The 57,671-nt window shown below is 32.0% G+C and carries 64 protein-coding genes (1 of these 64 running past the window's edge); 28 read left to right on the forward strand and 36 right to left on the reverse strand.

Translation table 11 applies throughout. The features are described from left to right. Window positions 1–53 precede the first annotated feature (53 nt). The gene (bchL, locus tag BS621_RS01965; protein ID WP_002805445.1) at window positions 54–941 is read left to right on the forward strand and encodes a ferredoxin:protochlorophyllide reductase (ATP-dependent) iron-sulfur ATP-binding protein; all 888 of its coding nucleotides are present in this window, start codon (window positions 54–56) and stop codon (window positions 939–941) included. Between the two features lie 6 nt (window positions 942–947). Here the strand turns inward: bchL and BS621_RS01970 are convergent, their stop codons facing one another. The 3 genes from BS621_RS01970 to psaM all read right to left on the reverse strand — a co-directional run bounded on the left by BS621_RS01970 (window position 948) and on the right by psaM (window position 2,544). Further along, window positions 948–1,952 carry a protochlorophyllide reductase gene (locus tag BS621_RS01970; protein ID WP_077141636.1) on the reverse strand — a complete coding sequence of 335 codons (1,005 nt, stop codon included), beginning with the start codon at window positions 1,950–1,952 and terminating at the stop codon, window positions 948–950. Between the two features lie 54 nt (window positions 1,953–2,006). Beyond that, window positions 2,007–2,354, reverse strand: a complete 348-nt coding sequence (locus BS621_RS01975; RefSeq protein ID WP_077141637.1) for a hypothetical protein — start codon at window positions 2,352–2,354, stop codon at window positions 2,007–2,009. An 85-nt stretch (window positions 2,355–2,439) separates the two neighbouring features. Next, window positions 2,440–2,544, reverse strand: coding sequence for a photosystem I reaction center subunit XII (gene psaM / locus BS621_RS01980; RefSeq protein ID WP_025887817.1), 105 nt, complete (start codon window positions 2,542–2,544; stop codon window positions 2,440–2,442). A 101-nt stretch (window positions 2,545–2,645) separates the two neighbouring features. Between psaM and BS621_RS01985 the strand changes: the two genes are divergently transcribed. Continuing rightward, on the forward strand, window positions 2,646–3,401 hold the full coding sequence (locus tag BS621_RS01985; RefSeq protein WP_077141638.1) for a lipoyl protein ligase domain-containing protein: 756 nt from the start codon (window positions 2,646–2,648) through the stop codon (window positions 3,399–3,401). On the opposite strand, the gene BS621_RS01990 is transcribed toward BS621_RS01985, so the two are convergent. Continuing rightward, the gene (locus BS621_RS01990) at window positions 3,398–4,621 is read right to left on the reverse strand and encodes a site-2 protease family protein (protein WP_077141639.1); all 1,224 of its coding nucleotides are present in this window, start codon (window positions 4,619–4,621) and stop codon (window positions 3,398–3,400) included. The two genes, BS621_RS01985 and BS621_RS01990, sit on opposite strands and share 4 nt — an antisense overlap. Window positions 4,622–4,676: 55 nt before the next feature. Here BS621_RS01990 and BS621_RS01995 point away from each other — a divergent pair, with 55 nt between their 5' ends. Continuing rightward, complete coding sequence (locus BS621_RS01995) at window positions 4,677–5,342, forward strand: phosphoribosylanthranilate isomerase (RefSeq protein WP_077142638.1); 666 nt, start codon at window positions 4,677–4,679, stop codon at window positions 5,340–5,342. Here BS621_RS01995 and folE read toward each other — a convergent pair. The 6 genes from folE to BS621_RS02025 all read right to left on the reverse strand — a co-directional run bounded on the left by folE (window position 5,329) and on the right by BS621_RS02025 (window position 10,726). Beyond that, entirely contained in the window at window positions 5,329–6,069 is a 741-nt protein-coding gene (gene folE / locus BS621_RS02000; protein ID WP_077141640.1) for a GTP cyclohydrolase I, read from the reverse strand. The genes BS621_RS01995 and folE overlap by 14 nt on opposite strands. A gap of 153 nt (window positions 6,070–6,222) precedes the next feature. Continuing rightward, on the reverse strand, window positions 6,223–6,957 hold the full coding sequence (locus BS621_RS02005) for an SDR family oxidoreductase (RefSeq protein WP_077142639.1): 735 nt from the start codon (window positions 6,955–6,957) through the stop codon (window positions 6,223–6,225). Then, the gene (locus BS621_RS02010) at window positions 6,932–7,939 is read right to left on the reverse strand and encodes an acetyl-CoA carboxylase carboxyltransferase subunit alpha (protein ID WP_077141641.1); all 1,008 of its coding nucleotides are present in this window, start codon (window positions 7,937–7,939) and stop codon (window positions 6,932–6,934) included. The genes BS621_RS02005 and BS621_RS02010 overlap by 26 nt, the downstream gene beginning before the upstream one ends. 3 nt (window positions 7,940–7,942) lie before the next feature. Then, window positions 7,943–8,983 carry a long-chain acyl-[acyl-carrier-protein] reductase gene (locus BS621_RS02015; RefSeq protein WP_077141642.1) on the reverse strand — a complete coding sequence of 347 codons (1,041 nt, stop codon included), beginning with the start codon at window positions 8,981–8,983 and terminating at the stop codon, window positions 7,943–7,945. A 108-nt stretch (window positions 8,984–9,091) separates the two neighbouring features. Then, window positions 9,092–9,820, reverse strand: a complete 729-nt coding sequence (locus BS621_RS02020; protein WP_025953569.1) for an aldehyde oxygenase (deformylating) — start codon at window positions 9,818–9,820, stop codon at window positions 9,092–9,094. Window positions 9,821–9,931: 111 nt separating this feature from the next. Next, window positions 9,932–10,726, reverse strand: coding sequence for a creatininase family protein (locus BS621_RS02025; RefSeq protein WP_077141643.1), 795 nt, complete (start codon window positions 10,724–10,726; stop codon window positions 9,932–9,934). 66 nt (window positions 10,727–10,792) lie between these two features. Between BS621_RS02025 and BS621_RS02030 the strand changes: the two genes are divergently transcribed. The 3 genes from BS621_RS02030 to pgeF all read left to right on the forward strand — a co-directional run bounded on the left by BS621_RS02030 (window position 10,793) and on the right by pgeF (window position 13,705). Then, window positions 10,793–11,998: a S1 RNA-binding domain-containing protein gene (locus tag BS621_RS02030; RefSeq protein ID WP_077141644.1), complete on the forward strand. Its 1,206-nt coding sequence runs from the start codon at window positions 10,793–10,795 to the stop codon at window positions 11,996–11,998. Then, entirely contained in the window at window positions 11,995–12,900 is a 906-nt protein-coding gene (locus BS621_RS02035) for a Tab2 family RNA-binding protein (protein ID WP_077141645.1), read from the forward strand. The genes BS621_RS02030 and BS621_RS02035 overlap by 4 nt, the downstream gene beginning before the upstream one ends. Before the next feature lie 100 nt (window positions 12,901–13,000). After that, complete coding sequence (gene pgeF / locus BS621_RS02040; RefSeq protein WP_083703279.1) at window positions 13,001–13,705, forward strand: peptidoglycan editing factor PgeF; 705 nt, start codon at window positions 13,001–13,003, stop codon at window positions 13,703–13,705. Between the two features lie 6 nt (window positions 13,706–13,711). Here pgeF and BS621_RS02045 read toward each other — a convergent pair whose 3' ends face one another. The 3 genes from BS621_RS02045 to hemH form a co-directional block, all read right to left on the reverse strand. Next, entirely contained in the window at window positions 13,712–14,062 is a 351-nt protein-coding gene (locus BS621_RS02045; RefSeq protein ID WP_077141647.1) for a hypothetical protein, read from the reverse strand. A gap of 68 nt (window positions 14,063–14,130) precedes the next feature. Continuing rightward, complete coding sequence (gene ilvB / locus BS621_RS02050; RefSeq protein WP_077141648.1) at window positions 14,131–15,894, reverse strand: biosynthetic-type acetolactate synthase large subunit; 1,764 nt, start codon at window positions 15,892–15,894, stop codon at window positions 14,131–14,133. Between the two features lie 136 nt (window positions 15,895–16,030). Beyond that, complete coding sequence (hemH, locus tag BS621_RS02055) at window positions 16,031–17,206, reverse strand: ferrochelatase (protein WP_077141649.1); 1,176 nt, start codon at window positions 17,204–17,206, stop codon at window positions 16,031–16,033. 65 nt (window positions 17,207–17,271) lie between these two features. On the opposite strand from hemH, the gene BS621_RS02060 reads away from it, so the two are divergent. The 5 genes from BS621_RS02060 to BS621_RS02080 all read left to right on the forward strand — a co-directional run bounded on the left by BS621_RS02060 (window position 17,272) and on the right by BS621_RS02080 (window position 21,702). Further along, window positions 17,272–18,441: a site-specific integrase gene (locus BS621_RS02060; RefSeq protein ID WP_077141650.1), complete on the forward strand. Its 1,170-nt coding sequence runs from the start codon at window positions 17,272–17,274 to the stop codon at window positions 18,439–18,441. A gap of 34 nt (window positions 18,442–18,475) precedes the next feature. Beyond that, entirely contained in the window at window positions 18,476–19,168 is a 693-nt protein-coding gene (gene cobO / locus BS621_RS02065) for a cob(I)yrinic acid a,c-diamide adenosyltransferase (protein WP_077141651.1), read from the forward strand. A gap of 128 nt (window positions 19,169–19,296) precedes the next feature. After that, the gene (gene pyrH / locus BS621_RS02070) at window positions 19,297–20,001 is read left to right on the forward strand and encodes a UMP kinase (protein WP_077141652.1); all 705 of its coding nucleotides are present in this window, start codon (window positions 19,297–19,299) and stop codon (window positions 19,999–20,001) included. A gap of 22 nt (window positions 20,002–20,023) precedes the next feature. Further along, the gene (gene frr / locus BS621_RS02075; RefSeq protein WP_011818029.1) at window positions 20,024–20,572 is read left to right on the forward strand and encodes a ribosome recycling factor; all 549 of its coding nucleotides are present in this window, start codon (window positions 20,024–20,026) and stop codon (window positions 20,570–20,572) included. After that, window positions 20,569–21,702, forward strand: a complete 1,134-nt coding sequence (locus tag BS621_RS02080) for an NAD(P)/FAD-dependent oxidoreductase (RefSeq protein WP_077141653.1) — start codon at window positions 20,569–20,571, stop codon at window positions 21,700–21,702. Before frr ends, BS621_RS02080 begins: the two co-directional genes overlap by 4 nt. A 23-nt stretch (window positions 21,703–21,725) precedes the next feature. Here the strand turns inward: BS621_RS02080 and tal are convergent, their stop codons facing one another. The 4 genes from tal to BS621_RS02100 form a co-directional block, all read right to left on the reverse strand. Next, entirely contained in the window at window positions 21,726–22,727 is a 1,002-nt protein-coding gene (gene tal / locus BS621_RS02085) for a transaldolase (RefSeq protein WP_077141654.1), read from the reverse strand. A 92-nt stretch (window positions 22,728–22,819) separates the two neighbouring features. Beyond that, window positions 22,820–24,571, reverse strand: coding sequence for a peptidoglycan D,D-transpeptidase FtsI family protein (locus BS621_RS02090; protein ID WP_077141655.1), 1,752 nt, complete (start codon window positions 24,569–24,571; stop codon window positions 22,820–22,822). Further along, window positions 24,571–24,999: a hypothetical protein gene (locus BS621_RS02095; protein WP_077141656.1), complete on the reverse strand. Its 429-nt coding sequence runs from the start codon at window positions 24,997–24,999 to the stop codon at window positions 24,571–24,573. Before BS621_RS02095 ends, BS621_RS02090 begins: the two co-directional genes overlap by 1 nt. An 84-nt stretch (window positions 25,000–25,083) precedes the next feature. Further along, window positions 25,084–26,445, reverse strand: coding sequence for a CPBP family intramembrane glutamic endopeptidase (locus BS621_RS02100; RefSeq protein ID WP_077141657.1), 1,362 nt, complete (start codon window positions 26,443–26,445; stop codon window positions 25,084–25,086). A 116-nt stretch (window positions 26,446–26,561) separates the two neighbouring features. Between BS621_RS02100 and BS621_RS02105 the strand changes: the two genes are divergently transcribed. Continuing rightward, window positions 26,562–27,890, forward strand: coding sequence for a histidine phosphatase family protein (locus BS621_RS02105; protein WP_077141658.1), 1,329 nt, complete (start codon window positions 26,562–26,564; stop codon window positions 27,888–27,890). A gap of 52 nt (window positions 27,891–27,942) precedes the next feature. Here the strand turns inward: BS621_RS02105 and lepB are convergent, their stop codons facing one another. The 5 genes from lepB to BS621_RS02130 all read right to left on the reverse strand — a co-directional run bounded on the left by lepB (window position 27,943) and on the right by BS621_RS02130 (window position 30,230). Next, window positions 27,943–28,602 (reverse strand): signal peptidase I, encoded by a 660-nt coding sequence (gene lepB / locus BS621_RS02110; RefSeq protein ID WP_025894163.1) that lies wholly within the window; start codon window positions 28,600–28,602, stop codon window positions 27,943–27,945. A 29-nt stretch (window positions 28,603–28,631) separates the two neighbouring features. Then, a complete protein-coding gene (locus BS621_RS02115; protein WP_077141659.1) occupies window positions 28,632–28,988 on the reverse strand; it encodes a Spx/MgsR family RNA polymerase-binding regulatory protein in 357 nt (118 codons plus the stop codon). Continuing rightward, entirely contained in the window at window positions 28,985–29,539 is a 555-nt protein-coding gene (locus BS621_RS02120; RefSeq protein ID WP_077141660.1) for an inorganic diphosphatase, read from the reverse strand. Before BS621_RS02120 ends, BS621_RS02115 begins: the two co-directional genes overlap by 4 nt. A gap of 4 nt (window positions 29,540–29,543) precedes the next feature. Further along, on the reverse strand, window positions 29,544–29,783 hold the full coding sequence (locus BS621_RS02125; RefSeq protein WP_077141661.1) for a hypothetical protein: 240 nt from the start codon (window positions 29,781–29,783) through the stop codon (window positions 29,544–29,546). Window positions 29,784–29,879: 96 nt separating this feature from the next. Next, complete coding sequence (locus BS621_RS02130) at window positions 29,880–30,230, reverse strand: hypothetical protein (protein WP_025971848.1); 351 nt, start codon at window positions 30,228–30,230, stop codon at window positions 29,880–29,882. A 175-nt stretch (window positions 30,231–30,405) separates the two neighbouring features. Between BS621_RS02130 and BS621_RS02135 the strand changes: the two genes are divergently transcribed. The 4 genes from BS621_RS02135 to BS621_RS02150 all read left to right on the forward strand — a co-directional run bounded on the left by BS621_RS02135 (window position 30,406) and on the right by BS621_RS02150 (window position 35,083). Next, window positions 30,406–32,202 carry a proline--tRNA ligase gene (locus tag BS621_RS02135; RefSeq protein ID WP_077141662.1) on the forward strand — a complete coding sequence of 599 codons (1,797 nt, stop codon included), beginning with the start codon at window positions 30,406–30,408 and terminating at the stop codon, window positions 32,200–32,202. Window positions 32,203–32,233: 31 nt separating this feature from the next. After that, window positions 32,234–32,671 (forward strand): photosystem II protein Psb27, encoded by a 438-nt coding sequence (psb27, locus tag BS621_RS02140; RefSeq protein WP_025894157.1) that lies wholly within the window; start codon window positions 32,234–32,236, stop codon window positions 32,669–32,671. Window positions 32,672–32,752: 81 nt separating this feature from the next. Beyond that, on the forward strand, window positions 32,753–34,063 hold the full coding sequence (locus tag BS621_RS02145; protein WP_077141663.1) for an adenylosuccinate synthase: 1,311 nt from the start codon (window positions 32,753–32,755) through the stop codon (window positions 34,061–34,063). Window positions 34,064–34,078: 15 nt separating this feature from the next. Beyond that, the gene (locus tag BS621_RS02150) at window positions 34,079–35,083 is read left to right on the forward strand and encodes an adenosine kinase (protein ID WP_077141664.1); all 1,005 of its coding nucleotides are present in this window, start codon (window positions 34,079–34,081) and stop codon (window positions 35,081–35,083) included. Window positions 35,084–35,088: 5 nt separating this feature from the next. On the opposite strand, the gene cutA is transcribed toward BS621_RS02150, so the two are convergent. Further along, entirely contained in the window at window positions 35,089–35,394 is a 306-nt protein-coding gene (cutA, locus tag BS621_RS02155; RefSeq protein ID WP_077141665.1) for a divalent cation tolerance protein CutA, read from the reverse strand. A gap of 13 nt (window positions 35,395–35,407) precedes the next feature. Continuing rightward, entirely contained in the window at window positions 35,408–36,205 is a 798-nt protein-coding gene (gene cobK, locus BS621_RS02160; RefSeq protein WP_077141666.1) for a precorrin-6A reductase, read from the reverse strand. A gap of 28 nt (window positions 36,206–36,233) precedes the next feature. Between cobK and BS621_RS02165 the strand changes: the two genes are divergently transcribed. Next, entirely contained in the window at window positions 36,234–36,659 is a 426-nt protein-coding gene (locus BS621_RS02165) for a single-stranded DNA-binding protein (protein ID WP_077141667.1), read from the forward strand. Window position 36,660: 1 nt separating this feature from the next. On the opposite strand, the gene BS621_RS02170 is transcribed toward BS621_RS02165, so the two are convergent. Then, a complete protein-coding gene (locus tag BS621_RS02170) occupies window positions 36,661–36,843 on the reverse strand; it encodes a hypothetical protein (RefSeq protein ID WP_025894151.1) in 183 nt (60 codons plus the stop codon). 42 nt (window positions 36,844–36,885) lie between these two features. Between BS621_RS02170 and BS621_RS02175 the strand changes: the two genes are divergently transcribed. From BS621_RS02175 to BS621_RS02185, 3 genes are all read left to right on the forward strand, one after another. After that, window positions 36,886–37,416 carry a DUF2854 domain-containing protein gene (locus BS621_RS02175; RefSeq protein ID WP_025894150.1) on the forward strand — a complete coding sequence of 177 codons (531 nt, stop codon included), beginning with the start codon at window positions 36,886–36,888 and terminating at the stop codon, window positions 37,414–37,416. A 64-nt stretch (window positions 37,417–37,480) separates the two neighbouring features. Then, window positions 37,481–38,332 (forward strand): acetylglutamate kinase, encoded by an 852-nt coding sequence (gene argB, locus BS621_RS02180; RefSeq protein WP_012007323.1) that lies wholly within the window; start codon window positions 37,481–37,483, stop codon window positions 38,330–38,332. 3 nt (window positions 38,333–38,335) lie between these two features. Continuing rightward, the gene (locus BS621_RS02185; RefSeq protein ID WP_077141668.1) at window positions 38,336–39,445 is read left to right on the forward strand and encodes a DUF3153 domain-containing protein; all 1,110 of its coding nucleotides are present in this window, start codon (window positions 38,336–38,338) and stop codon (window positions 39,443–39,445) included. Here BS621_RS02185 and priA read toward each other — a convergent pair whose 3' ends face one another. Then, window positions 39,446–41,722 carry a replication restart helicase PriA gene (gene priA / locus BS621_RS02190; RefSeq protein WP_077141669.1) on the reverse strand — a complete coding sequence of 759 codons (2,277 nt, stop codon included), beginning with the start codon at window positions 41,720–41,722 and terminating at the stop codon, window positions 39,446–39,448. It abuts the gene before it with no gap. A gap of 321 nt (window positions 41,723–42,043) precedes the next feature. Here priA and rpoD point away from each other — a divergent pair, with 321 nt between their 5' ends. Both rpoD and hemC read left to right on the forward strand, forming a co-directional pair. Continuing rightward, window positions 42,044–43,225 carry an RNA polymerase sigma factor RpoD gene (gene rpoD / locus BS621_RS02195; protein WP_077141670.1) on the forward strand — a complete coding sequence of 394 codons (1,182 nt, stop codon included), beginning with the start codon at window positions 42,044–42,046 and terminating at the stop codon, window positions 43,223–43,225. Window positions 43,226–43,322: 97 nt separating this feature from the next. Then, complete coding sequence (gene hemC, locus BS621_RS02200; RefSeq protein ID WP_077141671.1) at window positions 43,323–44,273, forward strand: hydroxymethylbilane synthase; 951 nt, start codon at window positions 43,323–43,325, stop codon at window positions 44,271–44,273. Window positions 44,274–44,279: 6 nt separating this feature from the next. Here the strand turns inward: hemC and BS621_RS02205 are convergent, their stop codons facing one another. Both BS621_RS02205 and BS621_RS02210 read right to left on the reverse strand, forming a co-directional pair. Further along, the gene (locus BS621_RS02205) at window positions 44,280–44,867 is read right to left on the reverse strand and encodes an inorganic diphosphatase (protein ID WP_077141672.1); all 588 of its coding nucleotides are present in this window, start codon (window positions 44,865–44,867) and stop codon (window positions 44,280–44,282) included. A 63-nt stretch (window positions 44,868–44,930) separates the two neighbouring features. Then, complete coding sequence (locus BS621_RS02210) at window positions 44,931–46,436, reverse strand: carboxypeptidase M32 (RefSeq protein ID WP_077141673.1); 1,506 nt, start codon at window positions 46,434–46,436, stop codon at window positions 44,931–44,933. A 108-nt stretch (window positions 46,437–46,544) separates the two neighbouring features. Here BS621_RS02210 and BS621_RS02215 point away from each other — a divergent pair, with 108 nt between their 5' ends. From BS621_RS02215 to BS621_RS02230, 4 genes are read left to right on the forward strand one after another with little or no spacing between them, the layout of a single operon-like run. Next, window positions 46,545–47,000, forward strand: coding sequence for a secondary thiamine-phosphate synthase enzyme YjbQ (locus BS621_RS02215; RefSeq protein WP_077141674.1), 456 nt, complete (start codon window positions 46,545–46,547; stop codon window positions 46,998–47,000). A 36-nt stretch (window positions 47,001–47,036) separates the two neighbouring features. Beyond that, a complete protein-coding gene (locus tag BS621_RS02220) occupies window positions 47,037–47,327 on the forward strand; it encodes a 4a-hydroxytetrahydrobiopterin dehydratase (protein ID WP_077141675.1) in 291 nt (96 codons plus the stop codon). 29 nt (window positions 47,328–47,356) lie between these two features. After that, window positions 47,357–48,445: a CobW family GTP-binding protein gene (locus tag BS621_RS02225; protein WP_077141676.1), complete on the forward strand. Its 1,089-nt coding sequence runs from the start codon at window positions 47,357–47,359 to the stop codon at window positions 48,443–48,445. A gap of 26 nt (window positions 48,446–48,471) precedes the next feature. Beyond that, a complete protein-coding gene (locus tag BS621_RS02230; protein ID WP_077141677.1) occupies window positions 48,472–50,010 on the forward strand; it encodes an ABC transporter permease in 1,539 nt (512 codons plus the stop codon). Here the strand turns inward: BS621_RS02230 and BS621_RS02235 are convergent. The 4 genes from BS621_RS02235 to BS621_RS02250 are packed head-to-tail and all read right to left on the reverse strand — an operon-like array spanning window position 50,007 to window position 53,167. Next, the gene (locus BS621_RS02235; protein WP_077141678.1) at window positions 50,007–50,963 is read right to left on the reverse strand and encodes a hypothetical protein; all 957 of its coding nucleotides are present in this window, start codon (window positions 50,961–50,963) and stop codon (window positions 50,007–50,009) included. The genes BS621_RS02230 and BS621_RS02235 overlap by 4 nt on opposite strands. After that, on the reverse strand, window positions 50,960–52,192 hold the full coding sequence (gene larC / locus BS621_RS02240) for a nickel pincer cofactor biosynthesis protein LarC (protein WP_077141679.1): 1,233 nt from the start codon (window positions 52,190–52,192) through the stop codon (window positions 50,960–50,962). The genes BS621_RS02235 and larC overlap by 4 nt, the downstream gene beginning before the upstream one ends. 38 nt (window positions 52,193–52,230) lie before the next feature. Then, entirely contained in the window at window positions 52,231–52,842 is a 612-nt protein-coding gene (locus tag BS621_RS02245) for a hypothetical protein (RefSeq protein ID WP_077141680.1), read from the reverse strand. A gap of 31 nt (window positions 52,843–52,873) precedes the next feature. Beyond that, on the reverse strand, window positions 52,874–53,167 hold the full coding sequence (locus BS621_RS02250; RefSeq protein ID WP_025971829.1) for a hypothetical protein: 294 nt from the start codon (window positions 53,165–53,167) through the stop codon (window positions 52,874–52,876). A 71-nt stretch (window positions 53,168–53,238) separates the two neighbouring features. On the opposite strand from BS621_RS02250, the gene xth reads away from it, so the two are divergent. Together xth and hemL are read left to right on the forward strand one after the other, a co-directional pair. After that, on the forward strand, window positions 53,239–54,084 hold the full coding sequence (gene xth, locus BS621_RS02255; RefSeq protein ID WP_077141681.1) for an exodeoxyribonuclease III: 846 nt from the start codon (window positions 53,239–53,241) through the stop codon (window positions 54,082–54,084). A gap of 226 nt (window positions 54,085–54,310) precedes the next feature. Then, window positions 54,311–55,612, forward strand: coding sequence for a glutamate-1-semialdehyde 2,1-aminomutase (hemL, locus tag BS621_RS02260; protein ID WP_077141682.1), 1,302 nt, complete (start codon window positions 54,311–54,313; stop codon window positions 55,610–55,612). A gap of 71 nt (window positions 55,613–55,683) precedes the next feature. Here the strand turns inward: hemL and BS621_RS02265 are convergent, their stop codons facing one another. From BS621_RS02265 to BS621_RS02280, 4 genes are all read right to left on the reverse strand, one after another. After that, window positions 55,684–56,487: a prohibitin family protein gene (locus BS621_RS02265; protein WP_077141683.1), complete on the reverse strand. Its 804-nt coding sequence runs from the start codon at window positions 56,485–56,487 to the stop codon at window positions 55,684–55,686. A 109-nt stretch (window positions 56,488–56,596) separates the two neighbouring features. Continuing rightward, on the reverse strand, window positions 56,597–56,806 hold the full coding sequence (locus BS621_RS02270; protein WP_025931501.1) for a hypothetical protein: 210 nt from the start codon (window positions 56,804–56,806) through the stop codon (window positions 56,597–56,599). A gap of 27 nt (window positions 56,807–56,833) precedes the next feature. Then, window positions 56,834–57,331 (reverse strand): YajQ family cyclic di-GMP-binding protein, encoded by a 498-nt coding sequence (locus tag BS621_RS02275; RefSeq protein WP_025931500.1) that lies wholly within the window; start codon window positions 57,329–57,331, stop codon window positions 56,834–56,836. 65 nt (window positions 57,332–57,396) lie between these two features. Next, window positions 57,397–57,671: the 3' portion of a DNA recombination-mediator protein A gene (locus tag BS621_RS02280; protein ID WP_077141684.1), read on the reverse strand. The gene runs 238 nt beyond the window's last position; 275 of the gene's 513 nt are visible here — the last part of the coding sequence; its start codon lies off the right edge, out of view; its stop codon occupies window positions 57,397–57,399.

Here is a 57,671-nt window from a genome sequence, read left to right on the forward strand (position 1 = left end):
CATGTGTATTTACGCTGCAAGAATATAAATAATAATGTGTTTTAAAGCTTTAAATGACAAGTACTATAAATAAACCTCTTGATGGGGAAGGGAGTGTTCAAGTAAAGCAAGATCCTAAAATAAATATCGAAGAAGGGGCTTTAGTTATTGCCGTATACGGAAAGGGCGGCATCGGGAAATCAACTACATCATCAAACCTATCTGCAGCATTCTCAAAATTAGGGAAAAAGGTTCTTCAAATTGGATGTGATCCAAAGCACGATAGCACCTTCACTTTAACTCACAAAATGGTGCCAACAGTTATCGACATTCTCGAAGAGGTAGATTTTCATAGCGAAGAATTAAGACCAAACGATTTTATGTTTGAAGGATTTAATGGCGTAATGTGTGTTGAAAGTGGCGGTCCTCCTGCTGGGACAGGATGCGGGGGATATGTAACCGGTCAAACAGTTAAACTATTAAAAGAACATCATTTATTAGAAGATACTGACGTTGTTATTTTTGATGTCCTAGGAGACGTCGTTTGCGGAGGATTTGCAGCTCCATTGCAACATGCAAATTATTGTCTAATTGTTACTGCTAATGATTTCGATTCAATATTCGCTATGAATAGAATTGTTTCTGCAATTAAAGCAAAAGCAAAAAATTATAAAGTCAGATTAGGTGGAGTAGTCGCAAATAGATCGAAAGACACAGATCAAATTGATAAATTCAATGAAAGAACAGGTTTAAAAACTATGGCCCACTTTAAAGATGTCGACGCAATTAGAAGATCAAGACTTAAAAAATGCACCATTTTTGAAATGGAACCAACTGAAGATGTTATTGAAGTTCAAAATGAATATTTATCTCTTGCCAAAAATATGCTTGAAAACGTAGAACCCTTAGAAGGAAATCCACTAAAAGATAGAGAAATTTTTGATTTATTAGGATTTGATTAGTCTAAATTAATCTAATCCAACCAACCGGCTTGTTAAATCATAAGTTTGTTGAGAGGTCTTGGTATCAATTATTCTTTTTGACAACTTTTGAGAAAAAGCTTTTCTGCCAATTTTCTGACGATTTCCCCAGCTCCAATGGACTGATGGTTTAGCAAATTCTTTATAAGTTGCCACTTGAGCGACCCTCTCCCCTGCCAGTCTTTGTGAAACATATCCTTTTGTTATGAATTTTTGAAATATCGGGAAAAGTAATCTAAATAACCAAGGTGTATCTCTAAAAAGTTTTGTATCAGCTACACATCCAGGATATAGAGAATTTACAATAATCTTCTCTGCATGATATCTTTTTGACAATTCCTGAACGGTCACCATATTGCAAAGTTTACTATCCTTATAAGCCTTACCAGGTTTAAATTTCTTTCCATTTGCCATACTTATTGGAGATAAAAAACCATTTTTGAATCCAGATAAATCTCCCAAATCAGCTGGGGCAGGGATGGGGATCCTTCCTCCAAGTTCTGAATAATTAGCCGTAACGGTCCCTAATACTGTAATTCTTGGCTTGAATACAGTTGATTTGCCATTTAAAATAATTTCTCTTTCAGAAGATAAAATATTTTCCATAAGTAGGTTTATCATAAGAAAATGCCCAAAATGATTTACTGCCATAGAGTTTTCAAACCCCTGAGCAGACCTTTCAGGTCTCTTTAGTCTCGGTTTATAAACTGCTGCATTACAAATAAGAGAATTTATTGGCTTCTTAAATCTTTCTAATATTTCATCACAACCTTTTCTCACATCATCCAAGTTAGAAAGATCTATTTCTATAAAGTGAATATTTTTAACTTCCTCTTTTGTCAAGGATTCCTCAGCTATTTTTATAGCTCTCTTATTTGATCGATTAACTGCTATAACCTCCCATCCAAATCTTAATAGAGGTTTTAGAGTATTTAATCCAACTCCTGAAGTCGTTCCTGTTATTAGGGCTAAACCCTTAATGTCTTTACTCACTAGCAAAAAAGTTAATTGAGAAATAAAAAGTAGAATGATTCAAAATCATCCTTATCAACGCCATATTACTCTGATAATGTCCCTAGAAATTATTTGATCCTGATCCTTCATAAATCTTTGCTCACCTTCAGAAGAGAATAAATCATCAAACTTATCTGTTAAAGCATTAAATCTATATTTTTCGTATAAAAATGAGTCTTCAATTTCCCTTAATCTGATCAGCCTTACCTTAGAACTATAGCCAAGCTTAATCAGGCTTATTATTGCTAAAAGTGAAAAGCTAATTTTTATAATTAAAAAAATCAATAATACAAAATTATCCTGTTTATGTTGTCTTTTTATAAATACAGACAATAAATATTTTTTTTGGAAAATACTATTTTTATAAAAAGATTTTGACAAATTAAGAACTTGATTTTTTTACTGAAAAAATTAATTCAGTCTTACTTTATTATTACCTTATAAATTTTAAATTTTCTAATAGATTTTAGTTCCTACCTAAACTAATTCCTAGTCTTAATGCTAAAACTCCTGCATGCATAACAACTATGAGGCTTAATGCAATAAGATTTATTGTTTGAGTTGGCTCCATGGTAAAAAAATTATTTTCTATATTCTCCACCGAAAAGAGAAGATTTGAAACACTATTACAAAATGATGTTACGTAATTAACAAATTGAAAGAAAAAATTTATTGAAAATTATCATAAATAAACCTACAAAGTTAATTTTGGGAATTGCAAATCAGGCTTTAATTTTTTCAACAAATAATTTACCTGGATTTGATCAAATGGCTTTAGATTTAAATTCTTTAAATCAGACAATTTCGAATCCTGAAATAATTCTCACATTGAGGTTCTACTATTGGACTGGGGATTGGCTTTCAATTGGCTATCACCAAAAGGAAATTCCTCTTCATTGGAAAAATTTATTATCAAATGGGGAAATTAATATTGTTAGACGTCCCTCTGGAGGGGGTGCTGTTCTGCATTCAGGAGGCATAACATATTCATTAACATTTAAAAAAAGTTACTATAAAGTCCTAAGTTATGAAATGGTTAATAATTGGTTAATTAAAAGTTTTAGAGAATTAGGTTTAAACTTACAATATGGTAATTTACGAAAATCAAGCATTCAAACAAATTGTTTTGGGACTTCATTAATTTCTGATTTAGTTGATCAGGATGGGTTTAAGAGAATAGGTAGTGCTCAATTTCGTAAAAAAGGTGCATTCCTTCAACATGGAGAAATTCAAACAAATCCTTCAAGAGATTTGTGGTTCAAATTATTCAAAGAAGAAGCTCCACCAAAAGTAAATTTAAAACTAACAAATGATGAAATAGTTCAACATTTGAGAAATTCATTCCTGAAAAATAAATCAAATATAAATTTCAAAAATGTGGCCATAGATAATAAAAAAGTAAAAAATTTTAATGAAAAGAATTATTAAAGATCTCCTTTCTGTTTCATTGAATTAATTATTCTCGGCAATTCAATTCCTAAGGGATAATGATTTTTAAAGTTTAATTTGTTAACAATATCTGAAGGCAAATTAAAACCTAATTTATTCAAGACAAAGTTTCCAATTTTTGACCTATCAATTATTCCCAAAGGGATATCTGCAGCATTGAGAACCAATAAAAAACCTTCATTTGTTTCTTCAAGTCTTTCTATAGTTCTCCATAACTTGTCGTTATAAGATACACTTTCAAAACTATCGATTGGTTTTTTAAAATCTCCAACAAAGTTCCGTTCCCATTTTTTTAAGGAAACAGTCTTTAAAATATTCTCATCAACAAAACCGGTCCATCTACCATTATTCGTAACAAAAAAATATTTATCCAATGCATCCTTTTTATTTTTTATTAATTTATTAAATTCTGAAAAATTTGCATCGTATTCAATTTTCCTCAAAGGCTTTAATTTGATCTCAGAAACTTTACCAAATTTAAGTATGTTTTCAATTTTAAAAAATTGACTTTCAGATTTTGATGAATTAACTCCAAACAAGCCCAAAAAAGAAAGAATAAAACCGAAGTAAAAGTTAAATCTAAATAAACAAATTATCCCAAAGAATAAAACAAAAAAAGATAGTGATAAATTTACTTTATTAAGGAAATTTCTTCCTTTATTTTTACTCCCTGAGAAATGCCAAATAATACTTTTTAATAAATTCCCCCCATCTAAAGAACCAATTGGAATCAAATTTAAGAAGCCTAAGAATAAATTAAATATGCCTACTCTTGAAATTACATTAACTGCTATTTGTTCTTGAGATGCACTGTTATTACTGATTGAAAGTAGGATAAATGCTGTGGCGAAACATAAAAGAGGTCTAACAATTGCAATTTTTATATTACCTAAGGCAGTTTGACAATACTTATCTATTTGTAAAATTGCTCCTAAAAAATAAAAAGTAATTTTTTTTATTTTTACACCTTGATTAAGTGAAACAAAAGTATGAAAGATCTCATGAAAAATAATTGAAGATAATAAGAAAAAAGAAGTTAAAAACCCTATAATCCAAGCTTCTTTATTATTGTAGATATCGCCAGAAGATAAATTGACCTGATTACTTATACTCCATGAGAATAAAAAGAGAATAACAAACCAATAGGGATGAACTTTAAAGGGAATTCCCCATATTTTAAAAATTTGCCAACTTCTCAAAAATAATCTCCGCTATATTTATCAATAATATTAATCTTACATGCAGCATAATGATATGCCCAAGACTAATCCGTTAGTTAAAGTTTGTGGACTAACTTCTGAAGAACAAGCTCTTCAAGTCGCTAAATTAGGAGCGAATGCTATTGGCATTATTTCGGTTAAAGAGTCTCCAAGGTATGTATCAGCTGAAATCAAGAAAAAAGTATTTAAAACCCTCGAAAATTTTTACCCAAAAATCGAGAGGGTAACTGTTGTGCAAAATTGCCCTATAGATTTGATTATCAAAAACTTCTTAGGCAACCCAAGTGAAACTATCATTCAATTACATGGAGATGAAGATATTGATTATTGCAAAAAAATAAGGAAGCAAATTCCCAATATTGGCTTATGGAAGGCTTTCAGAATAAAAACGGAAGAGGATATAGATAAAGTAAAACCTTTTGAGGATTTTGTTGATGCGATACTACTTGATTCTTGGAATAAAGAGACTTATGGAGGTTCAGGGAAAAAAATAAATTCTATTTATCTAAAGAATCTGCAATTCAGCAAACCATGGTGGTTAGCAGGTGGAATATCAATTCAATGGATTGATGAAATCCTCACTGACTTAAAGCCAGATGGACTAGATATTTCAAGTAGTATTGAAATATTTCCAGGTTACAAAGATATTAAAAAAACAGAGGAACTTTTTAAGTTGTTAAAAGGATTTAGTAATTATTAGTAGCGGATTGCTGTTTTACAAGCTCAAAAAATTCTTGTTTTAAACTTAAATCGTGTCTAAAATCTCCTCTCACAACAGAATTAATCATGCTTGTATTTGGCTCTTTGACTCCCCTCCACTTCATACAATAATGTTGGGCCTTTACAATAATGCCTAAGCCTTTAGGTTCGCACAGTTTTTCAATTTCATCTGCAAGGATCATTACAGCCTCTTCCTGAATATGAGGTCTTGAGAAAACCCAATCAGCAACTCTAGCAAATTTCGAAAGTCCTATTACTTTATTTCCGGGTTTAATACCTATCCAACACTCTCCAAGAATTGGAACTAAGTGGTGTGAGCATGCAGATCTGACAGAAATTGGGCCAACTGTATATATTTCATCAAGATTTTTGTCATTAGGGAAACTTGTGACTTTAGGTTGTTCATGATATCTACCTTTAAAAACTTCATTTAAATACATTTTTGAAACTCTTTCAGCAGTTTCTTGAGTATTATGATCATTTTCTACATCTATTACGAGGGACTTTAGTAAGTCTTTAATTCTTGAGGCTACTTCTTTTTCTAAAATTTCTAATTCACCTGGATTTATAAAGTCAGAAATATTATCATTAGCGCTAAACCTTTTCCCAGAATTCTTAACTCTGTCTCTTATAATTTCAGAAATTAGTTTATTAGTAATCTGGTCGTCAAAGTTTCTAATATTATCGTTGGGTAATGTAGAGGTCATAAAATTCTAAACAGAAAATTGTATGCAACTTAATTAACTGTATCTTCAAAAAGCTTAATTGCTCATATACTATATCACATTCTCTTGTTCAATCGGGTTCAAGTAGCACTAAAAAAAATCACTGTTTTAAGATTAGTCAGATAAACAGAATGTTTAAAAGGCTCCTCCAGAAGGCATTAAAGTTAAGTCTTCAATCAGTTGAGATTCAGGTTGTTGAGCCATATAGAGAATAGTATCTGATACTTCGCTTGAGGAGAGCATAGAAGTTCTATCAAAATCAGCATTGATAGATTCTGAGTCCCAAAGAGGAGTATTTACTGAACCTAAAGTTATCGTACACGCTCTTATTGAATTAGATCTCTCCTCTTCCCTCAAGCATTTAGTAAACATTGCTAATGCAGATTTTGAAACACAATAAGCTCCCCATTGGGGGAATGCATTATATGAGGCATGACTACTAACATTAATCACCAAACCACCATTTTTTCTCATTTGAGGGATTATTGAGCTGCAAATTTGAAAAACACTTGTGAGGTTTATTTGAATAGTTTGTTCCCATTGACCTAAATCCATTTCAACTAAAGGTCCATTAAATGCGCAACCGGCATTATTTATCAATACTGAAGGACACCCATACTTCTCAATTGCTTCTTTAACACAATTCTCTATTTCTAAAGGATTAGATAAATCGCATTTAATTAGGTTAATTTTTGATTTAGTAGTCAAAAGTTCGCTTTTTAGTTTCTCCAATAAATCCATATTCCTGGAGAGTAAAATTAAATCCCAGCCAGCATTGGCAAAAGTAATTGCGGTAGATCTACCAATACCTTTCGTAGCACCTGTTATAAAAGCTAGTTTCAAGTTATTCGGTTTTTTGGGGGATTTCACTATAAATCTCTTCAATATTATTTGCTTCGATAAATTTTCCTAAAACTCTGAACTTTTTGTATCTTTCCTCAATTAATTGGTCTTCAGGCATTTGAAGTAGAGCATTCAGGTGTTTCTCAATAGCCTCTTTTAGTGTATTACCAGCATCTAAAGGAGCCCAATTATTCCCACCAGAAGGTTCTGGTAAAACCTCATCTATAATACCTAATTTAAGTAAATCATTGCCTGTAATTTTAAGTGCTGATGCCGCTTCTGGTGCCTTCGCAGCATCTCTCCACAAAATTGATGCACATGCTTCTGGACTAGCAACCGTATAAACACTGTGTTCAAACATTAGTAACCTATCGGCGACACCTATTCCAAGTGCGCCTCCTGAACCTCCTTCTCCAATGACAGTAGCAATAATTGGAACTTTCAATCCAAACATCTCTCGAAGGTTTCTTGCAATTGCTTCACCTTGACCTTGTTCCTCAGCTTTTAAACCAGCATAAGCTCCAGGAGTATCAATAAATGTAAGAATTGGCAAAGCGAATCTATTTGCATGCTGCATTAATCTAAGAGCTTTTCTGTAACCTCCTGGTTTTGCCATCCCAAAGTTTCTAACTACATTTTCTTTTGTATCCCTTCCTTTTTGATGCCCTAACATCAACACTGGTCTATTATTTATCGAACCTATCCCCCCAATTAATGCCATATCATCGCCACCATTTCTGTCTCCGTGTAATTCAATCCAGTCATCACAAAACATTTGAACAAAGTCCAAAGTACTTGGTCTTTGAGGATGTCTAGCCACCTGAATCTTTTGAGCAGGGGTGAGAGATTTAAATATTTCTTCTCTTCTTCTAGCAGCTAAGGTTTCAAGCTGTAGAAGCTGTTGACTAACATCTACCTCTGAATCTCGAGCTAATTCTTTAATTTGCTCTATCTGCTTCTCAAGTTCAACAAGAGGCTTTTCAAAATCAAGAAGGTAACGCTTAGCCATGATTTAGACAGTTAATACTTTAGGCTGCTTATCAAGTCCAATGGCGGAAAAACCATGCTTTAATGAAGCTGCTCCAATAAATTCCATCTTTTCAAGAGAAATGTTATTTCTTCCCCAACTAAAGTTTGTATGACACTTTTCAAATTCTAAAATCATAGCTTCTGCAAAGCAAGCAAACATCTCTCTCTGAGGGTTTTGCATTTCCGCAAGTTCCATCATATTCCAACCAATATCATTGAAAAACTCTACTATACCTCCTTTTAAAACATAAATATTTTCACCCTGAAATTTCTCATCAAGATTTTTGGGGTATCCACCATCAATCATTAAACATGGTTTTTTTAAGTTGTCAGTATCAATTTCAATAGTTTTAGGCATACTTGCAACCCACACAACAATGTCCGCCTGAGGCAATGCCTCATCCAAACTTGTTATGGTGCCGCCATCTAATTCTTTTTGTAAGAGAGCTAGAGGTTCTTGTTGTCTTGCTACCATAAGAAGTTCTGAAATCCCAGTTTTATTGATAAGCCACCTACAAACAGCGCTACCAATATCACCTGTAGCACCAATCACAGCAACAGTTGCTTTTTTAAGGTCTATCCCGATGCGAGGAGCATTTATTTCTAGTTGCTTACAAATAACCCAGGCAGTATGAGTATTGCCAGTAGTAAACCTTTCCCACTCTAATGAAGTATTTCTAATTTGTTTATGCTGTAGAAGATTAAAATTCTCAAAAATAATAGAAGTAAATCCTCCTAAAGCGGTAATATTAATCTCTTTTTTCTGAGCTAGTTCCATAGCATTTAGTACTTTTCTTCTAGCGGTTTTAAATCTAGAAAGCATTTCAGGAACAAAGCACGAATCAATATAGGAACCTTCAATAGATATTCCAGTTGCACTCTTAACTTCTACATTTTCAACAAGCTGAGGAGGAGCAGTACACCAAACATCCAAGTCGCCATCAGCAATATGATCAAAGCCTAGCATCGAAGCTTTTCTTTTTGCATCTTCAAAACTGGTTGAGTGACCTATTAACCCAAACATTTAAAATTTATAAATGGTTTCTATACGATGTTATGAACAATAGCACAGAGGTAACTACTTAAATAGGTTTGATTAATTATTAAAAGCCTTAATTAATTAGAGAAGTAATTAGACGATAGCTGCCATAGCCATTCTTGCAATTTCTCTATTATCTAGACCTATTTCCATCAATGTATCTTGATAAGCAATCATAAATTCTTCCATCAGTTCTTCTCTGTCCATAGCTAAAACTGATGCGTCATCTGCTACTTCATCTAACATCTTTTTAATTAACGGAAGATTAACCTTATTAGCTTCCATTAATTCCTCTTTACAGGTTGATAGATTCTCTTTAAGCCACTCTTGACCATAATTTAAATGAAGATATTCATCTTTAACCACTCCCTCTGTTATTTTTTTTGCAAAAGGATCCGCAACTCTTATGTAGACGTTATAAGCAGAAATTGCGAATGCTTCAATTAAGATGGCTTGTATTAAAAGACATGTTGTTAAATTTCCTTTTTCGAGAGCAACTTGAAAATTACCATGTAATTTAGAAAAGAATTTTTTAGCAAAATCCATATCAGCTACTACACCTAAATTTCTTCCACATGCAGTAAAGCCTTTTTTATGCTTCATTTCCATTCTCGCCAATTTAGTTAGTTCTTCTAACTCATTTGGAATTAAAGTTGCTATTGAAATGTAATTATCATGAGCCTCTTGCTCTCCCTCTATAACAATTGCATTTATTCTGCTATATGCATCCTTATAAGAATCTGTAGTGAAGTCGGGTAAATCTAAAGAAATCGGATTAATCGATTCTTCAATAGTTTTTTTATTTGATTCTAGAGTTTGCATGTCAGTAATCTTTAGCTCATTATGCATGAATATTACACGATTATAGAGAGTTTATTTAAATATCATGAAAATAGTTTCAATTGTTAAGTCACATTTTTTACTTAAACTAATTTAAGAATTGTTTGGCCAATCTGATTGCATCAGATTCATAATCAATTTGAACCAATGATTAATCAATAATTCCTTTAAATCTTTTCCTAAAGACTCATTTGCTCCTCTACTATCTCCAATAACACCTGATTTACTGAAGTCGTCAGTAAGCCAAGCAGTAGGCGCTTTCCCCTCTAGACTCCACCCTTCTGGGATTTGTCCTTTAATGCCCTCATTAGGGCGTTCATCACCTACTAATTCTGGTTTTAAAGCGAGCATCAAACTTGTTTCAGCCAAAGAGGCATGAAGCCCATCCTCGATCTCAGTTTTTGTTAACAATTCACTTAATCCATTAACACCACTCCATAGAAAACAAGGGAAAACTGCCATCCCTGGTGAGAAACTTCTTAGCTCTCTTGCTGCTGTATTTAGTAGTGAGATTTGACCTCCATGTCCATTTATTAATATCAATCTTTTAAAACCCATTTCAGATAATTGACCTCCGACTTCCTTAATCATTGAGGTTATTAAATTTGAAGAAAGTGAAATTGTCCCAGCAAAACCTTTATGTTCTGGCGAAAACCCAATATATTGAGTTGGAAGTTTTTTTAATGGAATATCGGAAGGTAATAATTTAAAAACTTCGCTAATGATGTCATCAACAAAAATACTATCTGTAGCAAGAGGCAAATGAGGTCCATGTTGCTCTACAGCACCAAATGGCCAAATCACTGTAGATCTTTTTTCTTTTGCAATACTCTCAATTTCTTGCCAATTTAAATATTCAAATTTATTAGATATTGGTTTAAAGTTCATTAATTTTAATTTTGAGTATTAACATTTAGAGTATGTTAATAATTAATTATTCTTATTTTACCTACGATGGGAGCAAGTAATAAAAATGCCCAAGATAATATCCAACCAAAGGGCAATAAAAAACCTCTTCAGGTACTTCACATAAGCAAGAAAGATTCTCAAGAAATAAATTATGAGCAAAACAATTCGCAAGAAGACATAAAAAAAGAAAATATTGCAATCAAACCTCAAATCACTAAAGATAATTCAGTAAAAGAAATTGAGGAAAGTAGTGAAAAGATTAAGGATTTTGATATTTCTCAACAAGATTTAACTCCACAAGACTTCAATAGACCGCTTAATTTTTCTGAGCAAAATACAGATTTTCAATTAGAAAGAACAGTTGATGAATTCGATTTTGATGAAAGTGCTTTTTTGGAGGCTTTAAATGCAAATGAGCCAATTGGGGCTACTGGAGAAACAATTTCAGGAAAGGTTATAGCAATCGAAAGTGATGGATTATATGTTGATATTGGTGGAAAGGCACCTGGTTATATGCCCAAAAAAGAATGTAGTTTGGGTGTCATAACTAACTTTAAAGAAAAGTTTTCTATAGGCCTTGAGATGGAAGTTTTGGTTATCAAAGAACAAAATGCTGATGGGATGGTAACAGTGAGCGCTCGAGCATTAATTCTCAGGCAAAGTTGGGAGAAAGTATCAAGTTCCGCAAAAAATGGAGAATTAATTAACGTTTTAATTAATGGATTTAACAGAGGTGGGCTTACTTGTGATGTAGATGGATTAAGAGGATTTATCCCCAGATCCCAACTTGAAGATGGTCAAGATTATCAATCTTTTGTAGGCAAAAATCTAAAAGTGGCGTTTCTTGAGGTTAATCCAGAATCCAGAAAATTAGTTCTCTCTGAGAAGAAAGCATCATTAGTTTCTAGACTTACAAGTCTTGAATTAGGTCAATTAATTGAAGGAGAAGTTTTAGCTGTAAAGCCATATGGCTTTTTTATTGATTTAGGGGGAGCTAGTGGGCTTCTTCATCAATCCTCACTAACAAATGGATCGATTCGCTCTTTACGAGAAGTTTTTAGAGAAGGGGAAATTATAAAAGCTTTGATATCTGAAATTGACCTCGAAAAAGGGCGCATTGGTCTCAATACAGCACTCCTGGAAAACTCTGCGGGAGAATTAATTATTGATAAGCAAAAAGTTATGCAAGAAGCCACAGAGAGAGCATTAAAAACTAAAGCACTCTTCGATAAAAAAGATCAAGATAAATGAACATCAACAAAAAAATAGAGTCAAGTCTTAAATTAAAAATTTCAGATTGGGAATTAGACTTTTACTCAAGACCAATTATTGAATCAAACGGAAAAAAAAGGTGGGAGTTAATTATTTGCTCTACAAGAAGTTATAAGACAGAAGATATTTTTCTTTGGAATAAAAAATGCCCTGCCAATGAAGTTAACTCAGTATGGCTTACAAAAGCACTAAATGAAGCAATAAGTGAAGCAAAAAAACAAGGTTGGGAGAAACCTTCAATAGTTCGATTCTGGAGGTCGTCAATGAAATCAATCATTAAAAAATCTCTGGAAGCCCTTAGTATTGAGGCTATTGTAAGTAGGAGAACTTACGATTTATTAGATAGAATCGAATTTCTCGAGAAAGAGATTTATCCAAAGGAAAAAGGTTATGTAAGAGGTGTATTAGCCCCTACTTTTTCTTCTAAAATGGAAAATCCTCCTCAACCTCTGCCAGAAGCAGTGAGGGGCGATGCTTTAACTATCTCTGAAATATCAATTGGCGAATTAAAATCAGCAGAAAATTGGCCTATAGAATTTGGAGATATTTTCCCAATTCAGCAAGGTTTAGATGATAATTACCTAGTTCCAGGATTAAGACTTTTTAGCAAAGATAGATCTTTAGCACTTTCTGCATGGTTCAGTTGTTTAGAACCTATTAAATTAGTCATGAATAAGAACCAACTCATACTTGAAGCTTCAGAAGATGATAAGTGGCTGGTAACTGATTTACCAGAAAAAGATGCAAAGAATTTAAATACAAAATTTTTAGAGAATAAAAAAAATTCTTTTGGTTATCAATTTATTTCCATACAGTCAACGCCTTATATCGAAAAATTTGCAGGATTCTGGATCTTAAGAGATATTGAATTAATTACATAAATTCAGTTTAGGAGCAGGAACTATTCCTTACAAAGAAATATATTTCTCAAAAGATGAAATTTATATTCAAAATAAAAAATTTGAGTATTATTCATCACCTATTCTTAGTCAAAATAATTTCAAACATGCATACTTCACGAAGTCTTGCTCTGAGAAATCTCTTCAATTATTAGGGAATCACTTTAATGAAAATTCTATAAATTGTGTTTCCAATCAAATTCATAGTAATGTGATAGTGTTTGGATCTCATTCGCAAAAAGGAACTAAGACTGATGCAGATGGTCTGGTTGGCAATAAATGCAGTCAAAACTTATGGGTTTATACAGCTGATTGTATGCCAATATTTTTTGCAGATAAAAGGACAAGAAATGTAGCAACCTTGCATTGTGGAAGAAAAGGTTTAGAAAAAAAAATAATAAAAAATCTGGTAAAAATTTTCGATACTTTTGGGACATCTAGAGATGAGTTACTTGTTGCAATAGGACCAGCGATTTCCAAGGAAAATTATCTAGTTGATAAAATTACTCTCAAAGAATTTTATAGAAAGGCCGAAAACAAAAACATAACTGTCAAATTGACTAAAACTAAAAAAGATTTTTGTTTTAATGATTCAAATCACTTCAGAGAGCAAAACTTAAATCAAATTGATCTAAAAAGATCTGCCTATAGACAACTTTTAAATGAGAAAATCCCTTATACAAATATAGACATCTCAAATTTATGCACATACAAATTCAATAATGAATTTTATTCCTGGAGAAGGAGCAAAACAATCTCAAGACAATGGAATCTTATTTGCTCATAAAGATAATTAACTTGGACAAATTTCACTACTTAAGTTATTAGCGACCAATAATTCCGTCATCTCCTTAGTACCTTTAATATTAAAAACTTTGGCTATCAAAACATTCTCTTTGAAACCAAAAGGCTTTATTTTCACTTTTCTCCCCCTTGGGAATTCACTCTTAAGTAGATTAGTTGCTTCAATCTCATCATTTTCATTTACATCTATACAAAATAATTCAATAGTTAAATTTCTATTTTGATCCCCCACCAAAATAGTATTTGAACTTTTAATTTGAAGAATTTCGGCTGAGTTTACAATTACAGGATTAAGAAAAATCAAACAAATTATAATTAAAATTTTTGATAATTTTTTCAATTCAGAAATTTCTAAGTTTTTAAAATTATCTTAAAGTTAATTTTTTAAAATGAGGAGTTTTTAAAAAATTAGTCTTCACAATTAACATATCCAACCATTTGAGCATTACTTTTACCAGGAGGAACCATTGGATAACAATTTTCACCTCTTCTGACAAGGATATTAATCAAGGCAGGGCCGTTATGATCAAGCGCATTTTCTAATTCATTCTGCAATTGTTTTCTATCAGAAATTAAATACCCCTTTACTCCAAAAGACTCAGCAAGTTTTACAAAATCAGGTTCACCACAACTCATATCAGATGAGGAATATCTTTCATCATAGAAACTTTCCTGCCATTGTCTTACCATACCTTGCCAGCGATTATTGATAATAATCAATTTCACCTTTAGACCATATTGAGATAAGGTTCCTAATTCTTGAATATTCATTAAGACACTTGCATCTCCTGCAATACAAATTACATCTGAATTAGGTAAGGCTGCTTTTACTCCAATTGCTGCTGGCAATCCAAAACCCATGGTTCCTAAGCCTGCACTACTAATCCATTTTCTTGGAGAATTCCTAAGATATTGAGCAGCCCACATCTGGTGTTGTCCTACATCTGTAGTTATATAAGCTTCTGGTGAAAGTTCCCTCACTTTTAAAAGAACTTCCTGAGGATAAATTTCTCCTTCTTCAGGCGGTTCATATAAAGGGTGTTTATGTTTCCAAGAATCAATTTTTTCTAACCAGTTTTTCGTACGACAAGTAAATTTGTTTTTTAGAGATTGTTCATTAATTTTCAGAACAGCTTTTGAAACATCAGCAACAATTGCAACATCTACACGTCTATTTTTATTAACTTCTGCTGGGTCGATATCTATATGAATTACCTTTGCATTAGGTGCAAAAGTATCTAATTTTCCTGTCACCCTATCATCGAATCTAGCCCCAATAGCAATTAAAAGATCGCATCCTGTAACAGCAAAATTTGCATAAGCAGTTCCATGCATTCCTAACATCCCTACTGATAAATTATCTTTTTCATCAAAAGCTCCCTTACCCATTAAAGTTGTGGTAACTGGTATTTGATAATTCTTTGCCAAAGTTTTTATTTCATCATGAGCTCCTGAAGATATTGCGCCACCTCCTACGTATAAAAGAGGTCGTTCAGAATCTTCTATTAGTTTAATTGCTTTGTTGATATCGCAATCATTAATTTCTCCATTCCTTTTAAATCCTTTAGGAATAATCTCACCAGGCAAAACTCTTTGGTAATTAAAGAACTCCTGACCTACATCTTTGGGTATATCAATTAAAACAGGGCCAGGCCTTCCAGATGAGGCTATAAAAAAAGCCTCAGATACTACTTTCGCGATATCTTTAGGATCCCTTATTACCCATGAATGTTTCACTATTGGAAGAGTGATGCCAAAAATATCAGTTTCTTGAAAAGCGTCTGTCCCTATAGCAGGTCTTGGGACTTGACCTGTAACTACAACTAGAGGGACTGAATCCATTTGCGCAGTGGCGATTCCAGTTACCAAATTTGTTGCCCCTGGGCCTGAGGTTCCAAAACATACTCCTACTTCACCAGTAGATCTTGCATATCCATCAGCCGCATGTGAACCACCTTGTTCATGCCTAACCATATAGTGCTTTAACCAACCATCTTGTTCTGCCTTATGAACAGCATCATATATTGGTAGTATGGCTCCCCCAGGATATCCAAATATAACTTTTACTCCATGAATTTTTAGAGAATCCATTAGTGCATCTGCACCAGTTATCCAAACTGGATTTTCATGTTTTGAACTACCCTTTGAAAAGGATCTCGAAGTAAGGGTCACTAAAGAAATTCAATATTTACTATAAATATTAAACTCAATTAAATACTTTTGCCTTATTTAGAAATGTAATGTCAGAAATATATTCAAAAACATCTTTTAAAAATTCAAAAATTTTCAAAAAAATAACAATTTTTCTTTATAAAATGCCTAATTTATGTAAGGGTCCAGAACCTGAAATAAGTTCAATAAAAAGCACAAGAAAAATAATCATTGCAACCCTTCCGTTCCACACCTCTGAACTATTATTCCAACCCCATTGCCACTTCTCTTGAGGATAAAGTTTAACTTTTTCAGGTAACTGAGAAGCCTCCTCTATATTTACTAGAGGTCCTTCCAAGCAGGAAATCACTAGATCACTAAGACCTTCAATAAAAGTAGGATGAGTATTTAGAGCCTTAACTCTCCGAAAGTTTTTAATACCAGCCTTTTCAGCAATTTCTTTATATTCAATATCAATTTCTTGCAATGTTTCGATATGCTCTCCAACGAAACTTATGGGGACCACAATCAGATCATTAACATTTGACCTTCCAAGATCAGCTAACACTTCTTCTGTATAAGGCTTCAACCATTCAACAGGACCAACTCTACTTTGATAAGAAAGTGTATGAGGGTTACTATGACCTAAACATTTTTCCAACTCATTTATAATTAATAAAGAACAATCTTCAATCTGTTGCTTGTAAGGGTCTCCAGCTTCCTCTACGTAACTCTTAGGAACTCCATGAGCTGTGAAAAATATATGGGCTTTTGAAGGTGATTCACAAAGTGAAATCTGTTCAGAAATTAATTCGACCATAGACTTTAAATAACCTGATTGACTGAACCAACTCCTTACACATCTCATTGGAACCTTCTTAAATTCATCATCAGAATCTCGCAATTTTTTTAATTCTCTAAAGCTCGAACCACTAGTACTTATCGAAAAATGCGGATATAAGGGTATTACAACAACTTGATCTATGCCATCTGCTTTCATATCAGCAATTGCAGATTCTGTAAAAGGATGCCAATACCTCATAGCGATGTAGGTAGTGGCATTAAACCCCTTGTCCCTTAATTTAGATTGTAATTCTCTTGCTTGTTGTTCAGTTATCCTTCTGATGGGTGAACCTCCACCTATGGAAAGGTAGGCCTGTTGTGAAGTAGTACTCCTAAGAGTGCTAATTAACCAAGCTAGTGGCTTTTGAAATACAGGGAATGGTGTCCTGATAATTTCTGTATCAGAAAAAAGATTGTATAAGAATGGGCCAACATCAGTAATGCGCTCAGGCCCTCCTAAATTCATTAGTAAGACGCCTATTTTATCCATTTAAAATTTATGGAGATTGAAAATCAACATTAAAAACGTCATTATATGGTCAATTATATAAGTAAATGAACGTAATTCAGGAAATTAATAATGTCAATGAAAAATTTGCTACCAAAGGCAGCAAGCTAAAAATCGAGAAAAGAGGAGAGAAATTAAATATTCGTGGTTCACTACCCTCAAAGGAAGATAACAAAAACTTTAAAATTCAAAGAATATCTCTTGGCTTAAAGGCTGATATTTCTGGGTTAGAGGAAGCCAAAAAAAAATTGCAATTAATCAATTTACAATTGGAATTAAATCAATTTGATTGGATTAATTGGATAAGCAAACCTTATAAAAAGGAAATAAAAGATGGTTTTGAATTCCCAAAAAGATTAAATCAATTTGAGGAATTTTTTTTTAAAGAAAATAAAAGTGATTTTCGAACCAGCACTAGAAAAACTACTTGGAGAAGTTCTTACAAACCATATATGAAAAGAATCCTAGATGTTTATAGTGATCACGAAAATGAAGCTTTAGAAAAAATATTTCAGAAAACACTTGAAAGTTATAAGGAAGGTACCAGAAGTAGGAAACAATGCGCTACCTCTCTAAGCGTTTTAGCAAAGTTTTTGGACATTAAACTGCCAGAAGATTGGAAATTAAATTCTAGAGGATATGGTCTGAACAAAGCAGGATTTAGGGATCTACCTAAAGACGAATTAATAGAGAAACTGTGGGAGACGATACCAAACAAGTCTTGGAAATTTGTTTTTGGTCTGATGGCTACTTATGGATTAAGGAATCATGAAGTATTTTTTTGTGATTTAAGTTCTCTTACTAATTTTGGAGACAAAATTATAAGAGTTTTGCCTACGACTAAAACTGGGGAACATCAAGTTTGGCCATTTCATCCTGAATGGGTGGAAAAGTTCGAATTATCAAAACTTGGCGAAAATCCAGAACTTTTACCAAACATTAATAGAGACCTTAAAGTGACAACCTTACAGAATATTGGAAAAAAAATTACAGACCAGTTTAAGCGTTACTCTTTGCAAATAAAACCTTATGATCTAAGGCATGCTTGGGCAGTTAGAACAATTTTTTATGATTTACCTGATACTGTGGCTGCCAGAATGATGGGGCATTCGGTTAGTTTACATACTCAAACCTATCACCATTGGATTACTAAAAGAGATCAACAACAGGCAGTGAATAATGCACTTTTAAAAGTTACAAGAGTAAAAAATATTTAAAGATTTATAATAATTAAATAAAATTAAGGGTCATATGCAAGAAAAACCTTCATTTTCCGAGAAAATACTTAACCTCGATAATCAAGCAAATAAACTTGGAATGGGAGGTAAATTATCATCAGATAGCGATGAGAGCTCATATAAAAAAAGAATGCGGCAAAGAAAAGATATTCAAGCCCAAAGACTAGAAATTAGAAAAACAAAAAAAGGATTATTGATTGTTTTCACAGGAAATGGTAAGGGCAAGACAACTGCATCTTTGGGTATGGCTTTAAGGACTATAGGGCATGGTTATAAAGTGGCGATAATTCAATTTATCAAGGGCGGCTGGACTACTGGAGAAGAAAAAGCACTTAAAAACTTTTCTTCAAACCTATCTTGGCATTCATTAGGAGAAGGATTTACTTGGGAAACTCAAGATAGAATTAGAGATGAAAAATTAGTTCAAGAGGCGTGGCAATTAGCCAAAAAATACATCCAAAACGAATCTTATAAACTTATCATTCTTGATGAAATTAATATTGCTACAAAACTTGGTTATCTTGCTCCCGAAGAAATAATAACCTTTTTAAAAAGCTTAAATAATAGAAAAAATCATATTGTTTTAACTGGAAGGGGAGCATCTGATTCAATTATCAATTACGCTGATTTAGTTACTGAGATGAAACTCATACGACATCCATTTAAAGAACAAGGAATAAAAGCGCAAAAGTGTGTTGAATTTTAGTTGTAGTAAATTATTATTTAAAATTTTCTTTAGGCAAGTTTAGAAATGTTTAAAGACGCAAGCAATATCTGAACAAAAAATAAAATTGGTACATTTACTTGCTAAGGTCTTAAAAGTACAATTATTGAATGGCTTACAAAAGAGTTCTCTTAAAACTTAGTGGTGAAGCACTAATGGGTGAAAAACCTTATGGTATTGATCCTGCTATAGTCCAGTCAATTGCAGAGGATGTTTCAAAAGTAGTCGAAAATAATGTACAACTTGCAATAGTTGTTGGTGGTGGAAACATTTTTAGGGGGCTTAAAGGGTCTGCAGACGGAATGGATCGCGCGACTGCTGATTATGTAGGGATGCTAGCAACAGTAATGAACGCAATTTCACTTCAAGATGGTCTTGAGAGAGTAGGAGTTGCAACCAGAGTGCAAACAGCAATCGAAATGCAGGAAATTGCCGAACCCTATATCAGAAGGAGAGCCATGAGGCATCTAGAAAAAGGCAGAGTTGTAGTCTTCGGAGGTGGATGCGGAAATCCATTTTTTACAACTGATACTACGGCAGCTTTGAGGGCAGCAGAGATAAACGCTGAAGTTGTTATGAAGGCTACTAAAGTTGATGGAGTATACGATCGTGATCCTAATAAATTTAAAGATGCAAAAAAATATTCCTCTCTCAGTTATCAACAAGTTCTTAGTGATGAAATTGCAGTTATGGACAGTACTGCGATTGCACTCTGCAAAGATAATAATATCCCAATTATGGTTTTTGATATATTCAAAAAAGGAAATATTTCCAAAGCTGTTGCTGGTGAGCCAATAGGCTCTTTAATTAGTTAAGGATCATTTAATTTTTTTAATTATGAAAGAAAAAGAAATTCAAGAAAATATGAATAAAAGTATTGAAGCCACACAAAGAAACTTTAATACAATCAGGACAGGCAGAGCTAATGCTTCCTTATTAGACAGAGTAAGTGTTGAGTACTATGGAGCAGAAACACCAATCAAATCGCTTGCCACTATAAGCACTGTTGATTCGCAAACAATTTCAATACAACCTTTTGATATTTCATGTTTACAAGCGATAGAGAAATCTATTTCTATGAGTGATTTAGGTATTACTCCAAATAATGATGGGAAAGTAATAAGAATAAATGTTCCTCCTTTAACAGAAGAAAGAAGAAAAGAATTTTGTAAATTAGCCTCTAAATATGCAGAGGAAGGAAAAGTAGCTTTGAGAAATATCAGAAGAGATGCTGTTGATAAAGAAAAAAAAGACGAAAAAGATGGCCTTATTTCTATTGACGAATCGAGAGATAATCAATCTGAAATTCAGAAAATTACCGATAAATATATTGCTTTAATAGAAACTAAATTGTCTGAAAAAGAGAAGGAAATTCTAAAAGTTTGATAGAATTTGATGTTGTAATAATTGGTGGAGGTTTATCAGGATCATCCACCGCCCTTAACCTATCAAAGAAAGGATATTCAGTTTTAATTATTGAAAAAGAAAAATCTCAAGATTACAAACCATGTGCAGGGGGGATGGCATCTTCAATGCAAAGATTTCTTCCTTTAAATATTGAAGATTGCATAGAATCAAAAATTAAGAATGTTGAATTCAGATGGAAGGCTGCAGATAATGTAACTGCTGATCTGACTGGTGAATCCCCATTTTGGATTGTTAAAAGAGAAAAACTAGATCAATTATTACTTGATGAATCCTTGAGTAATGGAGCTCAGATAATGAGGCCATTATTAATAGAAAAAATCATAAAAAAAATTGATAAATGGGAAATTTCTTGCAATAACAAAATAAAATATATTACAAAATTTCTTGTAATTGCAGATGGGTCCCAATCGAAATGGGCGAGTTATTTCAATTTAGGACCAAGAAAACCGAAATTTGCAAACACACTCTCATTAAGATTGAAAGGGTTAGGTGAAATACCTAGAGATGCAGTTAGATTTGAGTTTGGATTTATAAAATATGGTTTTGCATGGGCATTCCCCTTAAAAGAAAGCTTAAATATTGGTTTAGGTACTTTTATAAATAATGGTCTTTTAGAAAATCAGGCTATAAATAAACAAGTAATCAGAAGCTTCGGTTTTGATGATTTTCCTCATAAAATAATTATTAAGAAACTGAGAATATGGAATGGCTTCCACTCAATTAATGGTGACAAAGTTTTAGCGGTTGGAGATGCAGCATCTCTATGTGATCCATTTTTAGCTGAAGGAATTAGACCATCTTTAATTAGCAGTTTTTATGCTGCAGAATACATAGACCAGTCCCTATCAGGAAAAGTAAATGATTTAAATCTTTATACAAAAAAAATTAACAACATTTGGGGGAAATCAATGGCTTGGGGGAGGCGAATAGCTCAAGTATTTTATAGATTTCCCAGAACTGGATATCAATTAGGTGTCAAAAGAAAAACAGCACCTAAACGTATTGCTCAAATATTATCAGGAGAAATGAGTTATGAAGATATTGCAAAAAGAGTTATTAGAAGGCTTTTAACAAAAAGTGGGACTTAATACTTTTCAATTTAAACTTAAATTTAGTTAGCAGAAATCAATTTATGATTTTTAATCTCTGAATATCTCTTTAGTAGCAGCTCTTCCAATTCTTCTATAGCCTTACTGAATCCAGTAATCCCTTCACTGAGCTTTTCACTTGCCATTTGATCTTCTAACATACTTAATCTGAAATCTTTTTCTTCAAATTCATAGTCAATAGAATTATTTATTTGGGTACTTACATCTAATTTCCTAACTAACTCTCCTTTTTCTTTTTTCAGTTCCTCAAGAAATTTTGGCGCTATTGTTAAAAGGTCGCAACCTGCTAATTCTTTTATTTCATCAAGATTTCTAAAACTAGCCCCCATTACTTCTGTCTTGAATCCTTTTTCTTTAAAGTACTTGTATATTTGCGTAACCGAAATAACACCAGGGTCTTCAGCACCAACAAAACTAGTTTTACCAGTTTTTGCTTTATGCCAATCTAATATACGGCCAACGAACGGAGAAATTAGAGTTATCTTTGCATTGGCACAGGTTACCGCTTGGCAGAAGTTAAAAAGTAAAGTTAAGTTGCACTTAATACCCTCTTTTTCCAAAATTTCAGCTGCCTTAATTCCCTCCCAAGTTGCAGCAATCTTAATCAAAATTCTTTCCTTTTCGATACCAAAAATTTTGTAAAGATTGATCAATTTTCTCGCTTTTTCTACCGTAGCTTCTGTGTCAAAGCTCAGTCTTGCATCAACTTCTGTAGATACGCGCCCTGAAATAATTTTCAATATTTCTTTTCCAAAAAATACTGAAACTTGGTCAACAGTTTCTTTGATTAATTCAATTTCGGAAAATCCTTGGGGCAATTCATTTTCTGAATTTTCTAAAGCTTTATCAATTAATTTCACATAATCAGGGTTCTTAGCAGCAGCAAGTATTAGAGATGGATTGGTGGTGGCGTCCCTTGGTTGAAATTTCTTTATAGAATCTAAATCTCCAGTATCAGCAACAACAACGGTCATTGAGGACAATTGTTCTAAAATTGATTTCATATCTAGATAATCATATATATATACATAAACTAGCTTTTATTCCTGATGAAATCATCAGATAATGAACTAAATATTTATAAAATTGGAAAATTTTAGGGTTTTTTAACAATCATTCCATGATCTTTAATCTTGGGAGGTATTTTTTCAATTACTATCAAACTCTCGATAATTTCTTTAGCAACTGGTACAGCAACAGTTGAGCCATATGCATAAGATTTAGATGGCTCATCAACGACTACAAGGACAACATATTTAGGATCATTAACTGGTAAGGTCGCCACAAAACTGCAAACTTTTTTATTTGTATAGGAACCATTCAAGGCTTTATGGGAAGTGCCCGTTTTACCCGCTATTCTATAACCCTCGATTTTCACTCCAGATCCACTACCTTTATCAACTACGCTCTCCATCCATTCAAGAACAGTTTTAGAGACTTTGTTTGAAAAAAATTGTTTTTTTGGATTTTTATTAACTCTTTCTTTGAAAGTTGAGGTTACATGTGGAGTAACTTCATAACCACCATTTGCTAGAGCCGCATGAAGTTGAAGCAATTTAAGTGGCGAGATTGAGAAACCTTTGCCAAAAGAAGTTACAGCAGGCTCAATTGATTGATTTACAAATAAATCTTTTCTCTTTAGTTGGCCAGCAGTTGATTCAAATAAGTCAGTCTCTAAATTTTTATTTATACCTAAATTTTCTAGCCAATCCCAATAAATTGAAGGGTCTAAATTTTGCATTATTTTTACCATCCCAACATTACTTGAAACCTGCAAAACTTTTGGATAATCAATGTATCCATTACCTTGTTTATCCCAATTAGAAAGTGTCCATCCTCCAACATTAATTTTTCCTATATCTTCAACTAGTCCATCTTTCTGGATTACTTTTTCTTCTAAAGCTAAGGCAAGATTAATAGGTTTAAAAGTTGAACCAGGCTCAAATAAATCTTGAGAGTACCAACCCCTAAAAAGTCGAGAGTCGTACTGCCAAAATTTATTTGGATCGTACGATGGGACTGTAACCAATGAGAGAATCCGACCATTGTTAACATCCATAACTATCGCAAATCCTTTCTTCGCTTTCCATTTGCTTACTTGCTTTGATAATGCACTAAATGAGGCTTTCTGTAATTTTGAATCTACAGTTAGGCCTAAACTTTTGTAATCAGAAACAAAATCGCCTGGGGCTGAATTATCCGGTAAAGGAGTTCCATCTCCTCCTCTTTTTATTAAATTACTTTTATTAAAAACTTTAATTTGATTATCTAAATAAAGCTCTAAACCTGCTGAAGCTATATTCTCATCATTAACAAAACCGACAAGATTAGAGTAAAGCTTCCCTTGAGGATAATATCTCTGCGAATATTTAAATAAATCAATTCCACTTATTTGAAGGTTCTTAATCTTTTCAGCCTTTTCTTCCGAAATTTTATCCAAAAGCTTGATACCACTCATTTTATTATTAAATTTACTCAATAGTATTTCAACATTTATTTCCAAGATAGGAGACAATTTTTCTATAACTTCTTCAATACTGCGAACTCTATTAATTGAGTCTCCAGGAAAATTAAAATATTTTGGATGGGCCCATAATTTATAGAGAGGTTTATCGTAAGCAACTAATCTATTATTTCTATCAACAATTGCTCTCCTTTTTTTTAAGGCATTAGTTTTAGAAGACTGTATTAATCTAGCTTTCCTTTGCAAATCAGAGGCGTTAAAGACTTGCAATCTAACTAACCTACCGAACAAACAAAATATTAATAGTAAGCTAAATATATAGAGAAATTTAAATCTTCTTTGATCAAGGGGTATTAGACGAACAATCTTTTTGTATTTTTTCATCAATAGCCTCTTTGATATTTGCTATCACTAAAACCATCAATAAAACTACTTAAATTTTTCTTAAACAAACTTTCTTTTCTTTTTGGAATTTTATCTAGATAAATTAAATCTTCAGGTTTAGTTTTTCTATAAATATTGAGAGACTCAAGTTCACTAATATAAAATTCCTCAATTTTAGAAATATAATCGATGAGATTATTATTGATAGCTATTGTTTTAGATAAGTTTTTATATGTATTTGACCATTTTCTTTGACTATTAAAAGATAAGAAAAATAAGGTGAAAATTAATACCAAAAGAGAGATATTAATGGTGTCGAAAATTTGATGTATTAATTTGATATTAATTATGGATATTTTTTCTGAATTTTTTTTACTTTCATATAAAACTTTTTTTTTAAAATTAAGTTGATTCCCATAAGGTTTCATCTATGATTTATTTTTAAATTAAAGAAGTGTTATTAATTAAATAAACATTTTTTTGCTTGATTCGCAAGTAAAAAATTAAATTCTTTATGTCCTCAATAAGAACAAATTTAAGAAGGTCAATCCATTCCATAAAGAATGCATGATAACTGAAGAAAACAAACTTCCTGAAGCAATTCTTGTAATTGCTAATCCAATCCCAAGAACAAATAATGGCGGCATTTCTCCCAAACTTAAATGGGCTAATGCAAAGATAAAAGCTGAAACTATGATGCCCGAAATTACACCAAAATCTCTTGAAAGAGTTGGCAGTAAAATGCCACGAAATATAATCTCTTCAAATAGAGGAGCTAATAGAGTTGTTGTTATATATAATAGAAAAAATGATAAGTAATTATTATTGTTAAGAACAATTTCCAGCAAGGGGTTACTACCATTCTGATTATCGATCAGACTATTCATAATTAGAGAAATCAATAAAACAAAAGGAACAATTGTTAACCAACCTTTGATTCCCTGAATAATTGCATACTTTATTGGCAAAAAATTGAACTGTAGATAATCCTTTTTAAAAGTAAATTCACCATTCAAGGATTTAATTTGATAAAAAACTATCCATAATGGAGGAATAGCCATAAAAAGATATCCAAAGAAAATTTTTAAAGATTGAGACAATTCATTAGAGATATTTTTAGAAAAAAGTTCGACCAAACTGATAGAAAATAAAGGTGATACCACTTCTCCTAAAACAACAAATCCACCTGCAATTAATAAAACCATATCTATTAATTCTAAATCTAAGGATTTAATTTCTTGCCAACCAAACTTTTTCAAAGATATAGCTGTCCATAATATTTTTAAAGCGAGAATAGAGCCAATAAGTATTGTTAAAAGTGGTATTAGTCTTATGGCTAATATTTTAAAAAACATTTTGCGTGAAAATGATTTTGATATTAATGCACTATCGTCAAAATCAAATTTCTGGCTTAAAAGGTGATATAAAAATCTATCACCTTTGAATAAATCAAATTTTTCAGAATTTACTTTATATGAATTATTATTAGATTTTTTTTCTATCTCATCAATCATAAATTTATAGTTTTTATCTTCAAAATCTTTGGATATATTTTTATAAATTAAAGGATTATTTAATTCTGAAGTAATTATTCGAATTAATTTATTTCTTTCTGTTAGCTCTTCAAATGGAACATCAGAGAGTAATTTATTTATTTGATCAACAGGATCATTAAGGATAAAAAATTTTTTAAGATTTACAGGTATTGATTGGACAGATAATTCAGCAATTTCTTGCTCTTTTTGACTAATATCAAATGAAACAGACGGTCTATTTAAACTGTCTCTTAATCCTTGTTGCCATACAAAAAAAGTTATGACGATAGAAATAAAAGCTAGAGTGAGTTTTGACTTAGAAGTATTTTTAAAGTTCATAACTTATTATATTCTTGAAAACTATAGTTAGTTATCATTGAATTTCCTTATATTTATGTATCTATTTTAATCACGCCATGAGATGATTAAATTATCTTAATTTTCAAATTTATATAATGGCTATAAGATTAGTTTTAGTTAGGCATGGACTAAGCAGTTTCAATGCAAAAGGATTAATTCAAGGAAGAACAGACGATTCATTATTAACTGATGAAGGATACGAACAAGCCCAGAAAGCAGGAAAAGCATTATCAAAAATAAACTTCGATAAAATCTATTCCTCCCCACTTGTCAGAGCTGCAGAGACTGCAAAAACAATTAAAAAGGCCTTCAATAAAGAACAAAATATTGTATTCGAAGATAATTTGCTAGAGGTAGATCTTAGTGAATGGTCTGGACTAAAAATTGATGAAATAAAGAAGAAATTTCCAGAAATTTACCCTATATGGAAAAATGATCCAGAAAATCTTATCTTAAAAAGAAATGATAATAAAACTTATAAACCAATTCAAGAGTTATTTTTTCAAGCAACAAATTTTGTAGAAGATATTTTAAAAATTTATCTAGACAAAGATGATGTAAATATTTTAGTTGTTGGACATAATGCAATTCTCAGATGTTTAATACTCTTGTTATTAGGTAAGCCTAAGCAAGGTTTTAGAAAAATAAGATTAGAAAATGCTTCTTTCTCGATACTCAATATTTCAAAGAAAGATAACTCTTTTAAGACTCAAATTGAATGCTTAAATCAAACTTCCCATCTTAATAAAAATATTCCAAATAAAATTGGAGATTCCAGAATATTTCTTATAAGACATGGTGAAACTAACTGGAACAAAGAAGGTAGATTTCAAGGTCAAATTGATATCCCTTTAAATGAAAACGGAAAAAATCAAGCAAGAAAGACTTTTGAATATTTGAGAAATATTTCTTTCAATAAGGCATTTTCAAGTTCAATGCATAGGCCTTATGAGACTGCACAAATAATCCTTCAAAATAACAAAGATTTAAAAATTGAGAAAATAGATTCACTTGTAGAAATCAGTCACGGATTATGGGAGGGTAAATTGGAAGCAGAAATTAGAGAAGAGTGGCCTGCTTTGCTAAAAAATTGGCATGATAAACCTGAAGAAGTAATAATGCCCGAAGGTGAATGTATAAAAGATGTATCAGAAAGGTCAGTAGAAGCTTTTGACAAAATTTGTTTATCTCAAAAGGATAATGATCAAACCCTGATGGTTGCTCATGATGCAGTCAATAAAACTCTAATTTGTAATATCCTTGGGATTAATTATTCAGATATTTGGATGATAAAACAGGGTAATGGCGGCATAACAATAATTGATCTTTTTAATGATCCCAATAAGCCCCCTGTGATTAGCGCTCTTAACATTACAACACACCTAGGGGGAATACTTGATTCAACGGCTTCAGGAGCACTTTAAATTAAATCTTGTTAAAAATTTATTTTGCTGAAGTCAGAGTCAGAAAAAAACTTCATTTGCTGAAAAAGCCAAATTGACTAAGAGGCCAAAATCTGAAATATGCTTTACCAATTATCTCTTTTTTATGAAGAAATTTGCTTCCAGGCCAATATCTTCCATCCCAGCTATTTGCCCTATTATCACCTAAAACTAAAAAATGATCTTCTGGCACTTTTATGTTTTTAAATTTACCACAATTATTAAATAGGGATAATGAGCACTTATAAGAGACATAGGGTTCAGGAATTAATTTATTATTTATTATTAATTCACCATTAGAGTTTACACTTACAATTTCTCCTGGAAGTGCCACCACTCTTTTAATATAAGCATCGCAAGCTTGATCCCTCAAACCAGGAATAAACGACATTGGAGGGAAACTCATAAAAAAACAATATCTTTTTTTTGGTAAAGGCTTAGATCTTGATGAGATTAATTTTTTATCAAACGAGTATGGTGAGTTAAAAACAACAATATCTCCTCTTTTTGGTAAAGAGTTTCTTAACGAAAATTTTTCAATAATTAACCTATCATTTATTTGTAATTCTGGGAGCATTGAACCAGAAGGGATATAACGTGGTTCTGCCAAAAATGATCTACAAGAAGAAACAAAAAAAGTTAATAGAATTAGTAGACCCCATTCTTTTAAAAAACTTTTTATCGAACCAGGCATAGGATTAATAAAGTCTTGATTTTCTAAACTTATATAAATTGTTTTGCATATTCAATTTCGTTAAAACCTAATATTACTTTTTTCCCTTCGTAAATCAAAAATGGTCTTTTTATTAATTTGCCATCACTTAAAAGAAGTTGAATAATTTCTTCCTTTGACAAACTATCAATATCAAGATTAAGAGTTTTAAAGGCTTTACCTCTTGTATTAAAAATCCTTTTCTTATCATCAGAGTATTGTTCCAAGACTAGATTTAAATAATTAACAAGTGGAGGTTCTTTTACAATATCTAATAACTGAAATTCAAAATCTTTGCTTTCAAGCCACTTTGCAGCTTTTCGGCATGTAGAGCATTTTAAATAACTATAAAAAATTATTTTTTTCAATTTAATTTACTAATATTTGATTTCTTAAGTACTTTAAAGTTTTTCTTTTTTGGAGGCATACAACTTTTCAATAAATTTTCAACTACATCAAAATCCCTCCAACCATCAATTTGAACTGTTCTTCCATCGAGTCCTTTACTTGTTCTAAAAAATTCTGCAACATCCTCAAGCTGATTAGGAGCAATTTGATTAATACTTACTATATTAGCCTGCCTAGGATTAGCCATAGGCACACATAAAAGTTTTCCATCATAAGCACCACAATCATGCATATCCAAAACTCCAATAGGTCTAGCTTTTATTAGACAACCCGCAAAAGTAGGTTCGTCCATTATCACCATTGCATCAAGGGGAGCTCCATCATCAGCAAGGGTATTTGGGATAAAACCATAATCAAAAGGGTACCTCACTGAAGAATGTAATACTCTGTCTAGGGCCATTATTCCTGCGTCAGAGCAATATTCATATTTATTCCTACTCCCTGCAGGTATTTCAACAACAATATTGACTATTCCATTCATTGGAGATGGAGGTATTGAACTAAGGTCCATCTTTTTAAAAATCGTGATTATGAATTATCTCGTTTCCTTGAGATAAAGGTCTGCCAATTAAAATGCTTATTGAAGGTAAAAAAATTGTCAAAAAGGCAAAAATAATACCTAAAGATGTTATTGATAAACTCCTTATACTTAAGGGGTCATCATCATCTCTTTCAAAATCACTTCGGGCAGAACCATGAGAAGATTCTTCGCTTGATTTACTTTGAATAAACTGCTTTGATTTCGTGTAACTCAAGAACTCTTAATTGGTACAGATTAAGGAGATAATTAAACATCATTATCCTACATTCAAAATGTCAATAAATCAAAACATTGATTAGGAACTTTTTAATTACTCTTTTTCCAGCAAAGACCTGATAGATTTAAGTTCATCTAATATTTGCACCAGTACATTTTGAGCAGCGGAGGAAGGTGTATTAAAGACCTCTACAGTAACCTCCTTAATTCTTAAAATATCTTTTGCAAACCTTGCTACTTCATTGGGATGGAATTTTAAAGGATCTTTTTGATCAGTTCTAAATTCTGGATTTAGTTTTCTTGGATTAAAGCTAGGGTTTAAATTTCTTAAATCTGTGTTTGTGTACCTATAGACAGAAGCTCTTGATCTGTTAAGGAATTTTTGAACTTCATCAATACCTACTAATTCCTCTTCGCTAGAAATATTGGAATCTATATTTTCCATAAACTTAAGAAAATGTTTTAGTAATAATGAACTTTTAAAAGAGTTTGAACTTCATTACTGATGAAGTTAGCAGAAACAATATTTTTAGACTAGCCGCGTTGAGGGACTCAAGACACTTTAAATTATTTTTTCATCTTAGTTGATAAAATTAAATATTATTAAGGATATTTTTTGTATGCGCGTGACAACCTCATTTCCTCTGGGGACACTTCGTGACACACCTTCTGAAGCTGAGATTATTTCACATCAATTACTTTTAAAAGCTGGGTATATTCGCAGAGTTAACAGCGGTATTTATGCATACATGCCAATAATGCTTAGAGTTATTGAAAAAATATCCGCAATAATTGAGAGAGAACTTAATAGTATTGGTTGTACAAAATTACTATTACCCCAACTTCATCCTGCAGATTTATGGAGAAAAAGTGAAAGGTGGGAAGGATATACTGCAGGTGAAGGAATAATGTTTAATCTAAAAGATAGACAAGGTAAAGAATTTGGTTTAGCTCCAACTCACGAAGAAGTTATCACGAGTATTGCATCAGAGACCATCAACTCCTATAAGCAATTACCACAATGTTTTTATCAAATTCAAACAAAATTTAGAGATGAAATAAGGCCAAGGTTTGGATTGATGAGAAGTAGAGAATTTATTATGAAAGATGGTTATTCTTTTCACTCTTCAGAAAACGATCTAGCTTCTTTCTATGAAAAGATGGGCAATGCTTATGAAAATATTTTTAAATCTTGTGGACTGCAGACAGTAGGGGTTGAAGCTGATAGTGGAGCAATTGGCGGGGCTTCATCTAAAGAATTTATGGTCACTGCTGATGCTGGAGAAGATTCCATTTTGTTTACTCAAAGTGGTTCTTATGCTGCCAATATTGAAAAAGCTGTTTCCCTCCCCTCTCAACCTATTCCACTTAGAGATAATATTGCAGAGTGGTTAGAAACACCTCATCAAAAAACAATCCTGGATATTTGCGATAATAATAATTTAGACCCTACTCAGATTATTAAAGTTGTAATATTCCTTGCACAGTTCGAAGATGAATTTGAGGTCCCAATTCTTGCATGCATAAGAGGCGATCAACACGTTAATGAAGTAAAGCTTTTTAACTTAATCAATAAACTTCATAATTTCAATCTCCTTAATCTTAAAAAGATTGAAGACAAAAATACTATCGAAAAAAACCTAGTTAATTTTCCCTTAGGTTTTATAGGGCCAGATTTAGATAATAAAACTATTAAAGCTAATTCTAATTGGGATAAAAAATGGACAAGAATAATTGATCATTCTGCAAGTGACCTTTCGAATTTTATAAGTGGTGGGAATAAAGTTAATTTCCATAAAGCTTTTCAAGAGTTTTCTTTTGCTTCGAAAGACTATCTAATTGGGGATATCAGAAATGCCAAAAAAGGAGATAAAATAAGTATTGATAATGATGAGGAACTTAAAGAAAAAAAAGGTATCGAGATTGGACATATTTTCCAACTAGGTCAAAAATATAGTGAAAAATTAAATGCAAAGTTCTCTGATAAGGATGGCCAGTTAAAAAATTTATGGATGGGTTGTTATGGAATTGGAGTTACAAGAATAGCTCAAGCTGCCATCGAACAGAATCATGATCAAAAAGGCATTTGTTGGCCCATCCAGATTTCGCCTTTTGAAGTTATTATTATCCCAACAAACCTAAAAGATCCTATTCAAAGTGAGCTTACTGAGCAAATTTATAAAAACTTTTTAATTAATAAAATTGATGTCCTTCTTGACGATAGAAACGATAGAGCTGGCGTGAAATTTAAAGATGCGGAATTAATTGGTATTCCTTTTCAGATAATTATTGGCAGAGATTCTGTGAACAAAGAAGTAGAACTTTTATGTAGAACAAATAATACTAAGCTTAAAGTTAGTTCTGATAAATTGTTGGAAACATTTATTTCTGAATCTGAAATAATGTACAATGAATAGTCTTAAAGCTAAATTTTTTGGGAGCTAAGTTATGTTACTGAAATGGACATCAAAATTATTTTTTAGGACTCTTACCAAAGCTATATCTTTTTCAATATCCTTAATTGTTGTTTTTACACTATTTAGTTCCCCATCTATAGCTGCAAAAACCTCTATGACAGGTGACTATGCAAAAGATACAATTTCAGTTGTTAAAACATTGCAAACAGCTGTTGATACCCCAAAAGATTCTCCAAATAAAGATGAAGTAAGAAGTGAGGCTCTTACACTAATAACTGACTATATCTCCAGATACAGAAATAGAGGGATGGTGAATAAAACTCAATCATTTACCACAATGCAAACAGCATTAAATGCGATGGCAGGTCATTACAAAAACTTTGCAAGTAGACCTTTACCAGATAAACTTAAGGAGCGTTTAACTAAAGAATTTTCTCTTGCTGAAAAAATGGTTCTAAGAGAAAGTTAATACAATTCATTTACTTTTTAAAAGTAAACCAAGATTCTTGAATATATTAAATATTCTCACAAAAATAATGCTCTTCTAAAATTGGCCAATGTTGTTGTAATCGGAGCCCAATGGGGTGACGAAGGAAAAGGTAAAATAACGGATTTACTCAGTCGTTCGGCAGATGTTGTCGTTCGCTATCAAGGGGGGGTAAATGCAGGTCATACTATAGTCGTAGATGATAAAGTCTTAAAATTACATTTAATTCCCTCAGGGATACTTTATAAAAATACTTCTTGTCTAATTGGTTCGGGAACTGTTGTAGATCCAAAAATCTTGCTAAAAGAAATTGACATGTTAATTGATAATGGAATTGATATCTCAGGATTAAAAATTTCATCAACATCACATGTAACGATGCCTTACCACCGAATATTAGATGAAGCGATGGAGACTGATAGAGGTTCAAACAAAATAGGGACAACAGGGCGTGGGATCGGCCCAACTTATGCGGATAAGTCACAAAGAAATGGCATTAGGATAAGAGACTTGCTTAATAAGGAAAGGCTGAGTAATGTGATCGAAATTCCTTTAAGAGAAAAAAACGGTTTACTAGAAAAAATCTATGGAATTAAGCCTCTTAAATTAGAGGAAATTGTTGAAGAATATCTTGACTATGGGCAAAGATTATCAAAGCATGTTGTTGACTGTACGAGAACTATCCATGCAGCCTCAAAAAACAAGAAGAATATTCTTTTCGAAGGTGCTCAAGGGACTTTACTTGACTTAGATCATGGAACTTATCCTTTTGTTACCTCATCAAACCCCATATCAGGAGGGGCATGTATTGGGGCTGGAGTGGGTCCCACTTTAATTGATAGAGTAATCGGTGTTGCAAAAGCTTATACCACAAGAGTAGGTGAAGGGCCATTCCCAACAGAATTGCAAGGGAGTATTAATGATCAACTATGTGATAGGGGCAGTGAATTTGGAACCACTACTGGGAGAAGGAGAAGATGTGGGTGGTTTGATGGAGTTATTGGTAAATATGCTGTATCTGTAAATGGCCTTGATTGTTTAGCCGTTACGAAACTTGATGTTTTAGATGAATTAGATGAGATACAAGTTTGCGTTGCATATGATCTCAATGGAGAGGAAATAGACTACTTTCCCACAAATTCAGATGACTTAAAAAAATGTAAGCCAATCTTCAAAAAATTAAAAGGTTGGCAATGTTCAACTGCAGATTGCAGAAAACTATCTGATCTCCCAGAGAATGCTATGAATTATCTAAGATTTTTAGCTGAATTAATGGAGGTTCCAATTGCCATTGTCTCTTTGGGGGCGAATAGAGATCAAACTATAGTAATTGAAGATCCAATTCATGGTCCTAAAAGAGCACTTCTAAGATAATTTAATTTCAAATTAATGAAGGAATCCTTTAGACATTTTGAACATAATAAAACAGTTGATCTCATTGGCCTGGGCAACGCAATAGTAGATATTATTGTAAATATTGAAGATGAGTTTCTTGAGATTAATAATCTGGATAAAGGATCAATGAATCTAATTAATTCTGCTGAATCTCAGAGATTGTTAGAAAATTGCAAAGTGGTCAAACAAATATCAGGTGGGTCCTCAGCAAATACCGTTGTTTGTTTAGCAGAATTAGGTAATCAAGTTCAGTTTATTGGAAGGGTGAAAAATGATCAATTTGGGGATTTCTTTTCTGACGATATAAAAAAAAGTAACACTATATTTAATACTCCACCAACTATTGAAGGTGCTCCAACAGCTCATTCAATCATTTTGGTTACACCTGATGCCCAAAGAACTATGTGCACTTACCTAGGTGCATCCGTAGAGTTTGAACCAAAAGACATTGACTTTAATGTAATTAAGGAAAGTAAATACTTATATTTAGAAGGATATTTATGGGACAGCGAATTAGCTAAAAAAGCTTTTATTAAAGCCGCCCGAATTGCAAAACAATCTAATACAAAAATAATCCTTTCTTTGTCTGATTCATTTTGTGTAGATAGACATCGTGAGAGTTTCTTGGAATTAATTTATGAATACGTAGATATTGTTTTTTGTAATGAATCCGAGGTGTTAAGTCTATTTAAAAATGATAAATTAGCAAGCTGCCAAGAATACCTATCTTCCTTATGTGAATTAGTCATTGTAACTCTTGGAAGCAATGGTTCTCTCGTAGTTAACAAAAATAATGTTGAAATAATTGAGTCAATAACGAAAGGCAAGATTATTGATACTACAGGAGCCGGAGATATCTATGCGGGAGGATTTATCCATGGATTAGTAAACAATTGTTCCCTCAAAAAATGCGGAGAGATAGCTTCAATTTGTGCGGGGCAAATAATTACGCAATTAGGATCCAGATCAGATATTGATCTTAAAGAGTTAATAAAATAGATTAATCAAATAGTCTTATTCAACCAATCATAATATTTCATCTCAGCATGGTATTTTTTGTAAATAATCTGAGGGATATCATATGTGGAATTTTTATTTACGAAATCAATTAAACAATCTTTAAAATCTAGTTTACTTTTTATTGTGATTTCAAACTCTTTAGTTTCTTCAATTTCATCATCAAACTTATAAGTTGAAAAAATTTGCTTTATCGAAACACAAGCTGCAAGTTTATTTTGTATTAGTAATTTAGCCATTCGCAAAGCATTTGCGTTACTTGATTCAGTTGTGATCATAACTAATACTTCCATAATGAATTTAACATCAATATTTTTTAATTATGTGATTTATCAAATTGTGATATTGATCAAAAGAGTAAGAATAATCATTTTTAACTTTCGGCCTTTTAACCAAAAATAACTTCATCTCACTTCCAGAAACTATACTCTCCCAGTTTTTCTGAGAATAACTTCCAGATTCTCTGCATAGAATATAATCTATCTCCCAAAAATCACAAAGTTTTTTTTCTAAAATGCTTTTATTATTTTTACTCGGTTCAAGTATCGCTATGTTTGCATTTTTAATGCATGATCCAAAAGCTTTAGTTATACTCTCATAAGTTGGAAGTACCCTTGTAAATACATTTGCTTTACAATTCATATAATAACTAGCTGTATCATTAAGGGATCTTGATCCTATTGCAAGAAGAATATTCTTATTTTCTATATCAACATTATTTATATCCTTTAAATGATCAATATAAAAAAAATTATTAGTGTTATTTATTAGAGATTTCCTCTCAAATAGTAAAAGAGGTGTATTAATTTCTTTACATGCATTATTAAGATTTTTAGAAATTATTACGGCAAAGGGATGAGTAGCATCGACAACGCATGTGATTTTATTTTTATTTATGAAATTAATTATTTGATCTTTATTATTTAATTTCCCCGTAATGATATGTAACTTTGGATTTTCAATATAAGCTTGCCCTGCTTTATAAGTTAAAACACTTGCAAAGACTGAATAATTAAGTTCAAGAAGCCTATTAGCTATTACAGGTCCATCCGAAGTTCCTGATAGGATCCAAACATTTTTATAGCAATTTCCTCGATTCTGCATCAGTATGTCTTTAATTAAATAGTAAGTAATGAATCATTGTTTAATTCAGGCGGTCATTAATAGCGCTCCCGAAATGAGGTATACCAAAGAAAACCAAACTCCAATTGCAGAAATGATTGTTAATTTTAAAGGATTACGTAGTGAAGATCCAACCAGAGATCTCAAGATCATAGGATGGGGAAATATTGCCCAAGAAATGGTAGATGAACTAAAGGAGGGGCAAAATATTGTTATTGAGGGACGTTTAAAGATGAATTCTGTCACTAGAAAAGACGGAACGAAAGAAAAACAACCAGAACTGACAGCTTCAAAAATTCATCAAATATCGCCAGTTGATGTTATTAAGTCTGATCAAAAAGAGAATAATGAGTCATTTGAAAATAAAGAAACCGCCAAAAAATCTAGTTGGGATAGTTCACCTTTAGTACCTGAAGTGGACGAAATACCTTTTTAAATCAAATATCAACATTATTTTCTTGAACACTTATAATTAATTTGCTTATTTTTCTTTCAAGTGCGGCAAGTTCGCTTCTAATTTCTGGCCATTTACCCTTATCAAGATTTTTTAATAGCCATGCTCTATCTTGATCAAGTTTAAAAATCAAATCTCCTTGATTTGCAGTATTAGGATCTTGCATAATACTTGTTAGCCTTTTTAAAACTCATTCTACTAAATCAAAATGAAGAAATACTTATCGCCTGGCAACTTAATCGTAACGGCTGGGGGTATATTAGCTTTTGTTGGAATGACTGCTTATTTTACAGATTCAGTGAATTTAAGTGTACCTACTTTTTTTTATGGAGTACCTATTTTCCTAATTGGCTTAGGCTTAAAGACTTCCGAAATACCTCCTGTAGAGTTATTTGACAAGACAAATTTTGCGACAAATAAATTTAATAGACCAAAAGAACTTACAGCGTTAGTTAAAGATGTTACAAGATGGAGGTATGGAATAAAAGCTCATCTTGAATCGTCATTAGAATCTTTAAATTTGTGGGACGAGGATAACCCCCCTCAATTAAAAGAAATAGAAGAAATTACAAAGGAAGAAAAAAATGGTCTCAGAATGCGTTTCGAATTAAACGCTGTCCCTCTAGAAAAATGGATTGAAAAACAAGAAAGATTAAATAGGTTTTTCGTAAAAGGTCTTGAATCAGAATTTATTATCGACGATAATAAAAAAGAATTTGATTTTATTCTCTTTTATTGAATATAAGGATATATTTGTAAAAACCTAATTTCTCAATTCAATCAAGTTTTAATGAATTTTAGTAATGAATGATTCTCAAAGAGTATCAATATTAAGCGAAGCACTTCCATATATACAAAGTTTCTCAGGTAGAAAAATTGTTATCAAGTATGGTGGTTCAGTTATGGAGAATGATAATTTAAAAAATGCTTTTTTTAGAGACATTGCACTTTTATCAACCGTTGGGGTTTGTCCGATAGTAATTCATGGAGGTGGGCCAGAGATTAATAATTGGTTAAAGAAATTAGAAATATCTCCTAAATTCGAAAATGGATTAAGAATTACTGATCAAAAAACAATGGAAATTGTCGAGATGGTTCTAATGGGTAGAGTTAACAAACAAATTGTAAAAGGGATTAATAAAACTGGATCCTTAGCTGTGGGAATATCAGGTCTTGATGGCAACTTAATTCAATCTAGAGAACTAGGAGATGGTAGCCATGGGTTAGTGGGAGAGGTTACAAAAATCAATCCTGAAATATTAGATCCTCTTATTTCTAAAGGATACATACCAATTATTTCTAGCATTGGATCAACCTTGGAGGGTATTTCCCATAATATTAATGCAGATTTTGTTGCTGGAGAAATTGCTGCTGCAATAAATGCAGAAAAACTTATTCTTCTTACTGATACTCAAGGGATTTTAAAAGAAAAAGATAACAAAAATAGTCTTGTTGAAAAAACTAATCTCAAAGAGGCAAGGGATTTTATTGATAAAAAAATTGTGACTGAAGGTATGATTCCAAAGACAGAATGTTGTATAAGAGCTTTAGCCCAAGGAGTCAAAGCAGCTCACATAATTGATGGAAGAATAGAACATTCATTACTTCTTGAGATTTTTACAAATTCCGGAATAGGTACAATGATAGTCGCCTAACCCATGAAAACTTATGAGCAAGTTTTAGAAAAAGTAGAACTTGCTTTAGCTAAAGGTGAGTATCATTATTGCATTGAATTTCTTTTGCCCATAATCGAATCATTTCCTTTATCAAGCAAAGAGGGAGTAAATTTAAGAACAATCTTAATTACTGCTCTATGTGGTATCAATAAAAGGGAGGATGCTAAAAGGTTTTGTAAAGAACTTCTAAAATCTTACGATAATAAGACGAGAGAAAATGCAAAATATTTGATGGAAGTTATAGACTCTCCCGACATTAAAAAGCCAGAAAATTGGAACTTACAGTTTGAAAGCGACCCATCACTCAATAAAAAATCTCTTAACTCACTGCGTAAAAAAAGAGAAGTATTGAAGAAAAAAAAATTTATTAATGTAACTGAGACACCAACTGGTGAAACAAAACCTTTTCAGAAAGGCTTTTCACTGATCATTGTTTTATTACTATTATTATTAATTCCACTTTTAAGTGGCTGCGTAAAAATTGAGAATACCCTTGATCTTAGTGAACTTGACTCAATAACTAATAATTTAGTGATAGAGAGTAAATACATAAAGAAATTTCCTTGGCAATTAAAATTTGAAGAGAAGATGAAAGATATTTTTCCTGACGCAGCAATTGAACAAGACGAATCAACCTTTTCTTTAAAACATAAAAATCTCAATTTAGAGGATACAAAGCAAGTTCTTAAAATCACTCAAAATACTGCTGGAGAGTTAGCGGGAGAATCAACAAATATAGAAATTAACACTACTCAAAAAAACTTCATTTTTTTTAAAAAATACTTTTACAGGATAGATTTGGATCTGAATTCTATTAAAGGCATTGATAATTTAGAAATCATTTTCAAAATTATTCACCCTAATGAAGCTATCCTTACCGATAAAAATAATTCAAATTTAGAAATCACAAAAAATCTAATAATTTGGGATTTAAATCAAGGGCGTATAAATAGTCTTGAATTTTCTTTCTGGAGCCTCAACAAACTCTTGATTGGGATATCTATTATTTTAATAATTATAATATTGGCTTATTTATTAAGATTCTATAGATTTAAATTAGGTTCAGATTTGCCTCAACTTCCATCAAATTAATTACAACTCTGCTGGATTAACATCTATTGTTAAAAAAACATTTTTTGGAATAAGTTTCCATAATATTGATCTATCAGGTAAAGGTATCTTTGTTCCTTCAGGGCCATGTATTAATATCTGCCATCTAAACTTTTTACCGACTTTAGCTATTAAACTAGGGGCAGGACCTATTAATTTCCAGTTCTTTTTCTCACAAAAACTGAGTAGATATTTTGCTAATTTTATTGCAATTGACTCAGTTAATTCATAATTTTCACCTGATAATTTAAGTAGGCAAATTGTGCAAAATGGAAATAAATTAGCATCCTTTTTCAATCTCGAGTTTTCAATTAAGAATCTTTCATAATCTCTTTTTTGAAGATAAGAAATCACAGGGTGGTTAGGTTTATATGTTTGAAAAATTACTTTCCCTTTTTTTTGTGCCCTGCCGGCCCTTCCTGCTACTTGCAAAAATAATTGTAATGATTTTTCTTCTGCTGAAATATCTGGGCGATGAAGCAACCCATCTGCGGCAATAACTACTGAAAGAGTAATATTGGGAATGTCAATACCTTTTGCCAACATCTGAGTACCGACAAGAATATCAGCATCACCTTTAGAAAACTTTGAAAGAATATCTCTATGACCATCCTTTCCTGAAGTTGTATCTCTATCAAAGCGAAGAACTCTTAAGTCAGGAAATTCTTCATTTAAAAACTCTATTACCCTTTGCGTACCAATTCCAAAAGGTTTGAAAGCAGTTGAATGACAATCTGGGCAACGATTGATCAATCTTGATTTATGATCACACCAATGACATCTTAACCATTTTTTTCCTTGTGATCCGAGATGAACTGATAAAGGAACGTCACAGTTGGGGCAATTTATTAAATATCCGCAATTTCTACAACTTAAAAATCCACTATGCCCCCTCCTAGGGATCAAAATTATTGCTTGCTCTTTTTTTAAGCGTAGTTGAGGAAGCAATTGTAATAATTCATTGGAAAAAATTTTCATATTTCCCTTCTTGAACTCATCCCGCATATCAATAATTTTTATTTCAGGAGTCTCATTACTGGATATCCTTTGAATCATTCTTACCAATTTAAAATTCCTTTCAAAAATACACTTTTTCCAAGTCTTCATTGATGGGGTTGCACTCCCAAAAATTAACTTTGCAGAATTCCTTTTTACTATTTCAATAGCAATCTCTCTCGCGTCATAGCAAGGCATAGGACTATCTTGCTTATAAGAAACATCATGTTCTTCATCCATTATTATTAATCCCAGATTTCTGATTGGAAGAAAAACTGCCGACCTTGTACCTATTACTATCAAAGGTTCATTAGCATTAATAATTTTCTTCCAAACTAAAGTTCTATGATCGGGAGAACAATTACTATGATATTCGTAAACGACATTATTAAATCGCCTACTAAACCTATCAATAAGTTGAGGAATTAATCCAATTTCTGGGGCTAGTATCAAACAACTTTTTTTCTTAAGAAATTGATCTTCAGCAATTCTCATATATACTTCTGTTTTACCTGAACCTGTTTCGCCCCAAAGAAGTAATGCATCTCCTGGTTTCATTGTTTGAAATTTTTGAAATGCAATTTTTTGCTCATTTGTAAGATTTGGTTTTTTCGTTGCGATATGATCTTTTACAAAGGAATTTAATTTACTATTTATATTTTTTTTTCTTTTAGATTTAGCAAGATAATTTTTACTGACCATTGAGTTGATTAGTGTGTAATTAAAACCAGACTTTATTAATTCACTTTGCCAATTACCTTTTTTAGATAAAGTATCCATTAAAAAAAATTCTTTTTTGGTTAATCCATTCTTCTTAGTTTCAAATTCTTTTTTAGTTTCAATCCATATTTGATCTTTTAAACCTTTAGAGAAATTTTTATATTTACCAATCCAGCCAGGAGGAAATGCAGTTTTAAACATTTTTAAATTACTAACCATATAAAAAGAGGCTAGGGAGTCTATCAATTCTCTCCAAGATTCATCAATTATTTTTTTCTGCAAAATACTTTCAACAAACAAATATCTTATGCTTTTTCCTCCAATAGTATTTGATTCATCATTATTGATTGTCGAAAAGTCTTTTTTGGAGATCACCAACCCATTCAATAATCTCCCCCTTAGTCTCACACTTACAATATCTCCAACTTCTGCCCCAAGATTATTTCCATCTAAATAGTAAAAGCTTTCATTACTACTACCTATATCAAGCAAAATTTCCAATTTATAGGAGATATTTAATAACTGATTACTTGCCGGCTTCAAAACTTTTTCTTAGTATTGGATTGTTGAACATTCCACAAAGTGTTTTTTGCACATTGTAAGTATCCTGCTCTTAAGGGAGACATGAAGCTCTGATCATTGACTGAAAATTCAAAAATGATCTGCCTGTCTGAGAAATCCCAAGACTTTTTACTTTAGGTAATCTATAGCACTATTTAAATTTTTCAACAATTTAGAAAACTTTTCTTATTCTCATTTTGTAAAAAAGTTTTTTAAACATTAAGGGGACTTTACTACTAAATGTTCAAATTAGCCCTAAATAAAATTTTATCTAGTTAAATTCACCGTAGAAAGGAGTAAATTATGTGTCCAGTCGCAGCAGAATCAAAGAATTCCAAGCCTAGTTCAAAAAAAAAGATCAATAAAAAAATTAATACAAATTTAGAAACAGTAGTTGAAGAAGATAGTAATAAAAATAATCAAACTTTACAGACATCTGCTGAGTCAAACGAAAGCAATATTGAAAATAACAATAATGAATTTAGTGATTCTGAAGAAGATAAAGGGCTCGGGAATATAAAACTTGGGCCAAAAGGTATCTACACTGAAGATTCAATAAGAGTTTATCTCCAAGAAATTGGAAGAATTAGACTTTTAAGACCAGATGAAGAAATTGAGCTTGCAAGAAAAATTGCTGACTTACTCCAATTAGAAGAGCTAGCAACTCAATATGAGTCAGAAAAAGGACATTTCCCATCTGTAAGAGAATGGGCCGAGTTAATAGATATGCCTCTTCCCAAATTTAGAAGAAGACTTCTCTTAGGGCGGAGAGCTAAAGAAAAAATGGTTCAATCAAATTTAAGATTAGTTGTTTCCATTGCTAAAAAATATATGAATAGAGGTTTATCATTTCAAGATTTAATCCAAGAAGGAAGTTTGGGGCTAATTAGGGCAGCGGAAAAATTCGACCATGAAAAAGGTTATAAGTTCTCTACATATGCAACTTGGTGGATTCGCCAAGCCATTACAAGAGCAATTGCGGATCAAAGTAGAACTATTAGATTGCCAGTTCACTTATACGAGACAATATCCAGAATTAAAAAAACCACAAAAGTTCTTAGCCAAGAATTTGGCAGGAAACCTAGTGAAGAAGAAATCGCTGAGAGTATGGAAATGACAATCGAAAAATTAAGATTTATAGCTAAAAGTGCGCAACTTCCTATATCTTTAGAAACTCCAATAGGGAAAGAAGAAGACTCAAGACTAGGAGACTTTATAGAGGCTGATATAGAAAATCCAGAGCAAGATGTTTCTAAAACCTTACTAAGAGAAGATTTGGAAGGAGTATTAGCCACTCTTAGTCCAAGAGAAAGAGATGTTCTCAGATTGAGATATGGAATTGATGATGGAAGAATGAAAACTCTTGAAGAAATTGGCCAGATTTTTGATGTGACGAGAGAAAGAATAAGACAAATAGAGGCAAAAGCTCTAAGAAAACTTAGACATCCAAATCGAAATGGGGTTTTAAAAGAATATATAAAATAAAAAAAGTTAAGTATAATAATTAGCTTTAAAAACTATCAAAATAATAGCTTAAAATAAAATCGACTTAATTTTTAATTCAAACTCAAAATAATATTTAATGACTAATTACAAGCTAAAAATAGCTAGTAGAAGAAGTAAGCTAGCAATGGTTCAAACTTTATGGGTTAAAGATCAACTAGAAAGGAATATTCCCAATTTAGAGGTATCTATAGAAGCTATGGCAACTCAAGGTGACAAAATCCTTGATGTAGCCTTAGCAAAAATAGGCGACAAAGGCTTATTTACAAAAGAACTTGAAGCACAAATGCTCGTAGGACATGCAGATATAGCAGTACATTCTCTAAAAGATTTACCAACCAATTTACCTAATGGCCTTACATTAGGATGCATTACAAAAAGGGAGGATCCTGCAGATGCTTTAGTAGTAAACAAAAAAAATAACTGTTATAAATTAGAAAACTTACCTGAAGGTTCGATTGTTGGAACAAGCTCCCTAAGAAGACTTGCACAATTAAGAAATAAGTACCCACAACTTGTTTTTAAAGATATCAGGGGAAATGTTATTACAAGAATTGAAAAATTAGATGCAGGAGAATTTGATTGTATAATTCTTGCGGCCGCTGGTTTAAAGAGATTAGGCTTTGAATCAAGAATTCACCAGATTATCCCAAGTGAAGTTTCCCTTCATGCCGTTGGTCAAGGAGCACTAGGCATTGAATGTAAATCTGATGATAAAAAAGTTTTAGAAATTATAAATATCTTAGAAGATAAACCCACCAGTCAAAGATGTCTAGCAGAAAGGGCTTTTTTAAGAGAGCTTGAAGGTGGATGCCAAGTCCCAATAGGTGTGAATAGTAAAATTCAGAATGAACAACTTTGCCTTACTGGTATGGTTGCATCTCTTGATGGAGAAAGGCTTATTAAAGATCAATATATTGGCAATATTAATGATCCCGAAGAAGTAGGCAAAGAACTAGCAAAAAAATTAAAGCATCAAGGTGCCGAAGAAATACTAAGCGAAATATTTGAAAAATTTAGAGAAAAATAAAATTAGTTAATTTACTAATTTAGGATCAATTTCTTTTTTGTATCTCTCTTCACAATCTTTAATCACTTTAACAGCTTCTTCTATCCCAAAAAAACCATTGACAGTACATGTTCCTGGTTTTTTTAGATCTTTGTAATGCTCCCAATAATACTTTGTTTCTTTTAACCAATGATCTCCAAGGTCTTCATAACTTGAGATATGATCCATTCTTTTATCATCTGCGAGAACCGCTATCACCTTATCATCGACCTCTCCACCATCATCAAATTTCATCAACCCAATAATCCTTGCTTCCACAATAGATCCTGGTATTAATGGCTCAGTTACACCAACAATTTCGATATCAAGCGGATCTCCATCTTCATCCCATGTCCTTGGAATACATCCATAAGCAAAAGGATACGCAAGTGATGAATAACCTACCCTATCAAGTTTAAGATGGCCCGTTTCTGTAATTAATTCATATTTATTTATGGTATTAGAGTTCAATTCAACAATAGTGTTTATTATTGTATTTGAGCTATCTGTGAAAGCATTTAGTATGTGCAATAAATTTGGGGTAACCCTGCTTGGGGGCTGATTTAGATTAGCCATCAATAAATTATTTTTGTTTATCTTACATCCTCACACCTAACCAAATTCTTTAAAAGTAATGTTTCAGCAAAAATCATTTATTTTAGACCTTAGATGATTAATAAAATAGTTAGGAGATAGTTCTTCATTAGTTACATCTCTTACCAACTCCATACAATTAACTGATCTGCCATATTTATGTATATTATTTTTTAACCAAAAGATGATCTTTTGATATTCACCATTTTCAATTAAGTTGTCAATCAAACCTATGTCTCTTTCCATTTGAGAAGATATTTGCGCACTCGTAACATGTCCTAACAAATATGAGGGGAAATATCCAAAAGCCCCTTCACTCCAATGAACATCTTGAAGACAACCTTCTGAATCATTAGATGGTTTAATTCCTAGAAGTTCATCATATCTTTTATTCCATTCTGTTGGAATATCTTCAGCAGGTAACCCTCTTTCAATTAAATCTATTTCAAGTTCGGTTCTTATTAATATGTGTAAGCCATAAGTCAATTCATCCGCTTCAACCCTATTTAATCCTGCTTCCAAATGATTAATAGATTTCCATAATTCTAAATAATTATTAAGAGAACATCCAGCCGAAACAAATTTGTTAAAAAATCTTTTTGAAAAAGATTTGGATTTAACTATTCTATTTTCCCAAAATAAAGATTGACTTTCATGAATACCCATAGAGGTTGCTTGACCTAAAGGCCAAGCAAACCATTGATGACTTTGAGATGGTAAACCCTGCTCATAAATAGAGTGCCCCCACTCATGCGCAGTTGCTAAAAAACTTGATAATGGTTCACCTTCAACAATTCTTGTCGTAATCCTGTAATCATTAGGCCCTAATGTAATCGAAAAAGGATGGGGAGATTTACCAACAACAACTAGATCTTTATCTCTCCCAAACTCATCAAGTAATTGAGAACATAAATTATGTTGAGATTCTGGACTCAAATCCCAGAGATATTTCTTAGATTTATCGATCCCTCTAATCAACTCTGGAAGAGTATCTTTCAAAGGCTGAAACATTTTATTCAGCCACTTTAAAGTTAATTCAGGCTCAAAGGGTTGGGCTAAAGTTTCCCATGGTGAATATTGATCTGATATTTGTTTTGCCTCTTCAATCCGTAATTTAACTAATTCTTCAAAGAAAGGAAGAAAAATTTTAAAATCTGATTTTTCCTTAGCTTCTTGCCAGCTTTCATACCCTTTAGATTTTGCCTTTGCTAGAGACTCAACTAATTTAGGATCTAAATTTCTTTCTCTATTAAATTCCTTCAATAAAAGACTAATATTTCTTTCTTTATCTTTCATGAAAAGTTGATTATCGGAATTTCGTTCAATATCTGCTAGTTCATTTTTAGCAGCTTGTATTAAATTAGAAAATTCCTCAGAAGAATTTCTTTCATGCAATACTTTTGCAATATAAGTAAGTTGTTCAGACCTCCAAGAAGCCCCTTTCTTCGGCATTCCAGTATTCTGATCCCAATAAAGTGTATTTTGGATTGAACCTAATATTTGTGTTTCTTTAAGGTAAGCACCCAGATTATTCCAATGAGTTTCAGCCAAAGATTTAAATGGAAATTAAATTTATCTTAAGATAAAAATTTTAATGTCTGCAGTAAAACATCCATCTTTGTCCATAATAGGATATTGGTTAATTAAGTTTTAACTTATATGGAACAAATATTTTCAAAATTAAAATTCATAACTCATGGCGAGGGTTTTATTGATATCACATATGATTTAAATTTATGTGTTAAAAAAAATAATTTTCATTCCGGAATTTTAAATTTAACTTCACTTCATACAAGTTGCAGTTTAACTATTAATGAGAACGCAGATCCAAATGTACTGAGGGACCTAAAAAAGTATATGCAATCGATAGTTCCCTATGATTCCTACTTAAGCTTATCAAAAAATAGAGAAGAGATATCCTATAAACATTATCAAGAAGGGGCTGACGATATGCCAGCACATATTAAAACATCCCTAACAAACACTTGTTTATCTTTGAGTTTTCAAGACGGAAAAATTCTGCTTGGCACATGGCAAGCAGTTTATTTATGGGAACATCGATTTGATCAAAAGGAAAGAATCATTAATGTACATATAATTGGTGAGAAAAAGTAAGATATTTATAATGTAATAAGTCAGATTTATTATTTAATGGAACCCTACATTTTGCAAGATGAAGAATTGGATGAATTAGTTGTCAAAATACCTGGCTGGGAAATTAAATCTAAACACATCCAAAGAGAATTTAACTTCGCTAATTTTATTGAAGCCTTTGCTTTTATGACTAAGGTTGCTTTAATCTGCGAAAAATATAATCATCATCCTAACTGGGAGAATGTTTATGCAAAAGTAATAATTAAATTAAATACACATGATCTAGGAGGCATTTCGAATCTGGATCAAACATTAGCTTCGGAAATCAACAAAATTTTCGATCAATAAAAATATAAACTTCTTTTAAACTATTCAAAATGTCTAAAAATTTATTGCCAGTTACTATTATTAGTGGATTTTTAGGTTCTGGCAAAACTACACTTCTAAATCATATTTTAAAAAATCAAGTTGGTATTAAAACAGCTGTTTTAGTCAACGAATTTGGAGAAATCGGAATAGATAATGACTTAATAATAGAAGGCTCAGAAGATATGATCGAATTAAATAATGGATGTATATGTTGCTCTATCAATGGCGAATTATTAAATACCGTATCCAAAGTTTTAGAAAGAGCTGAAAAATTAGACTATTTGATTGTTGAAACAACTGGATTAGCAGATCCATTACCAGTAGCCATGACTTTTGCGGCTGGTGATCTTAGAGAAAAAGTAAGATTAGATTCAATAATCACTGTCATTGATGGAGAAAATTTTGATTTTGAAATTAATAATACAAGTGTCGCCTATTCTCAAATTTTATACGGAGATATCCTTCTTCTTAATAAATCTGATTTAGTAAATGAAAAACAATTAAAGAAAATAGAGGGGTTTATAAATAAAATAAAAAAAGAACCAAGGATTTTGAGATCAACTAATAGTGAAGTTGCATTACATACAATAATGAGCGTGGGTCTATTTGAGACAGATACTTTTGAATTCGAGAAAAATAAAAAAAATATAAAACAAAATTCCCACGATCACTCTTCTCATTCCCACGATCACTCTTCTCATTCCCACGATCACTCTTCTCATTCCCACGATCACTCTTCTCATTCCCACGATCACTCTTCTCATTCCCACGATCACTCTTCTCATTCCCACGATTTGATAAATAATATCGAGGGTTTTACCTCAGTTTCATATGAGACATTTGAACCATTTTCTTTAAGGAAATTTCAATATTTCTTAGATAATCAAATTTCAGAAAATGTATTTAGAGCAAAAGGAATACTATGGTTTATGGAAAGTGAAAGAAAACACATTTTTCACCTATCTGGAAAGCGGTTTTCTCTAGATGATGAGGAATGGACAAAAGAAAAATCTAACAAGATAGTATTAATTGGGAAAAACTTAGATCACCAAACTATTAAAAATCAACTGTCATCATGTAGATTTAATTCAGATTAGAGTTCATATTAGGATTTAATTAATTTTTGAAATTACTTATTAAAGGATTTAAAGAAGCAGTAACCGAATTAAAGCTTTTTTATTTTATTTCATTCATTGTTGCACTCTTAGTAATCATTCCAATTTTCAATTTTATTCTTGAAGGAGTTCAATATGTTGTAAGTGGAAATTTTTCATTAGGTATTGCTGGAGGAGAAGAGGTATTAGAGACTTTAAAAGTTTTAGTACTGACAAGTTTTTTTGGAGGAGGATTAGGCACTTTGAATGGATGGTTACTTTCAAATTGTGATTTTAAGTTCAGAAAAGTTCTCCGTATTTGTCAGCTCATTCCACTAGCCGCCCCAGCATACCTAATAACAGCTGTTTTGCAGGATTTAGGAAGTATTTTTGGGTATCAAGTAACTGGTTTATGGTGGGGGGTAGTAATACTTTCAATCTCTACTTACCCATATGTTTTCATTCTTGCTAACGAAAGTTTTAATAAATTTGGAATTAATCAAATCAATGCTAGTAGAGGATTAGGAGTTGGGCCGTGGAGGAGCTTCTTTAAAATCGCTTTTCCAATGGCTTTGCCAGCACTAATAACAGGAATAAGTTTAATGTGTATGGAAGTAATGAATGAGTTAGGAACATTTGCATTATTAAATATTCCAAGTATTTCTACCGGTATAGCTGAAAATTGGATAATTGAGGGTAATCCCAAAAGCGCTATTGGACTATCTTTGGTAGCTTTATTAATAATTTTCACTTTAATTATTTTTGAAAAATTCTCGAGAAGAAAATCAAAGCGGTGGAGTGAAAATCCTGCCTCAAAAGATTCTCAAGGGTGGGAATTAAAAAAAATAAGAGCTCTTTTAGCAATAACAATATCTTTATTTCCTCCAATTTTCTCTTTTGGAATTCCATGTTTTTGGGTTCTACTCAATATCGATCAAATTCAAAAAGGGTTATCTGTAGAATTACTTACCCTATCATTCAGGACCATAAGTCTAGGATTTTTTACTGCATTAATAACTATGTTATTCTCCTTAATAATTTCCTTAGCAAGACGACCAAATAAAAGCTTATTACTAGGACTAATAACAAACCTTGCGGGGATAGGTTATGCAATTCCAGGCACTGTATTAGCTTTATCTTTAATAAGCATTTCTTCTCCAAAATTGAATTTCCTTGCTGTTTGCTTACTAATTTGGGGTTATCTTGTTCGATTTCTAACTATTTCTAAGGGTTCTATTGATTCAAGTCTTGAAAGAATTTCTCCTAGTCTAGATGAAGCTGCACTTGGACTAGGAGAAAATTGGCCGGGAATCATCAAAAGAATTCATCTACCTCTTCTTCAGGGACCAATATTCGTAGGATCACTATTGGTTTTTGTAGACACGATAAAAGAATTACCCATGACCTTTATTTTGAGACCATTTGATTTTGATACATTATCTGTGAGGATATATCAATATGCTGGAGATGAAAGAATGGTAGAGGCAATATTACCAGCCATTCTAATCATGACTCTAGGTCTTATTGCTTCATTTACATTGATACCAAGTTTAGAGAAAAAAAACTAAATTCTTTTATAAAGTTTTCTTATTAAGAAAGGTAGGCTTAAGAACAAATCTGCCGAGGTAGATATAACCCTAAAATAAACTAAACTTATTATAGTTATATTTTGTGGAATACTTCTGCCTACAAATAAAAGAAGGCAAGCCTCAAAAACGCCAACTCCTCCTGGAGCTGCTGGGACTACCAAGCCTAGAGACCATGACAAAGAAAAGATTCCCAATAAAGATATAATGTTCAGAGAATTACTCGAATAAAAAGTATTTAAGCAAATATAAAACCCAATAAATTTAGATAAAACAAATCCAATTTCAAGAAATAAAGCTCTAGTAGGGAAAAATGAAATTATATTTATTCTCTCTTCAAACTGGTCCTTTGAATTTTTAAGTTTTAAGACCTCAAATACTTTTCCCTTAAGAGCTCCTAGTCTTTTTAATATCAGAAAAATAAATTTCCTATTTAGGAATGCCAAAGGAACCATTAAAAAAATATAGAATGGCGAAAAAATCAATCCCATCGATGCCAAGAGAAAAGATCCGCTCAACATAAAATAAGGTTCTATAAGTGTCGAATACCAAGCAATCTGAGGATTACTTATTGTTTTTAAAAAATTAAATCTTTCTACAAAATGCCAAACCCCTCCCGGAACGTATTTAAGAATATTGGTTAAAACATAAAAAGAGACGAGATTATTATTTTTAAATTCTTTCCCGAACCATCTAACAATATATTTCCATGCATAAGCGTTCAGGTAAATACTGAAAATACAAAATAAAAATGATAAAAATAGATTAATTCCATTTCTTTCTAAATTGACATCAAAAGAAATTTGATCAATATTATTAAAAAAATAGATACAAAAATAGGACAAGCTTGTAATAAAAAAAATATTTTTTAAACAACCAAAATTAATTTTTTTAAGGAATCTAAGATATAAGTTATTGCTTGAGTTAAATCTCATTTCCAGTTTTCAAATGCTTTAAATTTTTTGCTTGATTCTTTTATAATTTTTCTTATTTCGTAAGTTGATATTTTATGCTCTAATTGTATTCTCAATACCTCATCATTTTCTGGTTTCATAGTTATTGATCCATCTGGTTTCAGAGTTTGTTTAACATTTATATTTCCAAAAGTTGTTGAACATTCTCCTCTGCGTCTAAGTAATATCCACCTTGATTGTGTTCTTTCACGAACACCAATAGTGTTGGAATAATCAAACCATAATCTCCTAAAAAACTCTTTTTTCTCTATGGGCAAGATTACCTGAATAGAAAATCCAATTCTATTTTTTTTCATATTGATAGCTTGATAAGAAACATCGTAAGCTCCCTCAATTCTCAGTTTCTCCACAAAATTAGATATATCTTCGGGTGTTTGATCATCAATCCATGCTTCTTGAATAGATATCTCTTCACACTTTGGGCTAATGTATTTATCAACGTTAGTAGAAAAATCCTCAAATGAAGTAATTTTATAAACTCTTACCAAATTAGGGAATGTAAATTTTAGATCACCAATGCCGACTCCATAAGAGTTGACAGAATATTTTGAAGGAGGTTCAAGATAGTCGACTAAATTAGCAAGTAAAGCAATGCCAGTTGGTGTTGAGAGTTCACCATCTATTGAGTTTAGGCTTGATAAAACCTTAATATTTTTTTGTCTTATTAGCTCTATTACAGCAGGAGGTGGTACAGATAATTTTCCATGTTCAGTTTGAACAAAACCTTTCCCCAACATTGGTTCATTACAATAAACCCTCCTTGGATTTAAGTAATTCAATGCTGCACACACTCCAATTATATCCACCAATGAATCTATAGCTCCAATTTCATGAAAATGAACTTCATCAGATTTAATGCCATGAACTTTTCCTTCCGCAATTGCTAAAGATTCAAATACTTCATAAATTATTTTTTTTAATTTATCTTCTAAGTGGCCATTTAAAATAAGTTCCTTGATACTTCTCCAAGTTCTTTTAATAGGACTACAGTCAATATTCTCAACCTTCGCCTTGATGCCTCGGATTGAACAACTTTTAGATTCCTTAAATTTTAGTTGATAAAGATCCTTTAATCCAAGATCAATAAGTGGCTGTTCAATAACTTTTTTAGGCACCCCTAAATCATAAAAAGCACCTAATAACATATCTCCGGAGATGCCAGGAGAACATTCAATAAAAACATCATCCATAAATCAAAGATTTCTTAACTGGTAAATTGCGGTGAGAATCAACCTTTCATTCTAGTTTTTTTAGAAAGATTTTGTTCAATCACTTCGTACTTCATTAATTCCAAAGAATTTCCATCTCTGTTGATATCTAAACTTACAAAGCTATGCAAAAGTTCGAGAGAAAGCTCTCCTTTTATGACTAATTTAAAATTTTTATTTTTTAAATTTTTTGACTTTATAGTAGGGCAGATTTTAATAACAATTTCTTTCTTTAGAGTGTTAACAAAGACTAATTCTCCTCTAACAGAAAAATAATTGTCTTTTAGATCTAATTCTTCTAATAATTTTGAAAAGTTAGTTTTTGAAGAATCATTAGAGAAATCATTCAGTTGATAGGGATCCCATATGCCTGCAACCTGTAAATGCAAGTTTTGAGTATTTTTATTCTTTGGATAAACAATCCAATAATAACTTTTCTTTAAATCAATATGCTTTTTTAAAAGTGATAATGCTTTACCAAGAACTACTGTTTCAATTTTTTCGTCTTTATTATCAATTAAAAAGCCTCTATTTAATTGTTTATTACTAAGAGGGGTGAATTTACCATTAATGATTCCGATTGCTCTGTGCTGTAATTGGTTAGTAACTTTTGGGATAGGATTTTTTAACATATTAAAAATTTGAGAATAATAATTTATCGCATTAAATTTCTAAATTTTCCTCCAAACTATTAAAAGACCTTAACGCATCGTCAATTGCATCAGAAGGATCAGTCGCGTCATTCATACTATTTTGTCTCCGAATCATTTCCACAAGTTCAAAAGGATTAGTTGGGAAAGCTGAACTATCATCTTCTGTTTTAGTTGAGGTATCGATTTCTAATTCTTCAAATAAATATTCAGCATTTAGGTAATCACTTTTTAAGAAAATTAATAAAGTAAAAAAAATTACAACCGTAATTGGTTTAAAAACGCTTTTGCAAAAGTAATTTTTCATTTTATTTAATTTCAAAATTCTTTAACGCCAAAATTTCCTGCTATTTTAATTTTACATAATTTGGTAGAAATTTGTTAATAGCAACTTGGAATGTTAACTCTATTAGAACCAGACTTTCACAAATATTGGATTGGATTAATCAATCCAATCCAGATATTCTATGTTTGCAGGAAACAAAAGTGATGGACGAGAGTTTCCCTGTTGAACCTTTTGAAAAATTAGGATACTCAGTAGAGATCTATGGACAAAAATCATACAACGGTGTGGCTCTTATTTCCAAAATAAAGCCGGAAAATGTTAAAAAAGGATTCTACGGTTGTAATGAGTCTAATCAAAATATGGAAATTTTCCTAGATCAAAAAAGATTGATTTCTGCGGATATTAATGGCATTAAAATCATTAATGTCTATGTTCCAAATGGATCAACTCTAGAATCTAGTAAGTTCGAATACAAAATTAATTGGTTAAATTGTTTAGCTTCATTTTTAGATGAGCAAGAAAAAAAAGGGAAATTAATTTGTCTTATGGGTGATTTTAATGTTGCTCCATCCAACTTGGATATTCATGATCCAAAGAAATATGAAGGAGGGATAATGGCGTCTGAGATAGAGAGAAACGCACTAAGTAATGTTCTGAAAAAAAGATTAATAGATGCGTTTAGGATTTATGAACAGAATACTGGCCATTGGAGTTGGTGGGATTACCGTAACAACGCATTTGAATTAAATAAAGGTTGGAGAATAGATCATATATATATCAGCAAAGAACTGTCATCAAAACTTAAAAGTTGTGTCATAGACAGCTCCCCAAGAGGTAATTTGCGTCCAAGTGATCACGCCCCAGTAATGATAGATCTTAACTTAAACGAAATAAATTCAGATTTTTTTGAGGATGAGGATAATTTCTTCGAAATATAAATAAAATAAATTGAATTTCTTTAATGCTTGAAAACGCCTATTAATAAAGAGTTATTTAAAGTAATATTGTTTTTAATTATGATTTCTTTAAAATTAATAATTTACAATCCAAACTATCGCAATAAAAATATCATAATGTAGAATTTCAATCTGATTGACAAAATTTTTACTTATTTCTAATTTAGAACATGACTAGATTTTTCTCAAAACATCATTTAGCTAAATTGTGACTGACATATTAAATTACACAAAATCAGAAGAAATTTTCTCTGCTGCCCAACAACTAATGCCAGGAGGAGTAAGCTCTCCAGTAAGGGCTTTTAAGTCTGTAGGCGGTCAGCCAATTGTTTTTGATAGAGTCAAAGGTCCTTTTGCTTGGGATATTGATGGAAATAGATATATCGACTACATAGGAAGCTGGGGACCTGCTATATGTGGACATGCACACCCTGAAGTTACAACGGCATTACAGGAAGCAATTGAGAAAGGCACTAGCTTTGGTGCTCCATGCGTTCTAGAAAACCAACTTGCTGAAATGGTAATAGATGCAGTCCCATCTGTAGAAATGGTTAGATTTGTCAATAGTGGAACTGAAGCGTGCATGGCTGTTTTGAGACTTATGCGAGCTTTTACAGGAAGAGATAAAGTTATTAAATTTGACGGTTGTTATCACGGTCATGCAGATATGTTTTTAGTAAAAGCAGGATCAGGAGTTGCCACTCTGGGTTTACCAGACTCTCCAGGTGTTCCACGGACAACAACTGCCAACACACTTACTGCTCCCTACAATGATCTTGAAGCTGTAAAAAAATTATTTTCTGAAAATCCTGATGCAATTTCGGGGGTTATTCTTGAGCCTATCGTTGGTAATGCAGGGTTTATTACTCCAGAACCTGGATTCTTGGAGGGATTAAGGGAATTAACCACTGAGAATGGATCCTTATTAGTTTTTGACGAAGTAATGACTGGATTCAGAATAAGTTATGGGGGAGCTCAAGAAAAGTTTGGGGTTACTCCTGATTTAACAACCCTTGGGAAAGTAATTGGTGGAGGATTGCCTGTTGGAGCTTATGGAGGCAAGAAAGAAATAATGTCAATGGTAGCCCCTTCAGGGCCGGTATACCAAGCAGGCACTTTGAGCGGCAATCCACTAGCAATGACTGCTGGAATAAAAACTCTTGAACTGCTCAAACAAGATGGTACGTACGATAAGCTTGATTCAACAACTTCTAGATTAATTGAAGGGATAATTCAGTCTGCAGAAAATAACGGTATCGCTATTAACGGTGGAAGTGTAAGCGCTATGTTTGGATTTTTCTTATGCGATGGGCCAGTTAGGAACTTTGATGAAGCCAAAACAAACGATTCCAAACTTTTTGGTAAATTGCATAGAGAAATGCTTCAACGAGGAATTTACCTAGCGCCGAGTCCTTTCGAAGCTGGTTTCACATCATTAGCTCACAGTGAAGAAGAAATTGATAAAACCATTGAAGCTTTTGACGAATCTTTTAACGCAATTAAAAAATAATCATTTACTAGTATTTCCTTAAAGAAAAAAAGTAAATGATTAAAAAGTTTAGACAGATATTTTAAAAATAATTATTTTCTACCACCAACTATTACTGGGGGAGAACCTCCTGCTGAACCTGGTAACCCAGGAACAACTTGTGTACTGCCATCCCATTTATCGAGAAATAATTTGAAAAGTACTTGATCGTCGAGACTTCTATTTAATGTCTCATATCTGAGTGCTTCTTGTTCAGCAATTTCAACTTCAGTCTTTGCTCTTAGTAGTTGCTGACCAGCTATTTGCTTTTGTTCGATAGCAGCTCTATATTCTTCAGCAATCTCTAATCCAGTAAGGTCTAAGCTTTTAACATCTACATAATCGAATGAATTTAATTCTTGTGCAACGGTGTCACCTACTTTTTCAGAAATTACTGCGAATTCAGTAGCAATTGTTTCTAGCTCATATTGAGAAAAGACTGATTTTAGTGCTTTTAGCAAAGATGGCTGAACAATTTTCTGATAAACATCGCTATTTCTGCTTGCGATTGTTGCGAAGATCCTTCCTGCCTCGTTAGGTTTAACTGAATACTTAACAGTAGCTGTAGCCCTAATAACTTGAAGATCTTTAGTAAGCGTTTCAAATTTTTCTGGTTGAACTTGGGTTTTTATATCAAATGGATATACAGACTGAATAAATGGAAGTTTAAAGTTTAAACCAGCTCTCCTAGAGGGGCCACTTACTTTCCCTAGTGTTGTAACAACTGCAACTTGTCCAGAAGGTACAACAAATAATGATTGGGTTAGCAAAAGAAAGCCTGTAAAAGATAATACAATTAGTAATGTAGCTGTCCCACCAGGACCTGTTGGTGTGACATTTTTAAAAGATGTTGACATTAAATTTATACTTTTAATTAATCATATTTAAATAGATTAATTAGTGCATTAGGAAGACATTTAATTAAAATATTTTTTTAATAATTGCAAATTTAAATATAGATTTTAATTAATAAATATTTGATTTAAATTCTCGCAAAAGTTCTAAATAAAGATCCTCATCTATCTCCCTGATATCATATTCAGAGGGTAATACACCATGCTTATGCTCATGTACCGCCATCCAGCAAAATTTCTCTATTTCTTCTTTTGAAAAACGAGGGTATTCTTTTACATTCTTAATCAATGAGTTAATGAGAGATTTTGGATAAACTGCCATATTTTTAAAATAATCTTAATGAAGATTTTATCTAAAGTTACTAGCTTTTAGAGGAATGTTCAAAGACTCCTCCAACTCACTAACAAGCTTGATTGCTAATTGAAGATCATTCTTGCTCTTACTAGCAACTCTGAGTGTTTCTCCATTGATGCTGACATTAATTTTTTTAATTTGATCTCTAATATTTTTACTGATTTTTTTTGCAATTTCTTGTTTGATTCCTTGTTTTAATAGAATTGTTTGTTTAATTCTATTACCACTAACTATTTCAATATCACCGTAGTCAAATATTTTTAAGGATAAGTTTCTTTTTATTGCCTTTTGTCTAATTATGTCATTTACAGCATTCAAAGTAAGTTCGCTATTAGTAATTATAAAAATATTTTCTTTTTCTAAATCAATTGAAGTATCCGTGCCCTTCAAATCGTAACGCTGAGAAATTTCCCTTTTAACTTGATCCAAAGTATTGACTAATTCTTGTCTATCAAAATCAGAAACCACATCAAATGAAAAACTTTCTGCCATAGTAAATTATTAAACGCTAAATATTATTAGCATAAATCATCTTTTAAATGGGGAAATGGGTTAATTTAATCAAAAAATAACAAACTAACAACTTTGCCCATTTCTTCAGCACATCTACAACTATTTAGCAAAGTTTCACTATCGTGAAAGGCAAAACATATTAATTGATCGCACCTAGTAATAATTTCTTGATTACAAAGACTACTTGCAAGTGGCAAAGGTAATTCATCATTTTCACTTTTTTCAACCAAATGCATAACCCTCTCAAGTTGATCCTTTATTTCGGGAACTTGTCTATCAAGACTTTGTGGTAATAAAACAGTTAATAATGATGGATTAA

The sequence above is a fragment of the Prochlorococcus sp. RS04 genome, assembly GCF_001989455.1.
In the GTDB taxonomy this organism is placed as follows: Bacteria; Cyanobacteriota; Cyanobacteriia; order PCC-6307; family Cyanobiaceae; genus Prochlorococcus_A.

Bases quoted from the DNA above. Each gene is read 5' to 3' on its own strand.
- hemH (WP_077141649.1), bottom strand. From the start codon at position 17,206: ATGGATAAAATAGGCGTCTTACTAATGAATTTAGGAGGGCCTGAGCGC.
- frr (WP_011818029.1), top strand. From the start codon at position 20,024: ATGAAAGAAAAAGAAATTCAAGAAAATATGAATAAAAGTATTGAAGCC.
- psb27 (WP_025894157.1), top strand. From the start codon at position 32,234: ATGTTACTGAAATGGACATCAAAATTATTTTTTAGGACTCTTACCAAA.
- BS621_RS02150 (WP_077141664.1), top strand. From the start codon at position 34,079: ATGAAGGAATCCTTTAGACATTTTGAACATAATAAAACAGTTGATCTC.
- BS621_RS02010 (WP_077141641.1), bottom strand. From the start codon at position 7,939: ATGGCTAAGCGTTACCTTCTTGATTTTGAAAAGCCTCTTGTTGAACTT.
- BS621_RS02205 (WP_077141672.1), bottom strand. From the start codon at position 44,867: ATGGCTAATCTAAATCAGCCCCCAAGCAGGGTTACCCCAAATTTATTG.
- folE (WP_077141640.1), bottom strand. From the start codon at position 6,069: ATGACCTCTACATTACCCAACGATAATATTAGAAACTTTGACGACCAG.
- bchL (WP_002805445.1), top strand. From the start codon at position 54: ATGACAAGTACTATAAATAAACCTCTTGATGGGGAAGGGAGTGTTCAA.
- larC (WP_077141679.1), bottom strand. From the start codon at position 52,192: ATGGATGATGTTTTTATTGAATGTTCTCCTGGCATCTCCGGAGATATG.
- BS621_RS02185 (WP_077141668.1), top strand. From the start codon at position 38,336: ATGAAAACTTATGAGCAAGTTTTAGAAAAAGTAGAACTTGCTTTAGCT.
- cobO (WP_077141651.1), top strand. From the start codon at position 18,476: ATGCAAGAAAAACCTTCATTTTCCGAGAAAATACTTAACCTCGATAAT.
- BS621_RS02030 (WP_077141644.1), top strand. From the start codon at position 10,793: ATGGGAGCAAGTAATAAAAATGCCCAAGATAATATCCAACCAAAGGGC.
- BS621_RS02105 (WP_077141658.1), top strand. From the start codon at position 26,562: ATGGCTATAAGATTAGTTTTAGTTAGGCATGGACTAAGCAGTTTCAAT.
- BS621_RS02245 (WP_077141680.1), bottom strand. From the start codon at position 52,842: ATGTTAAAAAATCCTATCCCAAAAGTTACTAACCAATTACAGCACAGA.
- BS621_RS02095 (WP_077141656.1), bottom strand. From the start codon at position 24,999: ATGAAACCTTATGGGAATCAACTTAATTTTAAAAAAAAAGTTTTATAT.
- BS621_RS02035 (WP_077141645.1), top strand. From the start codon at position 11,995: ATGAACATCAACAAAAAAATAGAGTCAAGTCTTAAATTAAAAATTTCA.
- psaM (WP_025887817.1), bottom strand. From the start codon at position 2,544: ATGGAGCCAACTCAAACAATAAATCTTATTGCATTAAGCCTCATAGTT.
- BS621_RS02090 (WP_077141655.1), bottom strand. From the start codon at position 24,571: ATGAAAAAATACAAAAAGATTGTTCGTCTAATACCCCTTGATCAAAGA.
- BS621_RS02275 (WP_025931500.1), bottom strand. From the start codon at position 57,331: ATGGCAGAAAGTTTTTCATTTGATGTGGTTTCTGATTTTGATAGACAA.
- hemC (WP_077141671.1), top strand. From the start codon at position 43,323: ATGACTAATTACAAGCTAAAAATAGCTAGTAGAAGAAGTAAGCTAGCA.
- BS621_RS01995 (WP_077142638.1), top strand. From the start codon at position 4,677: ATGCCCAAGACTAATCCGTTAGTTAAAGTTTGTGGACTAACTTCTGAA.
- BS621_RS02130 (WP_025971848.1), bottom strand. From the start codon at position 30,230: ATGGAAAATATAGATTCCAATATTTCTAGCGAAGAGGAATTAGTAGGT.
- pyrH (WP_077141652.1), top strand. From the start codon at position 19,297: ATGGCTTACAAAAGAGTTCTCTTAAAACTTAGTGGTGAAGCACTAATG.
- BS621_RS02025 (WP_077141643.1), bottom strand. From the start codon at position 10,726: ATGAACTTTAAACCAATATCTAATAAATTTGAATATTTAAATTGGCAA.
- rpoD (WP_077141670.1), top strand. From the start codon at position 42,044: ATGTGTCCAGTCGCAGCAGAATCAAAGAATTCCAAGCCTAGTTCAAAA.
- argB (WP_012007323.1), top strand. From the start codon at position 37,481: ATGAATGATTCTCAAAGAGTATCAATATTAAGCGAAGCACTTCCATAT.
- BS621_RS02060 (WP_077141650.1), top strand. From the start codon at position 17,272: ATGAACGTAATTCAGGAAATTAATAATGTCAATGAAAAATTTGCTACC.
- BS621_RS02020 (WP_025953569.1), bottom strand. From the start codon at position 9,820: ATGCAAACTCTAGAATCAAATAAAAAAACTATTGAAGAATCGATTAAT.
- BS621_RS02270 (WP_025931501.1), bottom strand. From the start codon at position 56,806: ATGGCAGTTTATCCAAAATCTCTCATTAACTCATTGATTAAGAATGTA.
- cobK (WP_077141666.1), bottom strand. From the start codon at position 36,205: ATGCAGAATCGAGGAAATTGCTATAAAAATGTTTGGATCCTATCAGGA.
- BS621_RS02220 (WP_077141675.1), top strand. From the start codon at position 47,037: ATGGAACCCTACATTTTGCAAGATGAAGAATTGGATGAATTAGTTGTC.
- BS621_RS02265 (WP_077141683.1), bottom strand. From the start codon at position 56,487: ATGTCAACATCTTTTAAAAATGTCACACCAACAGGTCCTGGTGGGACA.
- BS621_RS02170 (WP_025894151.1), bottom strand. From the start codon at position 36,843: ATGCAAGATCCTAATACTGCAAATCAAGGAGATTTGATTTTTAAACTT.
- BS621_RS02235 (WP_077141678.1), bottom strand. From the start codon at position 50,963: ATGAGATTTAACTCAAGCAATAACTTATATCTTAGATTCCTTAAAAAA.
- lepB (WP_025894163.1), bottom strand. From the start codon at position 28,602: ATGCCTGGTTCGATAAAAAGTTTTTTAAAAGAATGGGGTCTACTAATT.
- BS621_RS02250 (WP_025971829.1), bottom strand. From the start codon at position 53,167: ATGAAAAATTACTTTTGCAAAAGCGTTTTTAAACCAATTACGGTTGTA.
- BS621_RS02120 (WP_077141660.1), bottom strand. From the start codon at position 29,539: ATGGACCTTAGTTCAATACCTCCATCTCCAATGAATGGAATAGTCAAT.
- BS621_RS02175 (WP_025894150.1), top strand. From the start codon at position 36,886: ATGAAGAAATACTTATCGCCTGGCAACTTAATCGTAACGGCTGGGGGT.
- BS621_RS02135 (WP_077141662.1), top strand. From the start codon at position 30,406: ATGCGCGTGACAACCTCATTTCCTCTGGGGACACTTCGTGACACACCT.
- BS621_RS02215 (WP_077141674.1), top strand. From the start codon at position 46,545: ATGGAACAAATATTTTCAAAATTAAAATTCATAACTCATGGCGAGGGT.
- BS621_RS02165 (WP_077141667.1), top strand. From the start codon at position 36,234: ATGAATCATTGTTTAATTCAGGCGGTCATTAATAGCGCTCCCGAAATG.
- tal (WP_077141654.1), bottom strand. From the start codon at position 22,727: ATGAAATCAATTTTAGAACAATTGTCCTCAATGACCGTTGTTGTTGCT.
- BS621_RS02100 (WP_077141657.1), bottom strand. From the start codon at position 26,445: ATGAACTTTAAAAATACTTCTAAGTCAAAACTCACTCTAGCTTTTATT.
- BS621_RS02015 (WP_077141642.1), bottom strand. From the start codon at position 8,983: ATGTTTGGGTTAATAGGTCACTCAACCAGTTTTGAAGATGCAAAAAGA.
- cutA (WP_077141665.1), bottom strand. From the start codon at position 35,394: ATGGAAGTATTAGTTATGATCACAACTGAATCAAGTAACGCAAATGCT.
- BS621_RS02225 (WP_077141676.1), top strand. From the start codon at position 47,357: ATGTCTAAAAATTTATTGCCAGTTACTATTATTAGTGGATTTTTAGGT.